Source organism: Ruegeria sp. C8, from assembly GCF_056537565.1.
Genome location: NZ_JBQFRV010000020.1, coordinates 1 through 56,331, shown reverse-complemented (window position 1 = coordinate 56,331; position 56,331 = coordinate 1). Strand labels below are relative to the sequence as shown.

Below are 56,331 nucleotides of genomic sequence, written 5' to 3'. Positions count from 1 at the left end.
TCCATCCTGCATCAGCTATCGTCAGCGTCCGATTTCTGGCGCTTCTTGTGATGCTTGCCCATCTTGTCTTTTGCATCGGCAAATTCCTGTTCCGAGATACCGCCGCTGCTATCCGCGTCGATCCGATCAAACATCTTGTCAGCCCGGCGCGGTTTGGGCAACTCATCGGTGCTGAGGACCCCATCGCCATTCGCATCATGCTTCTCGAACATCTTGGTCACGCGATCATTGGCCTTCTGTTGGGCCGCGGCCTGCATTTCCTCAAGGCTTATCTGTCCGTCGCCGTCAGTATCCGCCTTCGTGAAGCGTTGCGCGCGATGGGCCTGCATCTCTTCTTTCGTGATCTGGCCGTCCGCATTGGCGTCCAACTCCTGAAACGAGACAGGCTCACGATCCTTTGGGCCTGCTGCCAGTGCCGATGTACCTGTGATCGCCACTGCCGACAGAACGATGGCCGGGATGAATTTCGAGTTCTTCATATCGGTTTCCCCATATTGGCGCGACCTGATTGCCGCTGCTCATACCCATTCAAACGCGGCACCATCGGGTTTCCGTCGAAAAAAGTTTAGCGAAGGATCAGCTGGTAACGAACTCTTGCCCGGACCGAACGATGCAAAGCGACGCACCCCCCTTTTCTATTGCGGCAAACAGGCCCATTATCCGCCAAAGATAGATGCGCGAGTTACATTATCATGGATCAAACGATCACCCCCGCAGTGGAAGAAGAGCGTGAAACATGGCCTGCTTTGGTCAAAGGCTTTCGTTGCAAATGCCCGAAATGTGGTGAAGGCAAGCTGTTGCATAGCTACCTGAAGGTTAACGACAACTGCGCAAATTGCGGGCAAGAGCTGTTTCACCACCGCGCAGATGACGGCCCCGCCTATTTGACGATTCTGTTGGTCGGGCACCTGCTGGCCCCTGCTCTGCACGTCTCATACGTACATTGGCGACCGGACCCGTGGACCATGGCCATCGGGTTTTCCGTCGGCTGCATAGCGCTGTCGCTGTTCCTGCTGCCTCGCCTGAAGGGGGCTGTCGTGGCTTATCAATGGGCGCGGCGCATGCATGGGTTCGAGAAAGCCGCGTGACCGCAGCGGGCACCAGCATGAGCGTCGACAAGACCGCCATCCGCAACGCAGCAACCGTCATCGTATTGCGGGACCGTTTTACCGCGCCCTCGATCCTGATGGGGCAACGTGGGGCCAAAGCGGCGTTCATGCCGAACAAATTCGTGTTTCCAGGCGGCGCGGTCGACCCCGAGGATGCGAGCATCCCACTGGCCGCCCCGCTGCCCCAACTCTGCTATGATCGCTTGGCCGAGCAGGCCGAGGCTGACCTGCAGCAGGCGCTTGCCGTCGCAGCCATTCGAGAGTTGTGGGAGGAAACCGGGATGGTCCTTGGCCAACCCGGTGAATGGGAGGGCGATGCTCCGTCGGATTGGGTCAGCTTTGCAGCTTTGGGTTACAAACCCTCGGCCGAGGCGCTGCAGTTCGTGTTCCGCGCGGTTACCCCTCCAGGTCGGCCCAGACGGTTTGATGCGCGGTTCTTTCTGGTCGATGCGCAGGCAATTCAAGGCGATCTGGACGATTTCAGCCGCGCCTCGGATGAGCTGTCGCACCTGCAATGGGTCAAACTGGACGAGGTTCGAGACTTCGACCTGCCCTTCATCACCGAGGTCGTGCTGGCCGAGATCACAGCCCGGGTCACCGACCCGACACCGCCAACCTCTGTTCCGTTTTTTCTAAACAATGACGAGGCCGACCTGTTCCAAAGGCTCAGGGGGTACCCCATGCCCGAGGTTGACTGACCCCAACCTTATTTCATGCGACTGATCACAACTGTGACTTCGGGCTTTTTACCGACCTCTGCCTTGGCCGTCTGACGCACGATCCGGCGCATGGCCTCTTCCAGCTTGTCATCGTCGCGCAGGGTCTTGGCCTCGGCCCGCATCAGGAACTGGTTCAGGTCTTCCTCAAGCACCTCAACCAGTGCCGCGCGAGAGGTTCCGATCTCCGGCAGCCCCATCGTATCACACCATGGCTCACCCAGAGGCTCATCCTCTTCATCCAGAATGACGGTCACAGTCACGTGGCCGTTCAGCGCCATGCGGATACGGTCGCGTACAACCCCGTCCAGCGCCCCGACCTTGACCGTGCCATCCAGATAGGTCCGCCCGGTTTCCACATAGTCGACAACCTTCGGCGCATTGCCGGTCAGGTCCAGCATGGTGCCGTTGACGGCCAGAATACCCGTGCGTCCACCAGCCTCGGCCAGTTTGGCATGTTCGCGCAGGTGGCGATGTTCGCCATGCATCGGGATCACCATCTGCGGATCGATCAACCCATGCACTTTCTCTAGATCCGGCCGGTTGGCATGGCCCGACACGTGGTAAAGGCCCGAGCTGTCATCCACCACATCCACACCCTTTTCGCTGAGTTGGTTAATGATGAAAATCACACCACGCTCATTGCCGGGAATGGTTTTCGAAGAGAACAGGAACAGGTCGCCTTCTTTCAACTCGATGCCGCGGTATTTACCACGAGCCAGCTGCGCGCTGGCGGCACGGCGTTCGCCCTGACTGCCGGTCACAATCAGCATCAGGTTCTGACGCGGAAGCTCTACGGCCTCTTCGGCGCTGATCACTTTGGGGAAATCCGACAGGATGCCGGTTTCCGTTGCAGCCTCGATCATCCGGCGCATGGCCCGGCCCAACAGCACGACCGAGCGCCCGGCCCTTTGGCCAGCTTCGGCCAGGGTCTTCACCCGAGCGACGTTCGAGGCGAATGTGGTCGCCACAACCATACCTTCAGCGCTTTCAACCAGCTTTGTGATCTCGGGTCCGACCTCGGACTCTGAACGTCCGGGGTGGCTTGAGAACACATTGGTGCTGTCACAGACCAGTGCCTTCACGCCGGTTTTGGCGACCTCGGCCCAAAGGTCGGGATCAAACGGTTCGCCCACCACCGGGTTTGTATCCAGTTTGAAATCCCCCGAATGCACGATCCGCCCTTCGGGCGTGTCGATCACCAGTGCGGCGCTTTCGGGGATCGAGTGCGATACTGGCAGGAAGCCAACGGTGAAAGGCCCGGCCGAGACCTGCTCGGGCCAAGCCGAGGCAGTGAGCACAGCATCTTCAGGGTGGCCGTGTTCTTCCATCTTCCGACGGGCGATATTGGCGGTGAAAGCGCGCGCATAGATCGGCGCCCCCAGCGCCTCATAACAATGCGCAACGGCGCCCACGTGGTCTTCGTGCGCGTGGGTGACAAAAACCGCCTCAAGCCGGTCGGCGCGTTCCTTTAGCCATGAGATATCGGCATGGATCAGGTCCACCCCCGGCGTGGTATCCATGTCAGGGAAGGTCACACCCAGATCGACGAGGATCAGGCGTTCCTTGCCCGGCGCGCCGTAGCCATACACATAGGCATTCATGCCGATTTCACCGGCCCCGCCCAACGGCAGGTAGATCAGTCTTTCGCTGCTCATGTTGAGCCATTTTCCTTGTTATAGCGATGGATCACGGTCAGCCCGTGCATCGTCAGATCATCTTCGATTGCGTCGAACCCCACGTCGGCCTGATCGAACAAGGGTGCGAGCCCTCCGGTTCCAACGACTTTCATCGGCATTCCGTATTCGGTCTTGATGCGGGCGATCAGCCCTTCAATCAGACCGGAATAGCCCCAATACACGCCGGATTGGATACAGCCAACCGTATTCGTACCAATCACCTTTTCCGGGCGGGTAATGTCGATATGTGGCAGGGCGGCGGCCCCTTGGTGCAGTGCCTCAAGGCTCAGGTTTACGCCCGGCGCGATGATGCCTCCGACATAGGCCCCATCAGAGGCGACGACGTCAAAGTTGGTCGCGGTTCCGAAATCGACAACCACAACGTCCCCGCCATGACGGTCAAACGCCCCCACCGCATTGGCGAGGCGATCAGGCCCCGGCACCGTGCCTTCGTCAATGCGTGGGGCGACAGGCAAAAGGCAATCCGGTTTGCCCACAACCAGCGGACGGCAACCAAAGAACCGATCCGCAAAGATGCGCAGATTGAAAACCACGCGCGGCACGGTCGAGGCGATGACAACATCGGTAATTTCAGCCTCGATCCCGTAGTGTTTCACCAGCGTGGAATACCAGGTGAAATAGGCATCCGCCGTGCGCGAGTGATGGGTCGAGGTGCGCAGGGTACACAGGAAACTCTCACCATCCCAGATCGAGAAAACGGTATTTGTATTGCCGCAGTCGATGGCCAGAAGCATCTGAGACCCCTTCAGAAAAACACGTCCGCCGCAGGAATGCTCACACGGCCTTTGGCGGTGTTTAGGACAAGGTTGCCCCCCGCGTCTACCGTTTCGAAGGTACCAACCGTTTCCGACGTCGCGGTACGGGCGGTAATGACCTCACCCAACCGCGCTGCGCGGGCCAGCCACGCTGTGCGGATGGGTTCAAACCCGTAAGTGACAAATTGGATTTCATAGCCGGCATAGGCGATGGCGAGTTCAGTCAGAAAATCCTCGGGCGTGACATGCGCGCCGGTTTCCGACAGCAAGGAGACTGGGCGAACCGCGCCCGGCTCAACGGCGTCTGCACCGGGGGCTTCGGTCAGATTGACGCCGATCCCGATCGACAGATGTGACACTCCGCGCCCCTGCCCGGTGCTTTCCAGCAATATCCCCGCGAGCTTGCCGCCGTTCAGCAACACATCATTGGGCCATTTTAGCGACAAACCTGACGCTCTGCCCGTCACGGCGACGCAGGCATCGAACAAGGCCAAGGCCGCTACGAAGCTGCGCAGAGCCGCGCTCTCCGGATCGCCCTGAGGGCGCATCAGAAGGGTCGAGGCCAAATTGCCCTTGGGATTGGCCCAAGCCCGCCCTCGCCTGCCGCGCGCTGCCGTCTGGTGATGCGCCATGATCCACACGGGGCCTTGCGCCGTGGGTGCAAGACGCGCGGCTTCGTTAAGCGTGCTGTCCACCTCTTGCAAGATGTGCAGGCCGTACCCGTCGGGCCAGTTGCTCATGTCAACAAGGTCCGCTTGCGGGGTTGAGCAGGTGCATCGTGTTGGCGGCTTTCATCAATTGACAAGCGTGGCTGCGGCAGCTGCTGCTGCGCCCTCGACACCGAACTGGTAAAACACGCCGATCAGCATCAAAGCCGCCGATCCCATCAAGGCCACCCACAATACAGGGTTTGAGCGAGTTTCGATGGGCTCTTCGTTCTCGGCGCCGAAATACATGTAGAAGACGATCCGCAGATAGTAGAATGCACCGATGACCGAGGCGATGGCCGATACGATCACCAAGCCGGTCAGACCCGCGCTGACACCCGCCTGCCAAACGCCGAATTTGGCAAAGAACCCAAGCATGGGCGGTACACCCGCCAGGCTGAACATCAGGATCAGAACGGCTAGAGCCTTACCCGGATCGCGCTTGGAATACTGCCGCAAAGCGTCGATGTCGGTGACCGGTTTGCCGTCGCGCTCCATCATCAAAACGAACGCGAAGGTGCCGATATTCATCGTTACATAGATCGCCAGATACATCAGCATAGCTTTCACGCCCAGCTCAGTTCCTGCGGCCAGACCGATCAGCGCATAACCCATATGCGCAATCGAGGAAAACGCCATCAGACGTTTGATGTCACGCTGGCCAATGGCGGCAACCGCGCCTAGCAGCATGGACAGAACCGACAGCAACACGATCACCTGCTGCCAATCCTTAACGATGCCTCCAAACGCATCGTGCAAAAGCCGTGCAAACAACGCCATCGCAGCCACTTTCGGAGCGGTCGCAAAGAAGGCTGTAATCGGGGTCGGAGACCCTTCGTACACATCCGGGGTCCACATATGGAAGGGCACGGCCGAGACCTTGAAGGCCAGACCTGAGATCAGGAAGATCAGACCAAAGAGTAGACCGATCGAGACGTCTCCCGCCTGAACGGTGGCGATGATGCCCGAGAACAGCGTGGTGCCGGTGAACCCGTAAACCAAAGACGCGCCATAGAGCAGCAGGCCCGAGCTAAGCGCACCCAGAACAAAATACTTCAGACCGGCCTCAGTAGATTTCGCACTGTCCCGACGCAGCGCCGCCACGACATAGAGCGACAAGGATTGAAGCTCCAACCCCATGTAAAGCGACATCAGATCGCCCGCACTGACCATCATCATCATCCCGACTGCAGCCAATGCGACCAGCACAGGGTATTCAAATCGCAGCAGGTTGCGGCGGGCCATGTAGTCCTGGCTCATGACCAGAACGGCAGCGGCGGAAAGTAAGATGGCAACCTTGGAGAACCGCGCAAAGCCGTCATCCACGAACATTCCGTTGAAGGCCACATTGGTCCCGTCGCCATTGCTTGAGATCCAAATCGCCAGAAGCGCCATTAGACCTGCCGTGGACCAGACCAATGCCGGAGCCAGCTCGTCCTTCTTTGTGTAAACGGCTCCGATCAGAGCAGCCATCGCATACACGGCCAGAACGATCTCTGGCAGGATTATCGTCAGATCAGCCTGGATCATGTCTCCAAAGCTCCCTTAATGCGAAGCGGCCGTCTGGGTCGCAGCCTCAGCTGCGGCCAGAGCCGTGTCATAGTTCGAAATCAGCGCGGCGGTCGAATTCCCGATCACATCGGTCACCAACGACGGATAGATGCCCAGCAGGATGGTCATCACGATGAGCGGCGCAAAGATCAGCCGCTCACGCGAACTCATGTCGGTCATCGCCTTGAGGCTTTCCTTGATCAGATCGCCGAACACGACCCGACGGTAGAGCCAAAGCGCATAGCCTGCCGAGAATATCACGCCGGTCGCGGCCACTGCGGTTACCCAGGTGTTGACCTGGAATGCGCCCATCAGGGTCAGGAACTCGCCGATGAAGCCCGAGGTACCCGGCAGGCCGACATTCGCCATGGTGAACAGCATGAAGACCAGCGCATAGGCGGGCATCCGGATCACCAGACCTCCGTACGCGTCGATATCGCGGGTGTGCATCCGGTCGTAGATCACGCCGACGCACAGGAACAAAGCCGCTGAGATAAACCCGTGGCTGAGCATCTGGAAGATCGCGCCATCAATACCCTGCTGGTTCGCCGCGAAAATCCCCATGGTCACAAAGCCCATATGCGCGACCGAGGAGTATGCGATCAGTTTCTTCATATCCTCCTGCACCAGCGCAACGAGCGAGGTGTAGACAACGGCGATGGCTGACATCCACAGCACCAGATCGGTCATCACCGCCGAGCCAACTGGGAACATCGGCAGGCTGAACCGCAGGAAACCATAGCCGCCCATTTTCAAGAGGATCGCCGCCAGCACCACCGAGCCCGCCGTCGGGGCCTGCACGTGCGCATCCGGAAGCCAAGTATGCACCGGCCACATCGGCATTTTCACCGCGAAGGATGCAAAGAAGGCCAAGAACATTAGCGTCTGCATCCCGCCGACGACGTAGATGCCCAACACGCTAAAGCTTTCGGACGAGAACTGATGGGTCATCAGCGCCTCGATGTCTGTAGTGCCAGCATCCGCGTACATCGCAACCATCGCCACCAACATCAGCACCGAGCCGAGGAAGGTGTAGAGGAAGAACTTAAAGCTCGCGTAGATGCGATCCTTGCCGCCCCAGATGCCGATGATCAGGAACATCGGGATCAGGCCTGCCTCGAAGAACAGGTAGAACAGCACCAAATCCAGCGCCATGAACACGCCCAGCATCAGCGTTTCCAGCAGTAGGAAGGCGATCATGTATTCCTTGACCCGTTCGGTCACGTTCCAGCTGGCCAGAATGGTCAGGGGCATGATGAAGGTAGTCAACAACACGAACAGCACGCTGATGCCATCCACGCCCATCTTGTACTTCAGACCCATCAACCACTCGCCCTCTTCCACCATCTGGAAGCCAGTGTTCGAAGGATCAAAGCCCGTGTAGATGCCAATCGACACAAGGAAGGTCACAGTAGTTGCAAGCAGAGCCACCCATTTGGCATTCCGCTGCGCCGCCGCATCATTTCCATGCAGGAACAGCGCCAAGATGCCCGCAGCAATGGCCGGGATGAAGGTCACGATCGAGAGGATATTGTCCATTACTGTGCCCCTCCGCCGATCGACATCCAGGTCACAAGGGCCGCTATGCCGAGCACCATCCAGAAAGCGTAGGTAAAGATGTACCCGGTCTGCGCCTTGCCTGCGAGGCGGGTGAAGAAGGGAACAACGCCCATTGCTACTCCGTTCAGGAAGCCATCAATTGTGTTGCCATCGCCCCGCTTCCACAGAAGGCGGCCAAGGGCCAGAGTGGGTTTGACAAAGATCGCGTCATAAATCTCGTCAAAGTACCATTTGTTCAGCAGGAACAGGTAAAGCGGACGCTGGTTTGCAGCCAGACGCGCGGGCAGCGACGTGTTCACGATGTAGAACCAGTAGGCCACGACAAACCCAAGCAGCATCGCCACGAAAGGCGAGACCTTAACCCATTTCGGGACGGCATGGGCGTCATCCAGCACAGTATTGTCCGGCGCGATGTACAAAGCGCCCTCACCCGGTTCGCCCGCGAAGACGTAGTGATGATCTCCGTGGCCGTCTTTCTTGCCATGCGCCTCATCCCCATGGTCATCCCCGTGCGCCTCATCCGAGTGGGCATCGGCATGATCGTCACCGTGATGCTCTTCGGCGGTACCATCGGCAACATGCTCGGCATGGGTCGCCTCGTCATGACCTTCAGCATGCGCCGAGGCCTCGGCAACCGGAATCCCATAGAACTTACCAACCTTGTCCGTGTGACCGAAAAAGTTGCTGTACCAGATCATCCCCGCAAAAACCGCGCCCAGTGACAAAACACCCAGAGGGATCAGCATCACCTTCGGGCTTTCATGGGCGTGATCATGCGTATGCTTGTCACCGCGCGGTGTACCGTAGAAGGTCAGGAAAATCAGACGCCAGCTGTAGAACGAGGTGAAGACCGCAGCGATAACCAGCATCCAGAAGGCATAGCCCGTGCCGCCCGCAAAGGCGCTTTCAATGATTGCATCCTTTGACAGGAACCCGGCAAAGCCGAAGGTGGTCAGCGGGATACCGACACCCGTGATGGCCAGCGTTCCGATCATCATCGCCCAGAACGTATAGGGGATCTTCTTCCGCAGCCCGCCATATTCGGTCATTTCCTGCTCGTGATGCATCGCATGGATCACCGAACCGGCCCCAAGGAACAGAAGCGCCTTGAAGAAAGCGTGCGTCAGCAGGTGGAACATCGCCGCCGAATACATGCCAACGCCCGCGGCCACGAACATGTAGCCCAGCTGCGAACAGGTTGAATAGGCGATGACGCGCTTGATGTCGGTCTGAACCAATCCCACGGTCGCCGCAAAAAACGCGGTAGAGGCCCCAAGGAAGGTGATGAACCCGGTCGCCCCAGGCGCGAACTCCATCAGCGGCGACATGCGGCAGACAAGGAACACACCCGCCGTTACCATTGTCGCGGCATGGATCAGGGCCGACACAGGGGTCGGGCCTTCCATCGCGTCAGGCAACCATGTGTGCAAGATCAACTGCGCCGATTTACCCATCGCGCCGATGAACAGAAGGACACAGATCACCTCAACCGCGTTCCACTCACCCCAGAGGAAGCTGAGTTGCATTTCCGACAGGTCAGAGGCCGAGGCAAAGATATCCGAGAAGTTGATGCTGTCAGTCAGGAAGAAGATCGCGAAAATCCCCAGCGCAAAGCCGAAATCGCCAACCCGGTTGACGATAAACGCCTTCATGGCCGCCGCATTGGCACTGGTTTTACGGTAGTAAAAGCCAATCAGCAGATACGAGGCGACGCCCACGCCCTCCCATCCGAAGAACATCTGCACGAGGTTATCAGCTGTCACCAGCATCAGCATCGCGAAGGTGAAGAAGGAGAGATAGGCAAAGAAGCGCGGCTTATAGCTTTCGCCCTCGCGCCATTGCGGGTCGTGATCCATGTAACCGAAGGAATAGAGGTGCACGAGCGCCGAGACCGTTGTCACCACGATCAGCATGATCGCGGTCAGGCGGTCCAGACGAATGGCCCAGCTTGTCGACAGCGAGCCGCTCTCGATCCAGCGCAGGATCTCGATCTGTTGGGTCTGACCATCGAAAGCCAGAAACACGATCCACGACAGCAGACAGGCCAGAAACAGCAGGCCCGTTGCGGTCCACATGGCGGCTTTCTCACCGATGAACCGCCAGCCGAACCCGCAGATCAGAGCGCCCACGAGCGGGGCAAAGAGGATGGTGGTTTCCATAGTTCTCTTAGCCCTTCATCATATTGACGTCTTCAACCGCGATGGTGCCACGGTTGCGGAAGAAGCAGACCAGAATGGCCAGACCAATCGCCGCCTCCGCCGCCGCAACGGTCAGCACGAACAGCGTGAACACCTGCCCGACCAGATCGCCGAGGAAGCTGGAAAACGCCACAAGGTTGATATTCACCGCCAGCAGCATCAACTCGATGCTCATCAGCAGAATGATGACATTCTTGCGGTTCAGGAAGAGACCGAAGATGCCGATGACAAACAGCGTCGCCGCGACCGTAAGATAGTGTTCAAGTCCGATCATCTTCTCAAAGTCCCTGCCCCGGTTTCACATCCTTCAACTCCATCGCCTTGGCCGGGTCGCGCATCATCTGGCCGACGATGTCCTGACGCTTGATGTCTTGACGGTGGCGTAGGGTCAGTACGATGGCACCGATCATGGCCACCAGCAGGATCAGGCCCGCCAGTTGAAACAGAAGGAAGTATTGATCGTAAAGGATGACACCCAGCGCCTCAGTGTTGTGGCGGTCCGCCGGGACCGGTTGCGCCAGATTGGCCTCAACGCCTTGCGCGCTGTCCCACGCTCCGAACGCCATGATGAACTGCATCAGGATCACCAGACCAATCAACAGAGCCAGCGGCATGTACCGCGCCATCTCGGCCTTCAACTCGGCAAAGTCCACGTCCAGCATCATCACCACGAACAGGAACAGCACCGCGACCGCACCCACGTAGACGATGATCAGCAGCATCGCCACGAACTCGGCCCCCAGCAGTACGAACAGCCCAGCCGAGGACAGGAAAGACAGGATAAGCCACAGCACCGAATGCACCGGCTGACGGCTGATCACCGTGAACAGCCCGCCGGTGATGGTGCTGATGGCAAACAGGTAGAAGGCAAAGACGGTCATTGATCCTCATCCTCGTTTTCGCCCATGACCTCTTGCGCCAGATCCAGCGCGCGTGTCATGGCCGGGATGCCAGCAAAGACCGACATCTGACCGATCGTTTCCACGATCTCTTGTTTCTTTGCGCCCGCCTCAAGCGCATGGCGCACGGTCTGCCGTACGGCCGAATCCGCCTGAGCGCCCTGACAGGTCAGCCCAGCCAACGTCAGCAGTAGACGCGTCTTGGCATCCAGCCCGTCCTTGTTGACGGTGTTGCCGAACATCATCTCCATGACCTCTTTAGGCATGGTCGGCCATAGGTTCTCGAACCCTTTGGGCGAGAAATTCTCCATCGCCGGATTCATCGCCTTGGCCATGTCCTGCGCCTGCTTCATCATCAGCTCAAATGGGTTTGTCGGCGTGTCACTCATCTGTACGGCGCGTCCATTTCCAGATTGCGGGCGATTTCGGCTTCCCAGCGTTCACCGTTGTCGAGCAGCTTTTCCTTGTCGTAGAACAGCTCTTCGCGGGTTTCCGTGGCGAATTCGAAGTTCGGGCCTTCGACGATGGCATCGACCGGGCAGGCTTCTTGGCAGAAACCGCAATAGATGCACTTGGTCATGTCGATGTCGTAGCGCGTGGTGCGACGGCTGCCGTCTTCGCGCGGTTCGGCGTCGATGGTGATGGCTTGCGCCGGGCAAATCGCCTCGCAGAGCTTACAGGCGATGCAGCGTTCCTCGCCGTTAGGATATCGGCGCAAGGCGTGCTCGCCGCGGAACCGAGGCGACAGAGGGCCCTTTTCATGCGGATAATTCACGGTGGCCTTGGGCGCGAAGAAGTATTTTAGCCCAAGCTTCATGCCGACCCAGAAGTCCTGCAACAGGAAGTACTTGGCAGCGCGGGTGTAGTCGATTTGAGTCATATCAGCCTCCTACGCTCCAACGCGCAAACGCGCCCCAGAACCAGTCGAATTTTGCAGCGAAGGCTACGAACACCACCCAAGCCAGCGAGAACGGAAGGAACACTTTCCAGCCCAGACGCATCAACTGGTCATAGCGGTAGCGGGGTGTGATTGCCTTGACCATCGCGAAGAGGAAGAAGAAAAACGCCATCTTCGCGACCATCCATAGCACTCCATCCGGCAGGCCCGGGATCGGCGACAGCCAGCCGCCGAAGAACAGCAGCGTGGTCAGCGCGCACATCAGGAAGATGGCGATGTACTCGCCCGCCATGAACAGCAGGAAGGGCGTGGCCGAGTATTCGACCTGATAGCCTGCGACCAGTTCTGATTCCGCCTCGGGCAAATCGAACGGTGGACGGTTAGTTTCCGCAAGCGCCGAAATGAAGAACAGGAAGACCATTGGGAAATGCGGCAGCCAGTACCAGCTGAAGAAGCCGAAGCGACCGTCCTGCGCCTCGACGATGTTGCCGAAGTTCATCGAACCGGTCGAAATGATCACGCCAATGATGATCAGACCGATGGACACTTCATAGGAGATCATCTGTGCCGCAGAGCGCAACGAGCCGAGGAATGGGTACTTTGAGTTCGACGCCCAACCGCCCATAATCACGCCATAAACCTCAAGCGAGGATACGGCGAAGACATAGAGGATCGCCACATTCAGATCTGACAGCACCCAGCCGTCGTTGAACGGGATCACGGCCCAGGCGATCATTGCCAGTACGAAAGAGGTCAGCGGAGCAAGGATGAACACGGTGCGGTCCGCGCCTGCCGGGATGACGACCTCTTTGACCACATATTTCAACGCGTCAGCGACTGTTTGCAACAGACCGTAAGCGCCCACCACATTGGGGCCCCGGCGCATCTGAACAGCCGCCCAGATCTTGCGGTCACCATAGACAAGGAACAACAACGAGATCATCACAAAGGCCACAACGGCAAGCACCTGCGCCAGGACGATCAGGGCGATGCCGCCCGGTGTGTTAAAGAAATCAGCCATTGGTCCTCACACCGTGGGTCGTCGGGGATATCTCTGCGGGACGGATCATTCTGCGGCCATCCTGTCTGTGTTTTTCGCCTGCGCCGACAGCTCGGCCATCAGTTGCGAGGCGCGCGCGATCGGGTTGGTCAGGTAGAAATCCTTGACCGCATTGCGGAAACTCGCCTTGCCCAGTGTACCAGCCTCAAGCGGTTGCACCTCGTTCGCGATCACTTCGTCGATATGCGCCAGATGCGGTACCGCCTCGATCAACGCGGTCCGCAATTGCGCCAAGGAATCGAAGGGCAACGTCGCACCCAAATCGGCCGAGAGCGCACGCAAGATGGCCCAGTTTTCTTTGGCCTCTCCCGGCGCAAAGCCCGCACGCATGGCCAGCTGAGGGCGGCCTTCGGTGTTCACGAACAACCCGTTTTCCTCGGTATAGGCGGCGGCGGGCAGGATCACATCAGCGCGGTGCGCGCCACGGTCCCCATGGCTGCCCTGATAGATGACAAATGCACCGTCGCCGATTTCGACTTCATCTGCGCCGAGGTTATAGATCACGTCCGCCGCGCTGACGGCATCCATACCACCGTCGTTGGTGGCATCCAAATCCATCGCACCGACCCGCGCGGCGGCGGTGTGCAGCACGATCAGGCCACTTTCGGTATTGCTTGCAATGGCTTGCGCGGCGGCCAAAACAGCGGCGCCATCTGCCTCTTGCAGCGCGCCTTGCCCTACAATGACCAAAGAGCGTTTTGCTTTGATCTCATCATCGCCGCCCAAGTCGACGACCTTTTGCAACGCGGCGCGGTCATCGCCCATGTGGTGGTATTCATAGGTCAGATCGGATGCCGGGCCGACCAGAGCCACCTCGGCCCCATGCGCCCAGGCCTTGCGGATGCGGGCATTCAGAACCGGAGCCTCATCGCGTGGATTGGTGCCGATCAGCAGAATACGCTCAGCCATGTCGATATCTTCGATTGCGGCGGTCCCAGCATAAGCCCCACGGTTGCCCGCGGGCAGCTTGGCCCCGTCCGTACGGCATTCGACAACGCCGCCCTGCCCTTCGATCATCTGTTTCAGCGCAAAGATCGCCTCAACCGGGGCAATATCACCGACGAGACCCGCCGGTTTTTCGGCCCCTTTCAGCGCTTCAGCAGCCTTGGTCAGCGCCTCAGGCCACGAGGCCGGGCGCAGCTTGCCGTTTTCGCGCACGTAAGGACGGTCCAGACGCTGACGGCGCAACCCGTCCCAGACGAACCGGGTTTTGTCGCTGATCCATTCCTCGTTCACGCCATCATGGTTGCGCGGGAGGAATCGCATCACTTCACGCCCTTTGGTGTCCACGCGGATGTTCGACCCCAAGGCATCCATCACGTCAATGCTCTCGGTCTTGGTCAATTCCCACGGACGCGCGGTGAAGGCATAGGGCTTCGAAGTCAGCGCCCCCACGGGGCACAGATCAATGATGTTACCCTGCAGGTTCGAGTGCAGCGTCTGGTTCAGGTAAGAGGTGATCTCGGCATCCTCGCCCCGCCCCGTCTGACCCATCTGAGTGATGCCGGCGACCTCGGTCGTGAAGCGTACGCAGCGCGTACAGCTGATGCAACGGGTCATCGCGGTGCCGACCAGCGGCCCCAGATCCAGATCGTCAACGGCGCGCTTGGCTTCTTTGAAGCGCGAACCCGAAACACCATAGGCCATCGCCTGATCCTGCAGGTCGCACTCCCCCCCCTGATCACAGATCGGGCAGTCCAGAGGATGGTTGATCAGCAAAAACTCCATCACCCCTTCGCGGGCCTTCTTGACCATGGGCGAGTTCGTCTTGACCTGAGGCGGTTGCCCTTCCGGCCCGGGACGCAGATCCCGCACCTGCATTGCGCAGGAGGCCGCAGGTTTCGGAGGGCCGCCCACGACCTCAACCAGACACATCCGGCAGTTCCCCGCAATCGAAAGACGTTCGTGGTAGCAGAAGCGCGGCACCTCGACCCCGGCCTCTTCACAGGCCTGGATCAGGGTCATGGCACCATCGACTTCGATTTCCTGCCCGTCGATATTGATCTTGCGGAGGTCAGACATCGTCAGTTCGCCCTCAAATAAACGCCGATGGCGCTGTTTCTGTCGATTTCCTTCCGTCCCAACGTGCAGAAGGAATTCGGGTTCTCGTAGGTCACGCCGTTGGAGGCTAGATAAGCCTCACCCTTGGCGCGCATCCGGTCTTTTTCGGCGTCAGACTCGACATAGGCCCGGATCTCTTGGTCCGAGTAGCCGAGGCTGTTCGCCTCGGACCGCAGTCCCCACATCACGTTGATCGCTTTCAGCTTCCGCCCGCTGATCGAGGGGCAATAGTCCGAAATCTCTTTCGCGACCGCAATGTAGTACAGTTCATTGTCAATCTGTTTCACCTCACGCAGAGGCGGCTTGGCCTCGGCGATCGCTGGGATCATCAGCGCAAGACCGATGGCAAGTGTTTTCGCATAAGACATGACAGGTCCTTTCATCTTGGATCGACCAAGATGGGTGTCGCCCTGTCTGCTATGCAATAACAGACCGCTGGCCCTGCCGTGATATGCGGAAAACAGCCTCATGGTCTTTGGCAGGTTCCCGCAAAAGTCAGTTTGTCGTCGCTGATGCGCAGGTTCTGCGGTTCGGTATCCGGGCCAACCTTCCAGACAATACGCGACGAGCCGAAGTTCTGGATGCAGAATTTGGTGCCTTCGAACCGGCCAGCCTCACGCGCGCCGTCAAGCGATGCTGACACGTTGTTCACGACTACAGTGAACTCGGTCGGGGTGTTGCGCTTGTCGACTGACTTGGCTTTGGCGCGGAAAAACTGCCCGTCAAACAACACACGATCCTTGGACGAGGTGACGGTGCAACCCGAGATCAGCACAAGCCCTGCAAGGCCAGCCAAGGTTGAGAGTTTCATAGTCTTCACTTTGTTTATTCCTGTCAGATGGCTGGCATCTGGGCGGCTGCGCGCGCGATCAGAATGGTGTGTCATCCCGCTCACTCCGCTGCGACCTGAGCGCAACGATTGTCGCGCCACTTGCTTGCTTGTTTCAAATCCGCCCATCCAAAGGCGTGTTCACTTGGACCTTCCTGGCGCAGACGCTCCAGCCGCGCCATGGCTTCATCCAGATCCGGCTGGTGCCCCGCGGGCACCCACCACATAACGAAATGCTGATCCCCCAGCAGTTCAAACCACTCCTGACGGCGGTCGTAAAACTGTTTGTGTATGGTGCCCCAGACAAATGTCTCAAAGCTCGCGACATCTTCCCAGACCGTCAGGTTGGCAACAAATTGAGGATCGCCCCCAATCGCGTTTTCCGTATTCCCGGTTCCCGGCTCACCCGAGCCTTCCATCATCCACACAAAGCCCGGCATCCGCTTGCCCAAGCCATTGACCTTGTCGAGATTGGCCATGAACTCAGCCACCCGAGGGTCATCCGTCGGGGCCAGCAGGCGGCCAATATTCAGTTCGGCCAGATGATATCCGTCAGGCTGCCTGATCATTCCGCTGCCATCGCCCCCATGCGGCCTGATTTCTGTGCCTTGATGCGGTCCTCTATCTCTTCGCGGAAATTGCGGATCAGGCCCTGAATCGGCCAGGCCGCCGCATCGCCCAAGGCGCAGATCGTGTGGCCTTCGACCTGTTTGGTCACGTCAAACAGCATGTCGATCTCTTCCAACTCGGCCTCGCCGCGCACAAGGCGGTCCATCACCCGCATCATCCAGCCGGTGCCTTCGCGGCAGGGTGTACACTGGCCGCAGCTTTCGTGCTTGTAGAATTTCGACAGCCGCCAGATCGCCTTGATGATGTCGGTGGACTTGTCCATCACGATCACCGCCGCCGTCCCAAGGCCCGAACCCAGCTCACCTCGCAGGTAGTCGAAATCCATGATCGCATCGCGCATATTCTCACCGCGCACGCAAGGAACGGACGATCCACCCGGAATGACGGCCAATAGGTTATCCCAGCCGCCACGAATGCCTCCGCAATGGGTTTCGATCAGCTGCTCGAACGGGATCGACATCGCCTCTTCAACGACGCAAGGGTTGTTCACATGGCCCGAGATTGCAAACAGCTTGGTGCCCGCATTATTCTGACGACCAAAGCCCGCGAACCAATCCGCGCCCCGGCGCAGGATGGTCGGTACAACGGCGATGGACTCCACGTTGTTCACCGTGGTCGGGCAGCCATAGAGGCCAGCCCCCGCCGGGAACGGAGGCTTCATGCGTGGCATGCCCTTCTTGCCCTCAAGGCTTTCGATAAGCGCAGTTTCTTCGCCGCAGATGTAAGCGCCCGCGCCGTGATGCAGGAAGATGTCGAAATCCCAGCCCGAACCAGCCGCGTTCTTGCCCAACAACCCGGCGTCATAAGCCTCATCAATCGCGGCCTGCAACGCCTCACGTTCGCGGATATATTCGCCGCGCAGGTAGATGTAGCAGGTATGCGCATTCATTGCGAAAGAGGCGATCAGGCAGCCTTCGATCAGCGTATGCGGATCGTGGCGCATGATCTCACGGTCTTTGCAGGTGCCCGGTTCGGATTCGTCCGCATTCACGACCAGATAAGACGGGCGCCCGTCGCTCTCTTTTGGCATGAACGACCATTTCAGGCCAGTTGGGAAGCCCGCGCCACCGCGCCCACGTAGGCCCGAGTCTTTCATCGTCTGGATGATCCAATCCCGGCCCTTTTCGATCAGACCAGCGGTGCCATCCCAATGCCCTCGGGCCTGCGCGCCGCGCAGAGTACGCTCGTGCATCCCGTAGATGTTGGTAAAGATCCGGTCCTGATCCTTCAGCATCGCGTGTTACCCTCAGCTGTCCTGACGCATGCGCCAGAGTTGAAATATGTTGACGCCTGCATAGATGAACCCGGCCAAAGCGGCGAAATCAAATAGCAGCGCATAGCGCCCCGGCATTCCAATCGCGGGGCCGATGAACAAAGTCATGCCAAGCCAAATCACCATCGTCACGGCGATGACGATGCCGATATGTCGACCCTTGCGGGCTATGGCTTGTTCTTTGTCCTTGTCCATCTCGTCCTTGAGCCCTTACAGGGGCGTTTAGTCTTCGTAAGTGCCGTCTTCCTTGGCACGTTTGGCGAATTCGGTCTCATCCCCAACGGCCAGCTTGGCCGCTTGCTCAATCCAGCCATCGCGTTCGATCCGGCCCTTGAACTTCAGGCGCGCATCCACCCAGGCCACGTGCTCGGGCGTCCAGGCTGCGATCTGATCATAGTGGAAAAAGCCCAGCTCGTTCAGCGTCTTTTCCAGCTTCGGCCCCACACCTTTGAGCATCTTGAGGTCATCCGGCAGACCCCCACGCGCCTCGGTCAGCGTTCGGGGTTTATCTTCCTCGACTTCTTTCGCTTTGGCCTCAGCGGCCTGTTTGACGGCAGGTTTCGGTGGCTCGGGCGCTTTGGGCGGTTTCGCCGCCGCCGATGCCCCAGCCTGTTTGCCGTCTTTCCCCAGCCAAGGCGTGAGGATCGGAACCTCAGTCCCGTCGATCCGCTTGACCGTATCGCCTAGTTCGGCCGCCAAGGCCACGCTGGCATTGTGTTCCGGCTTTCCAGCGTCATGTTCGGTTAGGCTGCTGAGGCCTTTCAAAGGCTCAGCCGCATATCGCCCGTTCTGAGGGCCAGGCGTGGGCACCTTGCCCGCAGCCAGATCGTCAATGATCTTGCCAAAACTCTCGGCGGTCAGGTCTTCGTAGTAATCCTTGCCAATCTGCGCCATCGGGGCATTCGTACAGGACCCGAGGCATTCCACCTCTTCCCAGCTCAGCTTGCCATCGGCGGATAGCACGTGTGGCTTGGCTGCGATCTTTTCCTTGCAGACCGCAATAAGATCCTCGGCACCGCAAATCATGCATGAGGTCGTGCCACACACCTGAATATGCGCCACAGAGCCGACCGGCTGCAGTTGGAACATGAAGTAGAACGAGGCGACCTCGAGCACGCGAATATAGGCCATGCCCAGCATGTCGGCGACGGATTCAATTGCCGGGCGGGACAGCCAGCCCTCCTGCTCTTGCGCGCGCCAAAGCAGAGGGATCACCGCACTGGCTTGGCGGCCCTCAGGGTATTTGGTGATCTGCGCTTCGGCCCATTTCTGGTTGGCAGCGGTGAAGGCAAAGCTATCAGGTTGTTCGGGATGAAGACGGCGGAGCATTAGCGGTCAATCTCTCCAAATACGACGTCCATGGTACCGATAATGGCAGCGACGTCCGCCAGTTGGTGGCCTTTGGCGACGTGATCCATGGCTTGCAGATGCAGGAAACCCGGTGCGCGGAGTTTGGCGCGGTAGGGTTTGTTGGTGCCGTCGGCAACGAGATAGACGCCAAACTCGCCCTTGGGGGCCTCGACGGCCACGTAGACCTCGCCTGCGGGGACGTGGAAGCCTTCGGTATACAGTTTGAAATGATGGATCAGGCTCTCCATCGAGGTCTTCATGTCAGAGCGTTTCGGCGGGGTGATCTTGCCGCGTGCCAAAACGTCGCCCGGGCAGTCGCGGATCTTGGCAATGGCCTGACGGATGATCAGCAGCGACTGACGCATCTCTTCCATGCGGCAGAGATAACGGTCATAGCAGTCGCCATTCTTACCGACAGGGATCTGGAAATCGAACTCGTCGTAGCACTCATAGGGCTGCGCACGGCGCAGGTCCCATGCGAGGCCCGAGCCACGGACCATAACGCCAGAGAAGCCGTATTTCTGAATGTCATCCTCGGTCACGACGCCAATATCGGCGTTGCGCTGTTTGAAGATGCGGTTTTCGGTCAACAACCCGTCGATGTCGTCGAGAACGGCGGGGAATTCGTGGCTCCAGGCCTCGATATCGTCCAGCAGTTCGGGCGGCAGGTCCTGATGGACGCCGCCGGGGCGGAAATAGGCGGCGTGCAGGCGGGCACCACAGGCGCGCTCATAGAACACCATCAGCTTTTCGCGCTCTTCAAAGCCCCACAGCGGCGGAGTCAGAGCGCCCACATCCATCGCCTGTGTGGTCACGTTCAGCAGGTGGTTCAGGATACGCCCGATCTCGGAATACAGAACCCGGATCAGCGAGCCCCGGCGCGGCACTTCAACCCCAGTCAATTTCTCAATCGCCAGACACCAGGCATGTTCCTGGTTCATCGGTGCCACGTAATCCAGACGGTCGAAATACGGCAGGTTCTGAAGATACGTCCGGCTTTCCATCAGCTTTTCGGTGCCACGGTGCAGCAGACCGATATGCGGATCGCAGCGCTCTACGATCTCTCCGTCCAGCTCAAGCACCAAACGCAAAACTCCATGCGCGGCAGGGTGTTGCGGTCCGAAGTTGATGTTGAAATTGCGGATCTTCTGTTCGCCGCTTAGCGCGTCCGTACTGCCGTCATCATATCTTGAGCCGTCCATCACCGCCCCCGTTTCTTCTTTGCTTCGGCCCGCACCCTAACCTTTTCCGCCTCAGCCGCCTTTGCGGCAGCCCCGGTCAGCAAAACACCCAGCGCACCCAGAAAGATGAGTTCCCCAATCATCTCAGCGGCGCTCCATCTCTTGCAGTTTCATGGCCATAAGCCAGGCCAAAATCGGGACACCAATCGGAACGATGCACGCAAAGGCCCAATACTTGTTGATCCCAAAATGCGGCAACAGCTTCAGCATGGGTACGGCAGTCAGTGCACAGATCAGCCAAAATAGCGTGCCCATCATTCGGCCTCCGGTTTCTCGTCCCCGGGCAGGATATAGTTCGCACCCTCCCACGGAGACATGAAATCAAATTGGCGATATTCCTGCACCAGCGAAACGGGTTCATAAACGACGCGTTTCTGCGCCTCGTCATATCGCACTTCGGTGTAGCCGGTGGTCGGGAAATCCTTGCGCAGCGGATAGCCACGGAAGCCATAGTCGGTCAGGATGCGCCGCAGGTCAGGATGGCCCGAGAACAGGATGCCGAACATGTCGAATACCTCACGCTCGAACCAGTTGGCCGAGGGATGCGTATCAGCGATCGAGGGTACCATGTCTTCTTCCCGAATGGAGACCCGCAGACGAATGCGTTGGTTCTGATACATCGACAGGAAGTGATAGACCACGTCGAACCGCTTGGCGCGTTCGGGGTAATCAACGCCCGTGATATCGATCAGCGTCGAGAACTGGCAGGATCGGTCGCTTTTGAGGAATTCGATGAATTCGACGAGGTTCGACGGCGCCACATCCACATTCAGCTCACCATGGGTGACATCCCAGGACAACACACAGTCGGACCGTTTCAGCTCCAGATGCGTACCGAGTTCCTTGAGTGCTTCGCTCATCCGCCCTCTCCCTTAGCGCACGATCGTGCCGGTGCGGCGAATTTTGCGTTGCAGCTGCATCAAGCCGTAGAGCAGCGCCTCAGCGGTCGGAGGGCAGCCCGGGACATAAATGTCTACCGGAACGATACGGTCACAACCGCGCACGACAGAATAGGAATAGTGGTAGTAGCCGCCACCATTCGCACAGGACCCCATCGAGATCACATAGCGTGGCTCGGGCATCTGGTCGTAGACCTTGCGCAGCGCCGGAGCCATCTTGTTGGTCAACGTCCCGGCCACAATCATCACGTCGGACTGGCGCGGCGAGGCACGCGGTGCGATGCCAAACCGTTCCGCGTCATAGCGCGGCATCGAGGTATGCATCATCTCAACTGCGCAGCAGGCCAGACCAAAGGTCATCCAATGCAAAGACCCGGTCCGCGCCCAATTTATGATGTCTTCGGTCGAGGTCAGCAGGAAGCCTTTGTCCTGCAGCTCGGCATTGAGGGCCTGGGTGGCGACTTCTTTGTCGACGCCGGCGGTATTTGCACCCGTCATCACTCCCATTCTAGGGCCCCCTTCTTCCATTCATAGGCAAAGCCGATGGTCAAAACGCCCAGGAAGACCATCATCGACCAAAATCCCACATCGCTGATGTCCTTAAAGCCCACCGCCCAAGGGAACAGGAAAGCAATCTCGAGGTCGAAAATGATGAAAAGGATCGAAACCAGATAGAAGCGCACATCGAACTTCATACGGGCGTCATCAAACGCGTTGAAGCCGCATTCATAGGCGCTGACTTTTTCGGGATCGGGGTTGCGAACTGCCAGAACGACAGCTGCCAGAATCAGGACAATTCCCAGGCCGATGGCTACGGCCAGAAACACCAGAATAGGGAGATACTCCCGCAGCAGGTCTTCCACGTCTAGCTCCTTTCCTGCGCATCTCCTTTCGGAGGGCGCCGTCAATTGGCGTGTTGACTCGACTTTCTCTAGCCCCACGCGGTCAGAGGGTCAACCGAACACAAGCGCGCACCACGTCATTCATCCCCTTGACAGACCTTCGGGAATCACCCCGATTTCGCCTCAGCGGACAATAGACGCCCCAAGTTAATCTTTGTTGTTCCACTTGGGGTTACGTTTTTCAAAGAATGCTTCGATGCCTTCGCGTGCTTCCAGCGTTTCCCATCGGGCGACCAACGCTTGGATGGTATGGTCAATCACACTGTCGTCAAGACGCGGGCCGAGGTTTTGAACCAAGGCCTTAGCCGACGCCACAGCCCCCGGCGCACAGGACAGGTAGGGGGTGATTTCATCCTCGACAGCGCGCATGAGTTGATCGGCTGGCACCGCTTTTGCCAACAGTCCAAGCTCCACCGCCTCAGCCGCGTCAAACAAACGCGCCGACATGAAAACACGCCGCGCGCGGGCCTCACCCATCCGCGCGATTACGTAAGGCCCAATCGTCGCCGGGATCAGGCCCAGCCGGGTCTCGGTCAGGCCCATTTTCAGGGTGTCAACGCCCACTGCCACATCGCAGACCGAGGCCAGCCCGACACCACCGCCAAACGCGTTGCCTTGCAATGCACCAATCAGAGGTTTGGGCATCTCGTTCAGCGCCTGCAGCATTTCCGCCAGCTTGCGCGCCTCGGTAAATCGGGTCTCGGCATCCGCCGCCATCTGATCGCGCATCCACCCCAGATCGCCCCCGGCGCAGAAGCTCTTGCCAGAACCGGTCAACACAGCAACGCGCACCGCCTCGTCGCAGCCCAGTTGCACCGCTGCCTGGGTCAATTCGCTAATCATCTGCGCCGACATGGCATTGTGCTTTTCGGCGCGCGACAGGGTCAGCGTCGCAACACCCCGGTCATCTGTGACGACCGCAATCGTTTCAAACATGTCAGCCTCTCATTGCCTGCGCCATCTGCGCGGCTTCGTCCAAAACTGCTGCGTCCAGACCGGTCTCATATCCCAGCCGCTCCAGATGGGCGGCGACGGCTTCGGTCGCGACATTGCCAGCCGCGCCGGGTGCATAGGGGCATCCCCCCAAACCACCGACCGCAGCATCAAACACCCGCACGCCCAGCGCCAGCGAGGCATCAATATTGTCCATCGCCCGCCCGTTGGTGTTGTGGAAATGGCCCGCAAGCCGGGTAACGGGCACTCTGTCGCGCACCGCCAGCAGCATATGCGCAATCTTGTCCGGGGTTCCCTGCCCGATCGTGTCGCCCAGCGAAATCTCATAGCACCCATGCGCGAACAGAGCGTCCGCGACCTCAGCCACTTTTTCGGGTGGGGTCGGACCATCATATGGGCAATCGGTCACGCATGAGACATATCCCCGGACCGGCAGGTCGATATGACGCGCAGCCTCAAGGATCGGCACGAATCGTTCGATGGATTCCGCGATGGTCGCGTTGATGTTGGCTTTCGAAAACCCCTCGGAGGCTGATGCAAACACTGCGATCTCATCCGCTTTGGCCGCCAGCGCGCCTTCATAGCCGCGCATGTTCGGCGTCAGCGCCGCGTAGCGCACGCCCTCGGCCCGTTTGATCCCAGCCAGAACCGCTCCGCTTCCTGCCATCTGCGGCACCCATTTGGGAGATACGAAACTGGCCACCTCAATTCGATTGAACCCGGCGCGGCTCAGGCAATCGACCAGCGCCACCTTCTCGGCCACCGGAATCTCGCGCTTTTCGTTCTGAAGCCCATCCCTTGGCCCGACCTCGAATATCTCGACCCGTTCTTTCATCAGCGCATCCCTTCCCGGCTTCTTTTCGTTTTACATACGGATGGTCTGACTGTGCCACGCAATGCACGGCCCGAACAGATCAATCCTCAGCCAAGCGAACGAGTGCCGCCCCGGCCTCAACCTGAGCGCCTGCGTCGGCCAACACCTCGGCCACCACACCGTCGCGCGCCGCAAGCAGTGAATGCTCCATCTTCATGGCTTCCAGAATCGCCAGCCGGTCGCCCTCTTTCACCGCTTGCCCTGCCGAGGCAAAGACGGCCTTGACCAGACCCGGCATCGGCGCCTCGATCACGTTGGTATCTCCGGCAGCGCTGGCATCGCGATCCAAGGGGTCAACGATTTCGAACACCTGCCCATAGTCTTCAAACACCGTGATCTGAGGCCCAGCGACGCCGACATGGGGCATGCGTTGTCCATCAACGACCCAACCACCATTGTGCTGCGCAATCACCTGCGCATCATCCACGGTCCAGACCTGCCGGTGCGGGCTTTCGACCTGAACATCCAGATCAAGAACTTCGCCCTCGCGCATCAGCTGTACGGCCCGGTGCAACGGCCCCCACAGGGTGAAGCCTGTCTCTGACGTTGTCTCCGTCAGCCCCAGCGCTGTCATCGCCGCAGCCACCACGGAGGCATTGCTCGCGTCCGCCGCTTGGACCAGATCCTCAAGATCGCGCGCGATCAGACCCGTATCCACATCGCCCGAGGCAAAACCACCATGGCGCGTCAGAGCGCCAAGGAAGGCCAGATTGGTCACCGTCCCGGCAACCTCGGTCTGGCGCAGAGCGCGATGCAGGCTTTCCAGCGCGACCGCGCGGGTCGGGCCATGCACGACGACCTTGGCGATCATCGGATCATACCAGGGGCTGATCGTATCCCCCGCCCGCACGCCACTGTCCGCGCGGCACTCAGGCGGAAATCGCAGATGGGTCAGAGTTCCCGTTGCGGGCAAAAAGCCCTTGGGCACATCCTCGGCATAAAGCCGCGCCTCAAACGCGTGACCGTTGATCGACAGGTCATTCTGCTGCTTCGGCAGGCTCTCACCCGCGGCAACGCGCAACTGCCATTCGACCAGATCAACGCCCGTGATCGCCTCGGTCACCGGATGTTCAACCTGAAGGCGCGTGTTCATTTCCATGAACCAGAAGCGATCCGGCCGCAGCCCTTCGGACGCGTCGACGATGAACTCAACCGTCCCGGCCCCTTTGTAGCCAATCGCCTCTGCCGCACGCACACCGGCCTGCCCCATCGCCTCGCGCATCTCGGGTGTCATGCCAGGGGCCGGAGCCTCTTCGATCACCTTCTGATGTCGCCGTTGCAGCGAGCAGTCCCGCTCAAACAGATGCACCGCATGGGTGCCATCGCCAAAGACCTGAACTTCGATATGCCGAGGTTTGGCTACGAATTTTTCGACCAGAACCGCATCATTGCCAAAGGCGGTCTTTGCCTCACCGCGCGCACTGTCCAAAGCGTCCGAGAACGCTTCGGGAGTCTCGACCAACCGCATACCTTTGCCGCCGCCGCCTGCAACCGCCTTGATCAGCACGGGATAGCCAATGGCCGCGGCTGCCTCGGCCAGATGAGCGGGGTCCTGATTGTCACCGTGATATCCCGGCACAACGGGAACGCCTGCGTCCTCCATCAAAGCCTTGGCCGCATCCTTGAGGCCCATCTTGCGGATCGCATCCGCCGAGGGACCAATGAATGTAAGCCCCGCGGCCTCAACCGCATCCACGAAATCTGGATTCTCGGACAGAAACCCATAGCCGGGATGGATCGCCTGCGCCCCGGTCTCGAGCACCGCCTGGATGATCACATCTCCCTTCAGATAGCTCTTCGCCGGAGCGGCCGCACCAATATGCACCGCCTCATCTGCCATCTGCACATGCTTTGCCGAGGCATCCGCATCCGAATACACAGCCACACAGGACACACCCATTTTCTGAGCGGTTTCAATGACCCGACAAGCAATCTCGCCACGGTTTGCGATTAGGATTTTACTGAACATGGCAAACCGCCTCTTCGAAGATAGAACCAGACGAGCATTCGGTGCTTAGGCTCCAAGAGGATGCAGTGCATTCGAAAGCTTCATCGCGGAAATAGAACAGAAAGTTTCTCGCAGGATCAGACCTGGTCGACATTATGGTCCAAGGTGTCTCGTCCTGACCTTCCCTAAAGTCGCCATCCACCTCGTAAAACTCTCCCCAAGCTGGCGCCACTTTGCTGAAACTGCACTGCCCACCGAACCACCCGTGATCATTGATCGACGTGAAACGAAATCGCTGACAACCAACAAACCGGATATACAAGTGCCCTCGTGCCAGATGCGATGGGTTCAACCACTCATTTGGGCAAAACCGTAGCCAGAGATCACAACCTGCTTTTGCAACCGCAGGCATCGGCGCATTCGGATCCGCGTTCCAATCTTCGTTCAATTTCGTGAAATGTGTGTCCATTGGGCAATTACATCCTGAACACGCCGAAACGCGTTTCCTCGATCGGGGCGTTCAAGGCGGCACTCAGAGACAATGCCAGGACATCGCGCGATTTGCGTGGGTCGATGATGCCATCGTCCCACAACCGAGCCGAGGCATAGAGCGGATGAGACTGCTCCTCGAACATATCCAAAGTCGGGCGTTTGAATTCGGCCTCCTCCTCGGCCGACCAGGTCCCGCCCTGCCGTTCGATCCCGTCACGCTTGACAGTGGCCAGAACGCCTGCCGCCTGCTCTCCGCCCATCACGGAAATCCGTGAATTCGGCCAGGTCCACAGGAACCGAGGCTGATAGGCCCGACCCGCCATGCCATAGTTTCCGGCCCCGAAGGACCCTCCGACAAGCATCGTGATCTTCGGCACCGAGGTTGTCGCCACCGCCGTCACCATCTTGGCCCCATGCCGCGCGATGCCTTCGTTCTCGTATTTGCGACCGACCATAAAGCCGGTGATGTTCTGCAGGAACACCAGCGGGATGCGACGCTGAGAACATAGCTCAACAAAATGCGCGCCCTTCTGCGCGGCTTCGGAAAACAGCACGCCGTTATTGGCGATGATTCCAACCGGGCAGCCTTTGACATGGGCAAAGCCGGTCACCAGCGTCTCGCCAAAGCGCGGCTTGAACTCATCGAACCGAGAGCCGTCGACCAAACGCGCGATCACCTCTCGGATGTCGTAGGGCGTACGCAGGTCAGCGGGAACAACGCCGAGGATTTCCTCGGGGTCATAAGCTGGGTCCTCCGGGCTGGCCCAATCGACCGTCTGCGGCTTGCGCATGTTCAGCGAGCCAACAGCCCGTCGCGCCAATGCCAGCGCGTGGGCGTCATCCTCGGCCAGATAGTCTGCCACACCGGACAGACGGGTATGGACGTCGCCGCCGCCCAAATCCTCGGCGCTGACAACCTCTCCGGTCGCAGCTTTCACCAGAGGCGGCCCGGCCAGAAAAATCGTGCCTTGCTCCTTCACGATGATCGAGACATCCGACATCGCGGGCACATAAGCCCCGCCGGCCGTGCACGACCCCATAACCACGGCGATCTGCGCGATCCCTTTCGCGCTCATACGCGCTTGGTTGTAAAAGATGCGGCCAAAGTGGTCGCGATCCGGGAAGACCTCATCCTGATTGGGCAGGTTCGCACCACCGCTGTCGACCAGATAGATACAGGGCAGATGGTTTTCCTCAGCAATCTCCTGCGCGCGGAGGTGTTTCTTGACCGTCATCGGGTAGTATGTGCCGCCCTTCACAGTGGCGTCGTTGCAGACCACCATGACCTCTTGCCCGTGCACCCGGCCAATTCCTGCAATGACCCCGGCACAAGGCGCGGCGTCCCCATACATCTCATGCGCCGCCGTCGCGCCGATTTCCAGAAACGGAGACCCCGGATCGAGCAGGTTCGCTACCCTGCGTCTGGGAAGCATCTTGCCCCGAGAGACGTGCCGCGCGCGAGATTTCTCACCGCCTCCCATCCGGGCTGCTTCCGCCGCGGTCGAGATTTGCGCCAGCGCGTCGAGATGGGCTGCTCGGTTGGCTTTGAAGCCCACAGAGGCGGGCATGGCTTTGGATGTGAGTTTCATGCGCGCAGCATCCTCTTTAGTTTCGCGGGCAATTGTCGGCGGGCACGGGCGGTCTTGAAAACCGTCGGCAGCTTTCTGTCGAACCAATATCGCCAAGGGTGGTTTACCGATGTCTTTCCACCCAGCAGTTCAAGCATCGCCACAACGTGTTGTCGGTCGTAAAACCAAAGCAACCGACCGGAGTAACTCAGTTGGTAAAAGGCGTCCCGAGGCCAGCTGAGTTTGGTTTTTCTGGGCGAATGGCAGTGGCCGCATATTGAAGTGCCATGAAGTGAATTCAGAACGTGCCGATACATGCCCACCGGATACAACGCACTCGACGAATGAATGTCTGTACCGCCAAGGCCGACGAAAGTCAGCGAATGTTCGCGATGCCAATTCGCATAGTTTCGTTTGGGTCGATCTGCCTTCACGATCAAGACATCTTTTCCAAGCGCTTTGCCAACAGAGCCCTTCGTGCTGACTTCTAATTCTGCTGGAACGAAACGCGCAGGTTTTTGACAATTCGGGCACTCGATAGCGACCGCTTGCGGAAGGACAGAGGTATCACGCGCGAAGTCAAATGGGAGTGTCATCTGGAAACCTCCCCAGCCGCCCGCGCCTTCAATTCCTTGCGGATCACCTTCCCCGTCACCGTCATCGGCAACTCGTCCAGAAACGCCACCTCTCGCGGATAGGAGTACTGCGCCAGACGGTCCTTGACCCAATCTTGCAACTCCGGCCCCGAGGCCTCGGCCCCCGGTTTCAAAACCACATAGGCCTTCACGATCTCGGTTCGCAGCGGGTCGGGCTTGCCGACCACGCCGACCGTTGCCACAGCCGGGTGGGTCAGTAGGCAATCCTCGATCTCAGCCGGGCCGATGCGGTATCCGGCTGAGGTGATCACGTCATCATCGCGCCCGACGAAGCGCAGATACTCGCCCTCCCACACGCCTCGGTCTCCTGTAATCAGCCAGTCGCCCCGGAATTTCTCAGCCGTCGCCGCGGGCCGGTTCCAGTATTCCAGCAGCATCGGGGCCGAGCCGCGCCGTACAGCCACATCGCCCTCTTCGGTCGTGGGTACGCCGTCCTCTCCAATCACCGCGACCTCATGGCCTGGTACCGGTTTGCCGATACAGCCGGGGCGCACCGGGAAATCCTCGGCACAGGACGAGACGACCATGTTGCATTCGGTCTGGCCGTAGAACTCGTTGATCGTCAGTCCAAAGGCCTGTTGCCCCCACGCCAGCATCTCGGCGCCCAGAGGCTCGCCCCCTGACGCGACCGAACGCAGGCCGGGAATGCTCTGATCCGCAGCTTTCAGCATCCGCAGCGCGGTCGGAGGGAAGAACACATTGCGCACGCCGCCGCGCGCGATCACATCGGCGCAGGCCTCGGGAGTGAATTTGTCCAGCCGGGTGGCCACCACGGGGATGCCCAGCGCCAGGCCCGGCATCAGGACATCGAACAGCCCTCCAATCCAGGCCCAATCCGCCGGAGTCCAGAGGCAATCCCCCGCGCGCAGGTGATTATGACTGATCGAAACGCCGGGCAGATGGCCGGTCAGTACGCGGTGCCCGTGCAGAGCACCCTTGGGGCTGCCGGTTGTGCCCGACGTATAGATCAGCACGGCGGGGTCTTCGGGGCCGGTATCCGCAAAGGGCAGCTCTGGGCCGGGCTGGGCGACCTCAGGGGCGATTATAGGCTCGGCCAGATCACCCAGCAGCCCGGCGCCCTCGGCATCCGTCAGTACGATCCCTGCCCCGGCATCCGCCACGCGGGAGCGCAGCGCGTCCCGTTTGAACAGCTTGAACAGAGGCACAGAGATCGCACCGATCTTCCAGATCGCCAGATGCGCTGCGGCACACCACGGAGACTGGCTGAGCAAAACGCCAACCCGGTCACCGGTCTCGACCTTGGGCAAGAGCGCCCGCGCAAGCCCATCGACCATCTCGTGCAGTTGACCGTAAGTTACCGGCCGCTCCTCGCCCTCGGTCAGATCGACCAAGGCGACCTGTTCGGGCGGATGGTTCAGACACTGGCGCGCCATGTTCAGCCGATCGGGGACATCCCAGCCACCCGCCGAGCGCAAACCCGGTATGCGCAGATCGCCTGACATCAAAATTTTCCTTTATTTTCGGGACCTGCAGTTATGTCACACTTGCCGGGTGCGCTCACGCAAATTTGACTCAGATCAGAGAGCGCAGGCAGCGCCCGTGCAAAACAGCGGTCATCAACTGAACCAAAGGCAGAACAATGACCAATAAACTCGCCGCTTTGACCCTCTCCACCGCGCTGGTCGCGCTGGCTGGCCCCGCACTCGCCCAATCGCAAGGTGACTGGACCGTTGGTTTCGGTGTCGGCTACCTGGACCCTAAATCTGACAACGGAACGCTGGCCGGTTTTGACGCCGAGGTCGACGACGACACCCGTCCGATCTTTACCGTCGAATACTTCATCCGGGACAACCTGGGTATCGAATTGCTGGCCTCCACGCCGTTTGAACACGATATCACCTTGGGAGGCAGCACCGACGCCGGCAGCACCAAGCACCTGCCCCCCACCTTGTCGCTGAACTACCACTTCCCGACCAACAGCGCTTGGAAGCCCTATGTCGGCGCAGGCCTCAACTACACTATCTTCTTTGAAGAAAGCTCTCCGCTGGGCGACCTGGAACTGGACAACTCGTTCGGTTTGTCGCTTCAGGCTGGTTTGGACTATCAGATCACTGAACAAGGCGCTGTCCGTTTGAACGTGCGTTGGTTCGATATCGACTCGGATGTCAAACTGAACGGTGCCGATATCGGTACCGCGGAAATCGATCCTTGGCTGGTCGGCGTATCCTACGTCCATCGCTTCTGATCCTTTGATCGAAACGCCCCGCAGTTCCCTCGGCTGCGGGGCGATTTCTTACCCCAGCATTTCGCCCATCAATTCGCGACCGATTAGCATGCGGCGGATTTCGCTGGTCCCGGCCCCGATCTCCATCAGCTTGGCATCCCGGAAGATCCGGCTGACCGGAGCGTCCGACAAGAACCCCGCCCCACCCATCGCCTGTACGGCCTGATGTGCCTGCGTCATCGCAGCCTCAGAGGCATAGAGGCAGCACGCCGCCGCGTCCTGACGAGTCACATCCCCACGGTCGCACGCCTTGGCGACCTCATACACGTAAGCACGGGCCGAGTTCATCGCGGTGTACATATCCGCGATTTTGCCTTGCATCAGTTGGAACATGCCGATGGGTTTGCCGAACTGCTTGCGTTCAGCCAGATAGGGCATGATTTCATCCAGACAGGCTGCCATGATGCCGGTTCCGATCCCGGCCAGCACAACGCGTTCATAGTCGAGCCCGGACATCAGAACGGCAACACCCTTGCCCTCTTCGCCCAGAACATTCTCAAACGGTACTTCGACATCTTCAAAGATCAGCTCGGCGGTGTTGGACCCGCGCATCCCAAGCTTGTCGAAATGAGGTGAGGTCGAGAATCCCGTCATCTCTTTCTCGATCAGAAACGCGGTGATCCCTTTGGATCCCGCATCCGGGTCGGTCTTGGCGTAGACCACCAGAGTATCCGCGTCCGGCCCATTGGTGATCCAATACTTGTTCCCGTTCAGGCGGTAATGATCATTGCGCTTCTCGGCGCGCAGCTTCATCGAAACCACATCCGATCCAGCCGAGGGTTCGGACATCGCAAGCGCGCCCACATGTTCGCCCGAGATCAGGCGCGGCAGGTATTTCTGCTTTTGCTCTTCCGTGCCGTTCAGCTTGATCTGGTTCACGCAGAGGTTGGAATGCGCACCATAGGATAGAGAGACCGAGGCCGAGGCCCGCGCGATCTCCTCGATCGCGATGGTATGGGCCAGATAAGACATGTCAGCGCCACCATATTCCTCGGGCACGGTCACGCCCAACAGGCCCAGCGCGCCCATCTCGGTCCAAAGCTCATTGGGGAACGCGTTCGACGCATCGACCTCGGCCGCCATCGGCTTGACCCGCTCCTGCGCCCAACGATGCACCATTTCGCGCAGCGCATTCACGTCCTCGCCCAGATCGAATTGCATACTCGCCATGAACATTGACGCTCTCCTCTCAGCATTAATGAACAAGTGTTCAATAACTGGATACCAGCGAATCTGCGGCGGGTCAATCATTCCGGGCGCCCCGGTTCCAACACGCAAAACGCCGCCCCAAACGGGGCGGCGTTTTCTGAAAAATCAAGCGTGCGCTGCAGGCGCACTCAATTGGATCACGATTGGTAAACTGCTCCGACTTCGGCCCTGATGATGCGAGCGATCAGCTGGCAGTCATCCAGCGAAAAGGTCAGCGGTACGCGCATATCCATGATCCCCGCCAGAACCCGGTCCGAAGCAGGCATCCGCTCACTCTCAGCATAGCGCCAACTGTCATAGCGTGAGGTAAACCCGGTGGGCTCGGCACCGCCGAACCATTTCAGCTCTACCCCGCGACTGGCGCAACGGCTGATCACCTCGGCAATCCGCTCCGGCAGCCAGTCAAGCAGCAGGAACTGGATCGACGACCCAACATAGGTCTCTGCCTCGGGACGCTCGACCATTGTGAGGCCGGGCGTTCCCCGCAGACCGTCTTCAATTACCTGATACCGTTCGTTCCAACGACCAACCTGCCGATCCAAAACACGTAACTGAGGACGCAAAATCGCAGCGCGCAAGTTATCCATACGGCCCGAAACGTTCGGCGTGGTGTACTTGATCCGCTCAAACACCTCTGGCCCAGGCGCAGCCAGATGCCGTTCATAGAGCATATAGGACCCTGACAGCATCGTGGCTTTAGCCGCAAGTTCCTCATCATCGGTAACCAGCAGACCACCCTCGCCCGAGTTCACATGTTTATAAGTCTGGCACGAATAACACCCAATGGCCCCTTGCCGACCCGAGAGTTGCCCGCGCCACGCGGCCCCCATCGTATGAGCGCAGTCCTCGATCACGACAACTCCGGCCGCATCGCAGAGCTGCATCAACCGGTCCATGTCGCACAGATGGCCACGCATATGGCTGAGCATCAGAACCCGCGCCTGATCCAGCTTGGCCTCCAGATCCTCCAGATCAATGGTCAGGTTTTCGGTCACACCGACAAAAACCGGCCTGGCCCCGACCGAAGCAATCGCCCCCGGTACAGGCGCCAGAGTAAACGCGTTGGTCAGAACAGGCTCGCCGGGCTGCACGCCCACGGCCCGCAAGGCAGTCGCCAAAGCATAGCCACCCGACGATACAGCAAGACAATATTTCGCCCCCATCTGGGCCGCGAATTCCTGCTCCAGCAGCGCGGTCTCGCCCAATTCGCCAGGAACAACGTTGTAGCGATGCAAACGTCCGTGCCGTAGAACGGCCAGAGCGGCCTCTACCGCCTCGTCCGGGATGGGTTCTTGCTGGGTGAAGCTGCCAGTGAATGTATCAGTCATAGGCTAGTTCTGGGGCTCCATCCGGTCAGGGTCAAGGGATCAAGCCGCCGCACCGATCAACTCGGCCACAAGATCGGGCAGATCGTTGAAATGATGCAGCAAGGCTTCAGGCTTCAAAGCGGCCATATCGTCGCCTGAGGGACCGAACGTGACCAGAACCGAAGGCACCCCGGCCGCTTTCGCGGTATTGCGGTCGGTATCGGAATCCCCGATCAGAACGCACAGATCCGGATGCCCACCCGCACGCCGCGCGGCCTCGCGCAGAGGCTCAGGGTCAGGTTTACGCACCGGTAGAGTGTCTGCACCGACCAAGGAGGCGAAGCGATCTAGCACCCCCATCTGGCTGAGCAATTGATGCGCCAGACGCTCTGGCTTGTTGGTGCAGATCCCAACGCCATAGCCTGCGGTTTTCAAGGCCTCGACCGCCTCCAAAGCACCGGGGTAGAACTGCGTGTGGGTGTCGATGTCCTGCGCATAGGCTTCAAGCAAAACCGGATAATACGCATCAACCGTGCCTTCATCATAGGCCCCGACGCGCTTCAATCCGTGCGTCAGCATCATACGCCCGCCACGCACGGCGATGCCCGCATCCTGCCCGTGAACCAGAACATCTCCATGCCCCATCTCGCGAAAACAATGGTTTGCAGCGTCCAGCAAATCGCCCGACGTATCCGCCAAAGTGCCGTCCAGATCGAAGATGACCGTGCGCATTGCGCCTCCTTGCTCGGCAGGTTTCCGCCATGTCCTGTTGCAATCGGCAATCTAGTTTGATGGCCGAACGGCTTGCGCCTTTGCCCTCAGCGGATAAAACGGACGGCAACAAAACACAAAGAGAAAACGATTTCATGACCACTGCCCTTGTCATCCTTGCCGCCGGGAAAGGCACCAGGATGAATTCGGACATCCCCAAAGTCCTGCACCCGATCGCTCAGGTTCCGATGCTGGTTCACGCCATGCGCGCCGGTTCGGTGCTGTCGCCCGAGCGCACCGTGATTGTCACAGGCCACGGGGCCGAGGCCGTCGCCAAGGTCGCGCAGGCCGAGGATGAGACCGCACAGATCGCCGTGCAAGAGGAGCAACTGGGCACCGCCCATGCCGTCGCGCAGGCCCGCGATGCGCTAGAGGGGTTCGATGGCGATGTTGTGGTCCTTTACGGCGACACGCCCTTCCTTCAACCCAACACACTCGAGCGGATGATCGAAGCGCGCGCGCAGAATGATCTGGTGATTCTAGGCTTTGAAGCCGCCGACCCGGCTCGTTATGGCCGCCTGGTGATGAACGGCGACACGTTGGAGCGGATCGTCGAGTTCAAAGACGCCTCAGACGCAGAACGCGCGATCACCTTCTGCAACTCTGGCCTGCTGGCCTGCAACGCGGCAACGCTGATATCCCTGATTGACGCGGTCGGCAACGACAACGCTTCGGGCGAATACTACCTGACGGATGTGGTCGAAATCGCCCGCTCCCGCGATCTGAACGTGACAGCGGTCGCCTGTGACGAGGCGCAGACTTTGGGCGTGAACTCGCGTGCAGATCTGGCCGCAGCGGATGCGGTGTTTCAGACGCAGGCACGGGCCGAACTGTTAGATTTGGGCGTCACACTGATGGCCCCGGAGACCGTCTATCTTGCCGCCGATACAGTGATCGGGCGCGATACGGTGATCGAACCAAATGTGGTATTCGGCCCCGGCGTGACCGTCGAAAGCGGCGCAACGATCCGGGCGTTTTCGCATCTGGAAGGCTGCCATGTCAGCCGAGGAGCCGTCATCGGCCCCTACGCCCGCCTGCGCCCCGGCGCGGAACTGGCGGAAAACGCGCGCATCGGCAATTTTGTCGAGATCAAGAATGCCGAGATCGCCGAAGGCGCGAAGGTCAATCACCTCAGCTATATCGGGGATGCCTCGGTCGGGGCAGGTTCGAATATCGGTGCGGGCACGATCACCTGTAACTATGACGGCGTGATGAAACACAAGACCACGATTGGAGAGGGTGTCTTTATTGGCTCCAATACTATGCTGGTAGCTCCCGTCAGCGTTGGCGATGGCGCAATGACGGCAACCGGTACGGTCGTGACCAAAGACGTGGAGGCCGAGGCGCTGGCCGTCGCGCGCGCCAAGCAGGAAAACAAGCCCGGCTATGCGCGCAAATTGTTTGATATGTTAAAGGCGAAGAAGGCTCGCCGCGATAAAGAGGCCTGAGTTTATGTGTGGAATTGTAGGTGTATTGGGTCAGCATGAGGCTGCCCCCATTCTGGTCGAAGCCCTGAAACGGCTGGAGTATCGCGGCTATGACAGCGCCGGAATTGCGACCGTCAACGATGGCGCTTTGGGGCGCCGTCGGGCCGTGGGCAAGTTGGTGAACCTGAGCGACCTTCTGGTCCACGATCCCCTGCCTGGCAAATCCGGGATCGGACACACCCGCTGGGCGACGCACGGCGCGCCCTCGGTCACCAACGCGCATCCGCACAAAGCTGGGTCTGTCGCAGTCGTCCATAACGGCATTGTCGAGAATTACCGCGAACTGCGCGCCGAGCTGGCCGAACATGGTGTGAATTTCGTGACTGAGACCGACACTGAAACCGTGGCCCTGATGGCCGCGCATTACCTGAATACTGGTCTGTCCCCAGTCGAAGCGGCCTTCAAGACCATCGACCAGCTGGAAGGTGCATTTGCGCTGGCCTTCCTGTTTGACGGTCAGGACGACCTGATCGTGGCCGCGCGCAAGGGTTCTCCGCTGGCGATCGGCCATGGAGAAGGAGAGATGTATGTGGGGTCGGACGCGATTGCTCTGTCTCCGCTGACCAACAAGATCACCTATCTTGAGGAAGGCGACCGCGCTGTCCTGACCCGCACCTCGCTGGAAATTCGCACCGAAGCCGGTGAACTGGCCAATCGCGAATTACGTAAGATCAAGCTGGATACGGCCCGCGCCGACAAGGGCGAACACAAGCACTTCATGGCCAAGGAAATCGCCGAGCAACCGGTGGTCGTAGCCGAGGCGATCCGCTCATACCTGCCGACCGGCGGAGACCGCGTCGTTCTGCCCGAGAGTGATCTGGATTTCACCAAGCTGGACCGCCTGACCATGGTCGCTTGCGGCACGGCCTTCTATGCCTGCCTGACAGCAAAATACTGGTTCGAGCAGCTGGCGAAAATGCCGGTTGAGGTCGATATCGCCAGCGAATTTCGCTATCGCGAACCTCCGATCACTGACCGCACGCTGGCCTTGTTCGTCAGCCAGTCGGGTGAAACCGCCGATACGCTGGCCGCGCTGCGCTATTGCGAGGGTAAGGCAGACAAGATCGTCTCAGTGGTCAATGTTCCCGAAAGCTCGATTGCGCGGGAAAGCGATATTGCCCTGCCCATCCACGCAGGGGTTGAGATCGGCGTTGCTTCGACCAAGGCCTTCACCTGCCAGCTGAGCGTTCTGCTGATGCTGGCGCTCAAGGCCGCCGCTGATCGGGGCACGCTAAGCGATGAGGAACTGGCCGATCACGCCGCCGCTCTGCGCGGCTTGCCTTCGGTCCTGAACGCGGCTTTGGATCAGAACCGCGCCATCCGCAAATCTGCCCAGCGCCTGTCCGAGGCGCGCGATGTGCTGTTCCTGGGCCGTGGCCTGATGTATCCGCTGGCGATGGAAGGCGCGCTGAAACTGAAGGAAATCAGCTATATCCATGCCGAAGGTTACGCGTCGGGTGAATTGAAACACGGCCCCATCGCGTTGATCGACAAGCATATGCCGGTGGTGGTAATGGCCCCGCGCGACGCCGTTTTCGACAAGACCGTTTCGAACATGCAAGAGGTCATGGCCCGCAAAGGTAAGGTCATCCTTGTGTCGGACGATGATGGCATCGTTGAGGCTGGCGATGATGTCTGGAGCACGATACGCATGCCCCACATCCACACGAACCTGACCCCAATCCTCTACTCGGTTCCGGCACAGTTGCTGGCCTATCACACGGCTGTCGCAAAGGGGACGGATGTGGATCAGCCGCGCAACCTCGCGAAATCTGTGACTGTGGAGTAAGACATGGCCAAGCAATTCCCTCATCTGGACGATGCGCATCAGAAATTCATCGCCGACCAGCACATGTTTTTCGTGGGCAGCGCTGGGGTTGAGGGGCGGGTCAATATCTCACCCAAAGGCATGGATTCACTGCGCATTCTGGAACCAAACCGGATTGCTTGGATGAACCTGACCGGCAGCGGGAATGAGACCGCCGGGCATCTGCTTGAGGTCAACCGAATGACCCTGATGTGGTGTTCCTTCACCACCCGCCCGCTGATCCTGCGCACCTATGGCGCCGCGAAGACGCTATATGCAGGGGATGACGGCTGGGACAAGCTGGCCGGCCACTTCCCCAACCACCGCAGCGCGCGGCAGATCTATGACCTCAGCATTGATCTGGTGCAGACCTCCTGCGGCTATGCGGTTCCGTTCATGGAGTTCCAGTCGGATCGCGACACGATGCAAAAATGGGTCGACGGCAAATCGGAAGATGATATCCGCGCCTATTGGGTCGAGAAGAACCAGCAAACGATTGATGGCAAACCCACCGGTGTTCCGGTCTAGACCATGCTTGCCCCCTATCTGGATCAGATCAAGGCACATGCCGATGCCGAGCGCGCCGAACAGGTCGCAGCCTATCACAAGGCCGAGCGTGCCTATCTGGGTGTCGCCGTCCCCGTTCTCAACGATCTGACCAAAGCCTGGCGCAAGGACTTGTCGGTTGCTGAGCGCGGCACCCTCGCGGATGCGCTCTGGCAGACCAACATCCACGAGGCGCGTGTCGCGGCCTCCAAACTGCTGACACAAGCGCGGATTCGCCCGGATGAGGATGTCTGGACCTTGTTGCAAAGCTGGGTGCCCGATTTCGACGCATGGGCCATCGCCGATCACGCCTGTACCGCCATGCAGAAACGCCTGAGCGCCGATCCCGCGCGGCTGGATCAGGTCGAAACATGGACCGGGTCAGACCACATGTGGACCCGCCGCGCTGCTCTGGTCTCGACCCTACCCTGGACCAAGCAGAACCACCCCAAACCAGAAGATCTGGCGCGCCGTGATCGAATCCTCGGATGGGCGGCAGGTTATGTGCCCGATCGAAACTGGTTCATTCAGAAATCCATCGCATGGTGGTTGCGGGAGCTCTCTAAACATGATCCCGACAGGGTCGTGGCTTTTCTGGAAACGCATGGCGACGCGATGAAACCCTTTGCCCGGCGCGAGGCCGGAAAATACCTGAAGGGTTAGTTGGCGTAGACCTCGACCTCGACCAACTGATCAAACGGCACCAGCAACGCCCGCATGGCATCTAGTGACAAACGGCTGCCACCCGTCTCGGGCCCCGAGGCCGGAACCAGAGTGATATAAGCCTGCGCGCCGGTTTTCGGCACAACAACCCGCGCGGTCACCTCGGAATCGACCAAGGGTGTCTGCATCCAGCGGCCCGGAGTCGACGGATCGCCCAACCCGGCAATGGTGGTCTTGGCGCCGGTCCAGTTCGCTGTCGCGGTTGCAGGCTGGATATAGGCTGAGCTTTCCGCCTCAGTAGGTGCGGTCTCTACAGCAGCAGGTGTTACCTCAGCAGCCTCATCGCGCCCCAACAAACGATCCGTTGTCGAACGCACGGTATCGCACCCGACCAGCAAAACGCAGGATATCACAAGCAGTTCTCTCATACCCCGAACCTACTACCGCTCAGGCAGCTGTACCAGACCAAAGCACAGTTCACTCTTGTCGCGGGCCTATTCCAGCTTTACCTATACCGCATGACTGCTCCGCTTATTGATCCTTTCGCCCGTGCCATCACGTATCTGCGCGTCTCGGTAACCGATCGCTGCGACTTTCGCTGTGTCTATTGCATGTCCGAGAACATGACCTTTCTGCCCAAGAAAGAGCTACTGACGCTGGAAGAGCTGGACCGCATGTGTTCCACCTTCGTGAATATGGGCGTTGAGAAACTGCGCATCACCGGTGGTGAGCCGCTCGTGCGTCGCAATATCATGACGTTCTTCAACTCCATGACCCGTCATCTGGAAAGCGGCGCGCTGAAAGAACTGACGCTTACAACCAATGGCTCGCAGCTTTCGCGATTTGCCGATGACCTCTACGCGGCGGGTGTGCGGCGGGTGAATATCTCGCTGGACACGCTGGATGAGGATAAATTCGCAGCCGTTACGCGGTGGGGACGTCTGAAACAGGTTCTGAACGGGATTGATGCAGCACAAAAGGCGGGCCTGCGGGTCAAGATCAACGCAGTGGCCCTCAAAGGCTTCAACGAACCCGAATTGCCCCAGATCACCGAATGGTGCGCGGAACGCGACATGGACCTGACCTGGATCGAGGTCATGCCGATGGGCGATATCGGCAATGAGGACCGGCTAGATCAATACTGGTCGCTCAAGGATGTGCGAAAGGAATACGAAAACCACTATAGCGTGACCGATCTGGCCGAACGCTCCGGAGGTCCAGCGCGCTATGTCCGGCTTGAAGAAACTGGCCAGAAGATCGGCTTTATCACCCCGCTGTCACATAATTTCTGCGAAAGCTGCAACCGCGTGCGCCTGACCTGCACCGGTGAGCTTTACATGTGCCTGGGTCAAGAAGACATGGCCGACCTACGCGCCCCGCTGCGCGATCATCCGGACACGGAAAAACCCTTGGAAGAGGCGATCCGCGCTGCGATCAACCTCAAGCCCAAAGGCCATGACTTCGACTATTCCCGTCAGGCCGTCGATGGCCAGATGAGCCGCCACATGAGCCACACAGGCGGCTGACATGCCCGGCTCTGACGTTCGTACGACGCTGCTGTACAAGCTGTACTGCGGCGTCACCTTTCTCGCGCAGCCCTTGGCCTGGCGAACCGTGCGAAAAAAGCTGCAGGCGGCCGAGGTCTCGCACCAGCGCCAGCAGGAGAGGTTGGGCCGTGCCAGCCTTGACCGTCCCGCAGGACAATTGATCTGGTTTCACGCCGCCAGCGTCGGCGAAAGCCTCTCGGTCCTCAGCCTGATCCACCGACTTGGCGAGCGCCTGCCTCAAGCCGAGTTCCTGATCACCTCCGGCACGCCCACCTCTGCCGCACTGATTGCCAAGCGACTGCCCCCTCGCACCCGACATCAGTTTCCTCCCCTGGACAGCGCTGGGCCTGTGCGACGGTTTCTGGACCACTGGACCCCAGACGCCGCCATTTTCGTAGAAAGCGAAATCTGGCCCCGTTTGATCGTCGAGACGGCAAATCGCGGCACACCTCTGTGCCTTCTGAACGCGCGTTTGTCTAACAAGTCCGTCGCAGGTTGGCAAAAACGCCCCGAAACAGCGCGCTTCATCCTGGACCACTTCGCGCTGTTTCTGACGCAGAATGACAAAACGGCCAAGAACCTGATCGCGATTGGAGCGGACCCACAACGCGTCCAACCCGGCACCAACCTCAAAGCGATGTCCGACCCGCTGCCGGTGGATCAAATCACGCTGGCGGATGTCCAAAGCCAGATCGGCGATCGACCCGTCTGGATCGCCAGTTCGACCCATGCAGGCGAAGAGGAAACCGTTCTGGCCGCCCACAAAGCTTTGCTAAAGCACTACGCGGACTTGCTGCTACTGCTGATACCACGGCACCCGGAACGGCGCGAGCAGGTCGCGACCCTCCTGACAAAAGCCGAACTCACATCGGCCTTCCGAACCAAGACAGACCCGATCACCAACGAGACTCAGGTCTACGTGGCCGATACCCTTGGTGAAACCGGCACATGGTACGCGCTTTGCCCGATTGTCTTTCTCGGCGGGTCTCTGAAAGAGATCGGCGGCCACAACCCGTTCGAACCCGCCCAAGCCGGGGCTGCCGTCATAACCGGTCCGGGCTACTTCAATTTTACCGAAACTTTTTCACCCCTTGTCAAAACCGGCGGGGCCGTTCAGGTCGAAACCGCAGAAGATCTGGAGAAAGCCGTCTACAACTGGCTGTCAGACGATGCGGCGCTGACCCAAGCCCGCACCGCCGCCCGCGCCTGCGTCTCAACCCAAAAAGATGCGTTGCAAAACGTGATTAAGACGCTTTGCACCACACTCAGCCTAGAGCCGAAGGATCCTTCTTCATCTGGCTGAAAATATCCCGGGGGAGTGGGGGCAGAGCCCCCACCCTCTCCATCAGGCCGCAGGCATCCGCTGTTCTACAATCTCGGCCCACCAGCTGCACCCTGCTGGAATGGCCTCATCGTTGAAATTGTACTCGGGGTGATGGACCATGGCCGTGTCGCCATTGCCCACCAAGATATAGGCCCCAGGACGTTCTTCCAGCATGAAGGCAAAATCCTCGCCGCCCATGACCAGAGGAGCCTCTTCGCAAGCACCAGACACGGAGCGCGCGACGTCAGCCGCAAACTCGGTCTGCTCATCGCTGTTCACCATAACCGGATAACCGCGGATATAGGTCACGTCCGCCGTGCCACCAAAGGTCGCTGCCAGGCCGTTGCAAATCTCGTTGATTCGCTTCTCGGCCAGATCACGCATCTCCTTGCTCATGGTGCGCACGGTGCCTTTGATCTGAACCGATTGCGGGATCACGTTGAACGCCTTCGACGAGGTCTCGAACGAGGTCACCGACACAACCACCTGATCGACCGGGTCGGCATTGCGCGAGGCGATCGTCTGCAACGCCAGCACCGCCTGTGCTGTCATAACTGTGGTATCGACCGTCTCCTGCGGTTTCGCCGCATGACCGCCGCGCCCTTCAAACGTGATGTCGAACTGATCGGTCGCTGCAAAGAACGACCCTGGACGGATCGAGAAGCTGCCCACTGGTTTGCCCGGCCAATTGTGCATCCCGTAGACCTCCTGAATGTTCCAGCGGTCCATCATGCCGTCTTCACACATCTCACGACCGCCGCCGCCGCCTTCTTCGGCGGGCTGGAAGATCACGACAACCGTGCCATCGAAATTGCGGGTTTCCGACAAGTACTTCGCTGCACCAAGAAGCATCGCGGTATGACCATCATGGCCGCACGCATGCATTGCGCCCGGCGTTTTTGAGGCATAGTCCAGCCCCGTCGCCTCGAGGATCGGCAGAGCGTCCATATCCGCGCGCAGGCCGATCACCTTGCCTTTGCTGTCCGACTTGCCCTTGATCACACCAACAACGCCTGTGCGGCCAATACCGGTGACAACCTCATCGCAACCGAACTCTGTCAGCTTTTCGGCCACCAGAGCGCTGGTGCGGTGGGTTTCAAACAGGATTTCGGGGTTTTCGTGCAGGTCGCGTCGCCATGTGGTGATCTCGTCCTGCAATTCCGCAAAGCGGTTTTTAACTGGCATATCTTGTCTCTCCTAAATCATTCGGCCGGCATCCGGCGTTCGACCATTTCAGCGAACCAGCTGCAGCCGGCGGGTATGGCGTCATCATCGAAATTGTATTCTGGGTGGTGACACATTGCGGTGTCTCCGTTCCCTAGAAAGATGTAGGCTCCGGGCCGTTCTTCAAGCATGTAGGCGAAATCTTCCGACGGCATGATCGGATCGGTGCCATCGTTCACCTTTCCGGCCACGGCTGCAGCGGCCTCAGCGGCATAGCTGGTCTCGGCCTCTGAGTTTACCGTCACCGGATAGCCTGGGGTCCATTCTACTATAGCGGACGCGTCAAAAGCCGAGGCCGTATCTTCGGCAATCCGGCGAACACGCTGTTCCGCGATCGCGCGGTACTCGGGGTCAAGCGTTCTTACCGTGCCTTTCAGACGGACCGTATGCGCAATCACGTTTGAGGCCACGCTGTCCGTCTCAAACGTGCCCACGGTCAGAACAACCCGTTTGATCGGATCGACGGTGCGGGCCACAACAGATTGCAAAGACACAACAATATGCGAGGCGACAAGCGTTGTATCCACCGCCTCATGCGGGGCGGCCGCGTGGCCACCCTTGCCGGTGACGGTAATTTCAAACTCGTCCGACGAGGCCAGCAGGGCTCCGGGCCGGATGGCAAATTCACCAACCGGCAGGCCGGGCATGTTGTGCATGCCGTAGACTTCCTGAATGCCCCAGCGCTCCATCAACCCGTCCTGACACATGGCGAGACCTCCGGCGCCGCCCTCCTCGGCCGGTTGAAAAATCAGCACGGCGGTGCCATCGAAATTCCTCGTCTCGGCCAAGTACTGCGCAGCGCCCAGCAGCATCGAGGTGTGCCCGTCATGCCCACAGGCATGCATCTTGCCCGGAACGGTCGAGGCATAGTCCAGACCCGTCGCCTCTTCGATCGGCAGGGCGTCCATATCTGCCCGCAATCCGATCACCCGACCCTTGGTATCCGAGCGGCCCTTGATTACAGCCACAACGCCAGTCTTACCGATGCCCTCGGTGATTTCATCGACACCGAAGGCCTTCAGCCGTTCCACAACAAAACCGGCGGTCTCGTGAACTTCATACATCAGTTCGGGATGAGCGTGCAGATGACGGCGCCACTTGGTGATCTCTGCCTGCATTTCGGCAAGTCTGTTTTTGACCGGCATTTTGGACCTCCTTGGGATCAGGTGGACAGTTTCTCGACTAGCCGCTGCATGAACGCATGGCCTGCTTCGAACTGCGAGACCGAAATGAACTCATTCGGTTGATGGGCCTGCGCGATGTCACCCGGGCCGCAGATGACCGCTGAGTAACCTGCTTCCTGAAACTGCCCGGCCTCGGTGCCATAGCTGACCACATGGCTTGCGTTGTCACCGGTCAGGGCGCGAACCAAGGCTTCGGCCTCGCCATCCTTTTCGGGGACCAGACCGGGGATCGAGAAATTCTCGGAGATTTCGATCCGCGCTTCGGGGTGAACGGCTTGCATTCGCGCCTCAACCGCGCGCACCTGTTCGAAATAGGCATCACGCCACGCGGCTTTGCTTTCATCCGGCACCGTGCGGAAATCCAGCATGAAATGGCAATCCTTGGCTGTGATATTATGCGCGGTGCCGCCTTCGATCATGCCTACATGGACCGTGGTCCAGGGCGGATCGAACACCGCTGCCGCTTCGCTGGTTGTGGCCCCCTGATTGCGGGCGTTCTGTTCATTCGCCCAATTGATAAGCGGCGCGGCTTCCATGATGGCATTTACACCTGTGTGCATGATCGAGCTATGAACCTCGAACCCGACCATATGCGTGTCATAGCCAAAACCGCCCTTGTGGCCGGTGACAGCCTGCATTGTCGAAGGTTCGCCCACGATCACAGCCGAGCCTTTGGGCAGCACCTTGTTCATCGCCTCGATCATTGGCGGAGCGCCAGTGCACCCGACCTCTTCATCGAAGCTCAACGCCAGTTGCAAGGGGCGCTTGAGACCCGCATCGCGCGCCTCGACCAGTGCCCAGATCGCCAGCGCGTCAAAGCCCTTCATGTCGCAAGTGCCGCGTCCGTAATACTTGCCGTCCTTTTCAGTGACAGTGAACGGATCCGTGTCCCAGGGTTGACCGTCCACCGGGACGACATCGGTGTGACCCGAGAGGACAACGGCCCCCTCTTCCCACGGGCCGACATGCGCAAAAATCGCCGCCTTGTGCGGCTGATCCGGGTCCGGCCAGCGATGGGCCTCGATACCGTGTTCGTTCAGGTAACCTTCGATCCAGTCCACCAGCGGCAAGTTTGTGTCACGGCTTACAGTCGGGAATGAGATCAGTTTGGTCATGATCTCAAGCGGCGTCAGACGCTGTGGCATATGTGTTAGTACCCGCTATCCGTGGTCAGGATGAAATGGCCCGGCTCAACCTCGTTGTAATTCGACGGTTCTGGCGCGTATCCAATTGGATGAATGGGCGACGGTATCGGCTTGAAATTCAAGTCTTTTTCCGATTTTCGTTTGTTCGGGTCCGCGATTGGAACCGCCTTCAACAGCGCCTGCGTATACGGGTGCTGCGGGTTCTCAAATACTCTTGCGCGCGGTCCCAATTCGACAATCCGGCCCAGGTACATAACGCCCACATGGTGGCTGACCCGCTCGACAACGGCCATGTCGTGACTGATGAAAAGGTAAGACAGGCTCAGCTCGGATTGCAGCTCCATCATCAGGTTCAGCACCTGCGCCTGCACCGACACGTCCAGCGCCGAGACCGCCTCATCCGCGATGATCAGTTTCGGGTTCAAGGCCAACGCGCGGGCGATTGCGATCCGTTGGCGCTGGCCGCCAGACATCTCATGCGGGAAACGGCGCATGAAGCTGCGCGGCAGTTGCACCTTGTCGAACAGCTGCGCCACGCGATCTTGCAGCTCCGACCCCGAGGCCACGCCATAGTTGCGCATCGGTTCGGCCACTTGGTCGATCAACTGCATCTGCGGATTGAGCGAAGCGAACGGGTCCTGAAAGATCATCTGCATATCCAGCCGCGCTTTGCGCAGACCGGATTGGTCTAGCTTCATGATATCGACGCCGTCCAGATTGACCTCACCCGCCATCGGCTCGACCAATCGCAGGATCGAGCGCCCGGCCGAGGACTTGCCGCAACCCGATTCGCCAACGAGGCTGAGCGTCTGCCCTTTGTTCAGCGTGAACGAGACATCCTCAACAGCATGAACGTTTGAGATCGTCCGGCGCAGCAAGCCGCCTTTGACCGGGAAACGCGTGGTCAGGTTCTTGACCGTCAGTAGTGTTTCTTCCGTGCCTGGAATCGGAGCGATATTTTGCCCCTCGACGCCAAGCAGTTTCATCGGCTCGGGCGCGGCCTTCCCCTGCATCTCACCCAGTTTCGGCACCGCAGCCAGCAGCGCCTTGGTGTAGTCATGTTGCGGGTTTTCGAAAATTTCGGTGACCGGGCCCTCTTCGACCTTGTTGCCACGGAACATGACCACGACGCGGTCGGCCATCTGTGCCACAACGGCCATGTCATGGGTGATAAACATCACCGCAGTGCCGGTTTCGCGTTTCAAACGGTCCATAAGAGCCAGAATCTCAGCCTGAATGGTCACGTCCAATGCGGTCGTCGGCTCGTCCGCGATCAGCAGACGCGGCTCGCACGCCATCGCCATTGCGATCACCACGCGCTGGCGCATGCCGCCTGAAAGCTCGTGCGGGTACTGCTTCAACCGGCGCTCGGGTTCGGGGATTCGCACCTGCCGCAGCAGCTCCAAAGCGCGTTCTTCGGCCTGCGTCTTGGACATGTCCTTGTGAATGCGCAGCCCTTCGGTCAGTTGCCGACCAACGGTGAAAACCGGGTTCAGGGCGGTCATCGGCTCCTGAAAGATCATACCGATCTCGTTGCCGCGAATCTGTTTCATTAAATCCTGATCGGCATCGGCCAGGTCCATCTCGGCCCCGTCGCGGCGGTCAAACAGCAGCTCGCCACCGGCGATTTCGCCTCCGCCAAACTCAACAAGACGCATCAGAGACAGAGATGAAACCGACTTGCCCGAGCCCGATTCGCCAACAATACAAACCGTTTCGCCCGGATTCACCTCGAACGAGACGTCCTCAACGCCCACGACCGGGCCGTCTTTCGTCTGAAACTCCACCCTCAGTTTTTTGATCTGGGCAATTGGTTGATCCAGCACGCGCGCGCTCCCTTTTGGGTCGTTTTGTTTTTATGGATGCCGAACGCTAAGGCGGCGAGCCAGGAAAAGTCAAACGCAATGCACGATTTCGTGACGGCAAGGCTTGCAATTTTCCTAAGTTCTGTTTCGATACCCGCGTAACCGACAACCAGCGAAGGCAGAAATCGCGTTGCGCGAAATGCAATTGCTATTTCTAACAATGCCTTAGCCAATAGTCGGCAACGCCAAATCCGCAGGCATTGCGGAGATAATCGAGACACGCAAGTGTCCAATTCGGGAGTGACTTATGAAGATCAAAACCCTTTTGCTTGGTGCGATTGCAAGCACGGCGATGGCCCCAGCGGCCTTTGCCGAGCGCGGATCGGACGGCAATGTCAGCATCATTTATTGGCAGGCTCCGTCAATTATGAACCCGTTTCTGTCGGGTGGCACAAAAGATGTTGAGGCAGCCTCGCTGGTTATCGAACCGCTTGCACGCTACGACCAAGACGGGAACATGGTGCCGTATCTGGCTGCTGAAATCCCGACCGTTGAAAATGGCGGCGTCAGCGAAGACCTGACCACCATTACCTGGAAAATTGCGCCTGGCCTCACATGGTCGGACGGTACTCCGTTCACCTCGGCCGACGTGGTCTTTACCGCAAACTACTGCATGGACCCCGAAGGCGGTTGTGCTCAGGTGACCAAGTTTGAAGGCGTCACCGATGTCGAAGCTGTCGATGACCTAACCGTAAAGGTAACGTTCGACGCACCGACCCCCTTCCCCTACGGACCGTTTGTGGGTGGTGAAAGCCCTATCATTCAGGCCGCTCAGTTCGCTGACTGCATGGGCGCAAAAGCCCCTGAATGTACAGATCAGAACTTCAACCCAATCGGCACTGGCCCGTTTGTCGTCACCGAGTTCAAGCCGAACGACGTGATCACATTTGCCGCCAACGACAACTACCGTGACCCGGCCAAGCCGGCATTTGCCAGCGTGACCTTCAAAGGTGGCGGCGACGCAACTGCTGCTGGCCGTGCGGTTATGGAAACCGGCGAGTTTGACTATGCCTGGAACCTGCAGCTGGCCCCAGAGGTCATCGCGCAGATGCAGGAAGGTGGCAAAGGTACTCCGGTCGCAGGCTTTGGCCCGCTGGTCGAGCGTATCATGCTGAACCAGACCAACCCGTCGCCCGACCTGCCGGAAGGTGAGCGCTCGACAGCCGCGCATCCGCACCCATTCCTGCAGGATCCGGCCGTTTACAAAGCCATGTCCATGGCCATTGACCGCCCGCTGCTGGTGGAAATCGGCTACGGTCAGGCTGGCAAGGTGACCTGTAACTGGGTTCCGGCTCCGGCTGCGTTTAGCTCGACCTCGATGAGCTGTGACACGCAGGATATCGAAGGCGCTAAAAAGCTGCTGGATGACGCAGGCATCGTTGATACCGATGGCGACGGCATTCGTGAAAAAGACGGTGTGCCGCTGAAAATCGTCTACCAGACCTCGACCAACGCTGTGCGTCAGGACTTCCAGGCACTGATCAAGGAATGGTGGAGCCAGATCGGCATCGAATCCGAACTGCGCAACATCAACGCATCGGTCTTCTTCGGTGGTGACCCTGGTTCGCCTGACACCTTCCAGAAGTTCTATGCCGACGTTGAGATGTACGCCAACACCTTCAACGGCACCGACCCGCAGTCCTATCTGGGCAACGGTCTTTGCGACAAGGCACCGAAGCCAGAATCGCAGTGGCAGGGTGAGAACATCAGCCGCTTCTGCAACGAAGAGTTTGACGCCTTGCACGCCAAACTGGCTGAAACCGCGGGTCTGGAAGCCCGTGCGGAGATCGCCAAGCAGCTGAACGACATCATGGTTCAAAACGGCGGTATGATTCCGCTGGTGCACCGTGGCCGTCTGTCGGCGCATGCAAACACCCTGGGTGGTGTTGTCCTGAACGTTTGGGACAGCGAGCTGTGGAACATTGCGGACTGGTACCGCAAGACCGGTTCCTAAGCGTTAATCTTGCAATATCGCGCCCCGATCTTTATCGGGGCGCGGTCATTTGCAGACCACTCCAACAAAAAGACGCATCAACAAAGGCGCCTTTGAATGCTCAACTTTACCATCAGACGACTGGTGCTGGCCGTACCCACGCTGCTGTTCATCAGCCTCGTCATCTTCCTGCTGCTCGAGCTTGCCCCAGGCGACCCGATGGCACAGGTTCCCCTCACCGTCCCCCCCGAAGTCAAAGAGAAGATGCGCGAGGCGTTAGGCCTTGGCCAGCCGATGCATATCCGGTTCTGGAAATGGATCGTGCAATTCTTCTGGATCGAACCGCAGGTTCTGATCGACCATATGTTTGGCACCACCTTCTCAGAAGGTGACCTGCGTGTGATTTCGTGGCAGACCCGCTCGCCCGTCATGGACATCGTCGTTCAGCGTATCCCGCAGACCCTGTGGGTGGTTGGCACCGCCTATGTGGTTGCTATCCTGATCGCCCTGCCCATCGGCATCTATTCCGCATACCGCCAGTATTCCTGGTTCGACCAGATGGGTACCTTCGTGTCGATGGTCGGCTTCTCGGTCCCGCCCTTCTTCTCGGGCGTGCTGGTGATCGTGATCTTCTCGGTCCAGCTGGGCTGGTTCCCATCGATCTATGACACGACTCACGTGGTGAATAGCTGGGATAGCTTCGTCGTACAGCTGAAACAGATGATCATGCCGGTCATGGTGCTGGCGCTGCAGATCACGGCGCAGTTGAGCCGCTTCATGCGCGCTTCAATGCTGGACAACCTCAACCAAGATTACGTTCGTACCGCCCGCGCCAAAGGGCTGAGCGAATACACGGTTGTGATGGTCCATGTCCTACGCAACTCGATGATCCCGGTGGTTACCGTTATTGCGCTGGGTATTCCGGCCATCTTCGGCGGCGCAATCATCACCGAGCAGGTCTTCAAGGTGAACGGTATCGGCCAGTTGCTGATCGGCGCGATTCAAGCCAACGACCTGCCGATGGTGCAGACGCTGACCTTCATCTTTGCCGTGTTGATCGTTCTGTTCAACCTGATCGCTGACGTTCTGTACGGCATTCTGGACCCGAGGATTCGCTATGACTGATACCGACAAATCAGACACGCTGGTCCCCGACGAAGGACTGGCCCCCGCTTCAACCGCATTGCCGACTGCGGGCGTGATGGACGACCTGGCCACCCCACCCCGCAGCCAGTGGCGCGATGTGTGGGATCAGTTCAAAACGCACAAAGGCGCGATGATCGGAGCGATCCTGTTCATCTTCATCGTCGCAGGTGTGTATTTGGGGCCGTACCTCTGGAGCATCGACCCAACCCAAATCGACATCCGGTCGCGTAATCAGGGCCCCAGCTGGGCGCACCCTTTCGGCACAGATCAGCTGGGCCGGGATATTCTGGCGCGGATGATGTCGGGGGGGCAGACCTCGGTCTCGGTGGGCATCACGGCTATGTTGCTGGCGTTGTTTTTGGGGTCGTTCATTGGTGTGATCGCAGGCTTCTTCAAACGCCTCGACGGGCCGTTGATGCGACTGACCGACCTGTTCCTCGCACTCCCCCTGCTACCGCTGCTGCTGGTCATGATGCTGCTGTTCCGCGAGCCTCTGTCCGCCGCATTCGGGCTGGAGCGTGGAATTTTCATCCTGATCGTCTGCGCCATCGGCATCACCTCATGGATGCCCACGGCCCGGATCGTACGCGGCGACGTGTTGGCCATCAAAGAGCGTGAATTCGTTCTGGCCGCACGCTCCATCGGCACCAGCAACCGGCAGATCATCACGCGACACATCCTGCCAAACGTGCTGTCTCCGATCATGGTGTCGGCAACGCTGGGGATTGCGACGGCGATCATCACCGAAAGCGCGCTGTCCTTCCTCGGGCTCGGCTTCCCACCGGACTTCCCGACTTGGGGCCGCTTGTTGTTTGATGGCGTCGACTATCTGCAGCAATACCCCGAGCGTGTGTTCTGGCCCGGCCTTGCGATCTCGCTGACTGTTCTCAGCGTGAACTATCTGGGCGATGGCTTGCGTGATGCGCTGGATCCGCGCATTCGCGGCCGGTGACAAAACTCAGTCGGCGCGCTTCAGCGCGCCGGCACAGACCACGATAAGCACCGCAAGCGGCAGCAAGACACCAAACGCCATCCGCAGCGACAGCAACTCGGCCAGAAACCCGATCAGCGGCGGTCCGATCAACAGCCCCCCATATCCTAGCGTCGCGACACTGGCGATAGCCTGTCCCGGTGGGGTGTTTGGGTCGTTGGCGGCCCGGCTGAACGCCAAGGGCATGATCACCGCATAACCGACCCCCATCAGCGTGAACCCAACCAGCGCCAATGGCGCAGCACCGGCAGACACCACGCAGAACACCCCTATCGCAGCAAAGACACCACCACCCCTCGCCGCTGCGACCGGGCCGACGCGCGCGATGAGGAAGCCGCCTGCCAAACGACACACCACCATTGCTACCGAAAAAACAGCATATCCCAAGGCTGCGACGCTCTCAGCGGCCCCAGTAACGTCGCGCAGGAAAAGGGCGCTCCAATCTGCGACCGCACCTTCCCCCAACGCACCGCATAGCGCGGTGAAACCAACGAGGATCAACACCCCGGACGGGAATGCAAACACGGCACCTTGAGACTGCTCCGCGCGGCGCGACGTCCATCGCACCCATGACATAGCCAGAGCCAAGGCGACAACAACACCCCCCGCAACCAGGAAATGCTGCAGAACAGTCGCATCCAACTGAACCGCTGCAAATCCACTGACCGCCCCGAGGCCGGCACCAAGGCTCCACATCGCATGAAATGAGGACATGAGCGGTTTGTCGTAAGCCTGCTCTACCTCGGCTGCCCAAGCGTTCATCGCCACGTCCATCGAGCCATGAAAGGCACCGAACAGAAACAGGAACGCCGCAAGCATGGTGAAGCTGTCGGCCAGCGCCAGCAAAACCAGCGAAAAGGTGTACAGCACCGCGATGATCCGCGTGATCGATACGGCCCCAAACCTGTCGGTCAATCGCCCAGTAACCGGGAAGGAGCAGACGGCACCTGCTGCCATGAATAAAAGGCCATAACCAAGCTCTTCATGGCTGAGGTTCAGGTGATCGCGCACCGCCGGAATGCGAGAGGCCCAGATACCGAACAGGGCACCATTCAGCGCGAACATCGCGGTGACGGCGCGCCACGCAGAAACGACACTGATCATATTAAAGCTCCGCTTGTTTGATGCGCTTCGCCGGCTACTAGTACAACGCTACCAAACAGAGGCAAGCGCCGCTCACTCCAGCCGACGCCGAATTCTGCGGACGCCCACCCAAACGGCCAGAATGACCGGAACCGTGACCAAAGCAGTCAACATTCCCTTGCTGATCCCCGCCGACGTCAGAGGATACAGCAGATAGCTGACCAGTGAGACGGCGTAGTAGCTGATGGCAACCACCGACAACCCCTCGACCGTTCGCTGCAGGCGCAGGGCCTGATCAGCGCGGCGGTCCATGCTTTCCAACAAGGCCTGGTTCTGCGCGCTGCGTTCCACGTCCACACGTGTTCGCAGCAGATCTCCGGCGCGGATGGCCCGGTCTGACAGGGCCTGTAGGCGCAATTCAGTCGACTTCACGGTCCGCATCGCAGGGTCATAGCGGCGCATCATGAAATCGGCAAAGGTCTGCCCCCCCATGAACCGCTCTTCCCGCAAAACCTTGACGCGTTGGTTAACGATGGCCTCGTAGGCACCCGTGGCCCCAAACCGAAAAGAACAGCGTGCCGAGATCGTCTCCAACTCGGTCGAGGTTTTTAGAAGCTGCGGTAGCATATCATCGGGATGTTTGCCGCCATCGGTCATCTCGCCCATCAGCGCGGTCAGCTTCTGATCCAACTCGCCAATGCGCGTTGTCAGAGATTTGACCCGCGCAAACCCCAGCATGGACATGGCCTTGTAGGTCTCGATTTCGCACAGGCGCTGGATGATCCGTCCAACCCGGCGCTCTCCAGTTCCATCCGACACGAACAGCGCAAACCGCATGTGCCCTGCGGGGTCGATGCGAAAATCGCTGGCGCAGATCGCGGCATCGTCTAAAACGCGCGACACAGCAAGGCTTTCGGGTTCGAACCAATCCGGTAGCAGGTTCTGGACGACGTCATCCACTGGGCGCGGAACAACCCGTAGCAAAGCCGACGTGATCCTTTGGCCGGGACTGGCCATCATCCAATCCGGGGGGAAGACTTCGAAGTCGGCGGGGTTGAACGCCCGCTCACTCACGTTCTGAGAGATCGCGGTAAAGGTTACGAACTCAGTGTGTTGCTCCCACTTGAGCCAATAGCGTCCGATCTGCCCCGCATAGTGGGTCGCGTCGGGCTGAGGGTGCTGCGCGCCGTGGCGATCCAGCAGATTGATCAAATGCGCAATGTCGTCCTGCCGGTCCCCACCTTGCGACGTGCCGGGCTTCTTGATCGCCAGAAAGGCAACCGTGCATGGAACCTGCGCCACCGGAAAAGGTCGGGCGTGCAGTTCATTGGCAAGCCGATAGCGTAAAGGGTGGTCATCGATTGGCGTCATGCGGGGCTCCGATTCATCCGACACACTATACGGCACACCCAAAATACATCAATTCCCATTTTATTTCAGATACTTACAAGAATGCGACGGTATACATTCCAGCCAATTCATTGATTTGGCTGCCATAGCTCGATGGGATTGCCCTCGGGATCGTGGATACGGGCAAATTTGCCCACCTTGCTATCCCAATCCGGATTGGTTTCGACGGTGATGCCTGCGTCCTGTAGCTGAAGTGTCAAAGCGGCCAAATCATCAACCCTGAAATTGATCATCCACTGCTGCTCGCTTCGGCCAAAATACGCGGTATCCTGCGCAAAGGGTGCAAAGACCGTATAGCCTTCGGCCTGCTTCCAAGGGACCGGATCGTAGTGGTTTACCCCCAGGTGCTTTTCATACCATTCACTCAGGGCCTTGGGGTTCTTGGCGCGAAAAAAGACCCCGCCGATTCCGTTTACTTTCTCCATGAACTTGCTCCCACACAGTGCCTGTCAGACCTAAAATAGCATATCAAGCCTGCTTCATCTGGCTGCAATACTCTGGAGGCGCGAAAGCCAAGCCCGTTTCAAAGTAGAAAAGAAAAGGGCGCCCGCAGGCAAGGCCCTATAGGTAAATGTTGAAAGAGGTTGAGAGTTCAGCCTCTTTCCTTTTGTGCTCAGATTGAGAAGTTCGAAAATTGCCGCCAACTATCAGACGTTCGATTTTGGTGCAGCGAAGGATCGCTTCGAGCCCAAAGGAGACAACTTCATGTGCTGCGCAGGTTGGCTTCGGATGGCGAGCAATTTCACCGCTAAGGGCAGATGAAGATCGAAGACCTAGCTGTCGCGCTGTTTCGCAAATTTGGGCGGAGCAATGCCAGGAACGATTGGCACACGCACTCCATCTACGCGATCATCAGTGCCGCTTTCAAAGGTCATGGTCATGTGGTGCAGGTGGTTTTCAGTAGATTGGTACTTGGTTTCGAATGTTTCGCCATCGTAGGGCTCTAGGGGGAAGGATCTTCCATCAAATGTTTGAAGGAGCGCATCTCCCTGCCTCTTCACTACAAATGTTCCGTATCCAGGATGATGGTACGTTCCCTCATATGCATCGAAAGGAAGACGCGGTTGGTTCGCAGAATTGCGTCCCGCTTCAAAGGCCGCCTCCGCGGCAGCTTCCCCTTCTGTTCTTGCCTGATCGAGTGCCAGAAAATGTGCAATAATACGGTCGGTATCCGGTTCACCGAGCAGATGGGCAAGGACCACTTGATGGGTTGCGATTACGCCATTGGTTAAGTTCATGTTCATCAGAACGGCCACACCCAGACCAGTATCCGGTACGAAGGCTATAGACGTCCGAGCACCGTTAAAGGACCCGCCGTGATCAAAGGTCAGATGTCCCATAAACATGCTTTGAGCGAGGCCCAACCCATAATTGTAGAGCGCCCCGCCAACCAAGGGCCGAAATACTTCAGCTGGCATGTGAGATCGTCTGATCCAAGAAATGCTTTCCTCAGAAATCACCTGATCATCACCGGCCCGTCCGTTCGCCAAATGGCACTTGATCCACTTGATCATTTCATCGGCGGTCATATAGAGGCCAGCAGTGGGCGCGAAGTAGCGCGTGTCACAAAATTCGATCTCTTTGATCTGCCCGTCAACGAGACCGTAGCCCTTGGCCAGACGACCGGTTGCGGTCGCTTCCGCGCGGACAAACGTTGCCTTCACGCCGAGGCGGTCTAGGAGGCGTTCCTGCATTAGGTCTTCAAAGAACTCACCGGTCGCGGCCTCAAGTATCGCACCCGCCGAGGTGTAAATTATGTCTTGGTATTGGAAATGGTTTCTGAAACTGTGAGATGGAGCGAAATGCTGCAGCCGGTCCAGAAGGTGGCGGCGAAAATCTCGGCCGTCATCCGGAAGTTCGCGCGCAACTCCGTGTGCGAGCAAGTTTTCATGATAGGGAAGGCCTGATCGGTGGCACATCATGTCCGTTAGCGTCATGTCGCGAGTAGCGGAAGGGTCCATCATTTGAAAATCTGGGAAGTACTCCCTGACAGGCGTGTCCCAAGAAACTATGCCATCATCGACAAGACCTCCGACCAATCCGGCTGTATAGGATTTCGTGGTGGAAGCCACCAGCATTACCGTTTCCGGTGTGAAAGGCTCATTGCGTGCCACATCCCGAAACCCAAAGCCCTCACGGAAGACGATGTCTTCGCCACTACACGCGACAACTGCCATTCCAGGTGCGGAGAATGCACCAAGGACTTTTTCGAGATCGTCTCTTAGAGCATCTACGTCAAATCTGCTCGAAGAATGAGAAGCGGAAATCGCCGGGGTGGCAAGTGCGGAAACGCCAAAAGTTGTTGAAGTTAAAATGAACTCTCTACGGTTCGGCATCTCGTTCTCTCCATTTGGGTTATCGAAGTGTATCGCGTGAACGAAGTAATAAAAGTAACAAGTTGCATTGCAAGTATGCGGCGAATGATTTGATGCTCTCAGCTCGAATTCTTCCTTTAAGGGATGAAACCTCCGACGTCGGTTTTGTCCGCAGAGCAGCCTTAGCGTAACGCAAAAACGAACGGCGTTTTTTTGCTTGCCGAGTTCAGAAACTGAAGAGATCCCGATCATACACAAAGCCCTTTGCAATACCGAGTTTCATAGCTGGGCTCTTGTGT

The 56,331-nt window shown here is 59.0% G+C and carries 56 protein-coding genes (1 of these 56 only partly in view); 12 read left to right on the top strand and 44 right to left on the bottom strand.

Annotation, left to right across the window (positions count from 1 at the left end; all coding sequences use genetic code 11):
- Together ACR0KL_RS20150 and ACR0KL_RS20145 are read right to left on the bottom strand one after the other, a co-directional pair.
- Positions 1-5 carry the beginning of an RNA polymerase sigma factor gene (locus ACR0KL_RS20150; protein ID WP_170678568.1) on the bottom strand. It extends 610 nt beyond the left edge of the window, so the window shows 5 of its 615 coding nt (coding positions 1-5); the start codon lies at positions 3-5; its stop codon lies beyond the left edge, outside the window.
- 6 nt (positions 6-11) lie between these two features.
- On the bottom strand, positions 12-479 hold the full coding sequence (locus tag ACR0KL_RS20145) for an EF-hand domain-containing protein (RefSeq protein ID WP_170678566.1): 468 nt from the start codon (positions 477-479) through the stop codon (positions 12-14).
- Positions 480-692: 213 nt separating this feature from the next.
- Between ACR0KL_RS20145 and ACR0KL_RS20140 the strand changes: the two genes are divergently transcribed.
- Both ACR0KL_RS20140 and ACR0KL_RS20135 read left to right on the top strand, forming a co-directional pair.
- A complete protein-coding gene (locus tag ACR0KL_RS20140; protein WP_170678564.1) occupies positions 693-1,088 on the top strand; it encodes a DUF983 domain-containing protein in 396 nt (131 codons plus the stop codon).
- Positions 1,089-1,105: 17 nt separating this feature from the next.
- The gene (locus ACR0KL_RS20135) at positions 1,106-1,807 is read left to right on the top strand and encodes an NUDIX hydrolase (RefSeq protein ID WP_170678562.1); all 702 of its coding nucleotides are present in this window, start codon (positions 1,106-1,108) and stop codon (positions 1,805-1,807) included.
- 8 nt (positions 1,808-1,815) lie between these two features.
- Here ACR0KL_RS20135 and ACR0KL_RS20130 read toward each other — a convergent pair whose 3' ends face one another.
- From ACR0KL_RS20130 to ACR0KL_RS19985, 30 genes are all read right to left on the bottom strand, one after another.
- Positions 1,816-3,483 (bottom strand): ribonuclease J, encoded by a 1,668-nt coding sequence (locus ACR0KL_RS20130; RefSeq protein ID WP_170678560.1) that lies wholly within the window; start codon positions 3,481-3,483, stop codon positions 1,816-1,818.
- Positions 3,480-4,259, bottom strand: coding sequence for a type III pantothenate kinase (locus ACR0KL_RS20125; RefSeq protein WP_170678558.1), 780 nt, complete (start codon positions 4,257-4,259; stop codon positions 3,480-3,482). Before ACR0KL_RS20125 ends, ACR0KL_RS20130 begins: the two co-directional genes overlap by 4 nt.
- Before the next feature lie 11 nt (positions 4,260-4,270).
- Positions 4,271-5,020 carry a biotin--[acetyl-CoA-carboxylase] ligase gene (locus ACR0KL_RS20120; RefSeq protein WP_480674384.1) on the bottom strand — a complete coding sequence of 250 codons (750 nt, stop codon included), beginning with the start codon at positions 5,018-5,020 and terminating at the stop codon, positions 4,271-4,273.
- Positions 5,021-5,074: 54 nt separating this feature from the next.
- On the bottom strand, positions 5,075-6,517 hold the full coding sequence (gene nuoN, locus ACR0KL_RS20115; protein ID WP_170678554.1) for an NADH-quinone oxidoreductase subunit NuoN: 1,443 nt from the start codon (positions 6,515-6,517) through the stop codon (positions 5,075-5,077).
- A 15-nt stretch (positions 6,518-6,532) separates the two neighbouring features.
- Positions 6,533-8,077, bottom strand: coding sequence for an NADH-quinone oxidoreductase subunit M (locus ACR0KL_RS20110; RefSeq protein WP_170678552.1), 1,545 nt, complete (start codon positions 8,075-8,077; stop codon positions 6,533-6,535).
- A complete protein-coding gene (nuoL, locus tag ACR0KL_RS20105; protein ID WP_170678550.1) occupies positions 8,077-10,257 on the bottom strand; it encodes an NADH-quinone oxidoreductase subunit L in 2,181 nt (726 codons plus the stop codon). The genes ACR0KL_RS20110 and nuoL overlap by 1 nt, the downstream gene beginning before the upstream one ends.
- A gap of 7 nt (positions 10,258-10,264) precedes the next feature.
- On the bottom strand, positions 10,265-10,570 hold the full coding sequence (gene nuoK / locus ACR0KL_RS20100; protein WP_005984024.1) for an NADH-quinone oxidoreductase subunit NuoK: 306 nt from the start codon (positions 10,568-10,570) through the stop codon (positions 10,265-10,267).
- A 4-nt stretch (positions 10,571-10,574) separates the two neighbouring features.
- Positions 10,575-11,177, bottom strand: coding sequence for an NADH-quinone oxidoreductase subunit J (locus tag ACR0KL_RS20095; RefSeq protein WP_170678548.1), 603 nt, complete (start codon positions 11,175-11,177; stop codon positions 10,575-10,577).
- On the bottom strand, positions 11,174-11,584 hold the full coding sequence (locus ACR0KL_RS20090; RefSeq protein ID WP_170678546.1) for a carboxymuconolactone decarboxylase family protein: 411 nt from the start codon (positions 11,582-11,584) through the stop codon (positions 11,174-11,176). The genes ACR0KL_RS20095 and ACR0KL_RS20090 overlap by 4 nt, the downstream gene beginning before the upstream one ends.
- Entirely contained in the window at positions 11,581-12,075 is a 495-nt protein-coding gene (gene nuoI, locus ACR0KL_RS20085; protein ID WP_039524264.1) for an NADH-quinone oxidoreductase subunit NuoI, read from the bottom strand. Before nuoI ends, ACR0KL_RS20090 begins: the two co-directional genes overlap by 4 nt.
- 1 nt (position 12,076) lies before the next feature.
- Entirely contained in the window at positions 12,077-13,114 is a 1,038-nt protein-coding gene (gene nuoH, locus ACR0KL_RS20080; RefSeq protein ID WP_170678544.1) for an NADH-quinone oxidoreductase subunit NuoH, read from the bottom strand.
- A gap of 45 nt (positions 13,115-13,159) precedes the next feature.
- Positions 13,160-15,175, bottom strand: coding sequence for an NADH-quinone oxidoreductase subunit NuoG (gene nuoG, locus ACR0KL_RS20075; RefSeq protein WP_170678542.1), 2,016 nt, complete (start codon positions 15,173-15,175; stop codon positions 13,160-13,162).
- A gap of 2 nt (positions 15,176-15,177) precedes the next feature.
- The gene (locus ACR0KL_RS20070; protein ID WP_419738285.1) at positions 15,178-15,582 is read right to left on the bottom strand and encodes a DUF5333 domain-containing protein; all 405 of its coding nucleotides are present in this window, start codon (positions 15,580-15,582) and stop codon (positions 15,178-15,180) included.
- Positions 15,583-15,680: 98 nt separating this feature from the next.
- Positions 15,681-16,025 carry a hypothetical protein gene (locus tag ACR0KL_RS20065; RefSeq protein ID WP_480777430.1) on the bottom strand — a complete coding sequence of 115 codons (345 nt, stop codon included), beginning with the start codon at positions 16,023-16,025 and terminating at the stop codon, positions 15,681-15,683.
- An 80-nt stretch (positions 16,026-16,105) separates the two neighbouring features.
- Positions 16,106-16,612 carry a DUF3291 domain-containing protein gene (locus ACR0KL_RS20060; RefSeq protein WP_170678538.1) on the bottom strand — a complete coding sequence of 169 codons (507 nt, stop codon included), beginning with the start codon at positions 16,610-16,612 and terminating at the stop codon, positions 16,106-16,108.
- Positions 16,609-17,907 (bottom strand): NADH-quinone oxidoreductase subunit NuoF, encoded by a 1,299-nt coding sequence (gene nuoF, locus ACR0KL_RS20055; RefSeq protein WP_170461087.1) that lies wholly within the window; start codon positions 17,905-17,907, stop codon positions 16,609-16,611. Before nuoF ends, ACR0KL_RS20060 begins: the two co-directional genes overlap by 4 nt.
- A gap of 12 nt (positions 17,908-17,919) precedes the next feature.
- A complete protein-coding gene (locus tag ACR0KL_RS20050) occupies positions 17,920-18,141 on the bottom strand; it encodes a DUF5337 domain-containing protein (protein WP_170678536.1) in 222 nt (73 codons plus the stop codon).
- A 27-nt stretch (positions 18,142-18,168) separates the two neighbouring features.
- Positions 18,169-19,275 (bottom strand): NADH-quinone oxidoreductase subunit NuoE, encoded by a 1,107-nt coding sequence (nuoE, locus tag ACR0KL_RS20045; protein WP_170678534.1) that lies wholly within the window; start codon positions 19,273-19,275, stop codon positions 18,169-18,171.
- Positions 19,275-20,498: an NADH-quinone oxidoreductase subunit D gene (locus tag ACR0KL_RS20040; RefSeq protein WP_170678532.1), complete on the bottom strand. Its 1,224-nt coding sequence runs from the start codon at positions 20,496-20,498 to the stop codon at positions 19,275-19,277. Before ACR0KL_RS20040 ends, nuoE begins: the two co-directional genes overlap by 1 nt.
- Positions 20,498-20,620: a hypothetical protein gene (locus ACR0KL_RS20035; RefSeq protein WP_480554911.1), complete on the bottom strand. Its 123-nt coding sequence runs from the start codon at positions 20,618-20,620 to the stop codon at positions 20,498-20,500. The genes ACR0KL_RS20040 and ACR0KL_RS20035 overlap by 1 nt, the downstream gene beginning before the upstream one ends.
- 1 nt (position 20,621) lies before the next feature.
- Positions 20,622-20,792, bottom strand: a complete 171-nt coding sequence (locus ACR0KL_RS20030; RefSeq protein ID WP_170637081.1) for a hypothetical protein — start codon at positions 20,790-20,792, stop codon at positions 20,622-20,624.
- A complete protein-coding gene (locus tag ACR0KL_RS20025) occupies positions 20,792-21,397 on the bottom strand; it encodes an NADH-quinone oxidoreductase subunit C (RefSeq protein WP_170678530.1) in 606 nt (201 codons plus the stop codon). The genes ACR0KL_RS20030 and ACR0KL_RS20025 overlap by 1 nt, the downstream gene beginning before the upstream one ends.
- Before the next feature lie 12 nt (positions 21,398-21,409).
- Positions 21,410-21,943, bottom strand: coding sequence for a NuoB/complex I 20 kDa subunit family protein (locus tag ACR0KL_RS20020; RefSeq protein WP_037307875.1), 534 nt, complete (start codon positions 21,941-21,943; stop codon positions 21,410-21,412).
- Positions 21,934-22,299, bottom strand: a complete 366-nt coding sequence (locus tag ACR0KL_RS20015; protein WP_170375125.1) for an NADH-quinone oxidoreductase subunit A — start codon at positions 22,297-22,299, stop codon at positions 21,934-21,936. The genes ACR0KL_RS20020 and ACR0KL_RS20015 overlap by 10 nt, the downstream gene beginning before the upstream one ends.
- A 186-nt stretch (positions 22,300-22,485) precedes the next feature.
- Positions 22,486-23,274, bottom strand: a complete 789-nt coding sequence (locus tag ACR0KL_RS20010; protein ID WP_480777429.1) for a crotonase/enoyl-CoA hydratase family protein — start codon at positions 23,272-23,274, stop codon at positions 22,486-22,488.
- A 1-nt stretch (position 23,275) separates the two neighbouring features.
- Positions 23,276-24,127, bottom strand: a complete 852-nt coding sequence (locus tag ACR0KL_RS20005) for a hydroxymethylglutaryl-CoA lyase (protein ID WP_170678527.1) — start codon at positions 24,125-24,127, stop codon at positions 23,276-23,278.
- A 79-nt stretch (positions 24,128-24,206) separates the two neighbouring features.
- A complete protein-coding gene (locus tag ACR0KL_RS20000) occupies positions 24,207-26,135 on the bottom strand; it encodes an acetyl/propionyl/methylcrotonyl-CoA carboxylase subunit alpha (protein ID WP_480777428.1) in 1,929 nt (642 codons plus the stop codon).
- A 455-nt stretch (positions 26,136-26,590) separates the two neighbouring features.
- Positions 26,591-28,195, bottom strand: coding sequence for a carboxyl transferase domain-containing protein (locus ACR0KL_RS19995; protein ID WP_170678523.1), 1,605 nt, complete (start codon positions 28,193-28,195; stop codon positions 26,591-26,593).
- On the bottom strand, positions 28,192-28,770 hold the full coding sequence (locus ACR0KL_RS19990; RefSeq protein WP_170678521.1) for a hypothetical protein: 579 nt from the start codon (positions 28,768-28,770) through the stop codon (positions 28,192-28,194). The genes ACR0KL_RS19995 and ACR0KL_RS19990 overlap by 4 nt, the downstream gene beginning before the upstream one ends.
- Entirely contained in the window at positions 28,767-30,293 is a 1,527-nt protein-coding gene (locus ACR0KL_RS19985; RefSeq protein ID WP_480777427.1) for an AMP-binding protein, read from the bottom strand. The genes ACR0KL_RS19990 and ACR0KL_RS19985 overlap by 4 nt, the downstream gene beginning before the upstream one ends.
- Before the next feature lie 137 nt (positions 30,294-30,430).
- Between ACR0KL_RS19985 and ACR0KL_RS19980 the strand changes: the two genes are divergently transcribed.
- Positions 30,431-31,036 (top strand): OmpW/AlkL family protein, encoded by a 606-nt coding sequence (locus ACR0KL_RS19980; protein ID WP_170375109.1) that lies wholly within the window; start codon positions 30,431-30,433, stop codon positions 31,034-31,036.
- 48 nt (positions 31,037-31,084) lie between these two features.
- Here ACR0KL_RS19980 and ACR0KL_RS19975 read toward each other — a convergent pair whose 3' ends face one another.
- The 3 genes from ACR0KL_RS19975 to ACR0KL_RS19965 all read right to left on the bottom strand — a co-directional run bounded on the left by ACR0KL_RS19975 (position 31,085) and on the right by ACR0KL_RS19965 (position 34,323).
- Positions 31,085-32,251, bottom strand: a complete 1,167-nt coding sequence (locus ACR0KL_RS19975) for an isovaleryl-CoA dehydrogenase (RefSeq protein ID WP_170678517.1) — start codon at positions 32,249-32,251, stop codon at positions 31,085-31,087.
- 170 nt (positions 32,252-32,421) lie between these two features.
- Positions 32,422-33,612 carry an aminotransferase class I/II-fold pyridoxal phosphate-dependent enzyme gene (locus tag ACR0KL_RS19970; RefSeq protein WP_170678515.1) on the bottom strand — a complete coding sequence of 397 codons (1,191 nt, stop codon included), beginning with the start codon at positions 33,610-33,612 and terminating at the stop codon, positions 32,422-32,424.
- A gap of 39 nt (positions 33,613-33,651) precedes the next feature.
- Positions 33,652-34,323, bottom strand: coding sequence for an HAD-IA family hydrolase (locus tag ACR0KL_RS19965; RefSeq protein ID WP_480777426.1), 672 nt, complete (start codon positions 34,321-34,323; stop codon positions 33,652-33,654).
- 134 nt (positions 34,324-34,457) lie between these two features.
- On the opposite strand from ACR0KL_RS19965, the gene glmU reads away from it, so the two are divergent.
- Genes glmU through ACR0KL_RS19945 form a run of 4 tightly spaced genes read left to right on the top strand, consistent with a single transcriptional unit; the run spans position 34,458 to position 38,865 of the window.
- Positions 34,458-35,810 carry a bifunctional UDP-N-acetylglucosamine diphosphorylase/glucosamine-1-phosphate N-acetyltransferase GlmU gene (gene glmU / locus ACR0KL_RS19960; protein WP_170678511.1) on the top strand — a complete coding sequence of 451 codons (1,353 nt, stop codon included), beginning with the start codon at positions 34,458-34,460 and terminating at the stop codon, positions 35,808-35,810.
- Between the two features lie 4 nt (positions 35,811-35,814).
- Complete coding sequence (glmS, locus tag ACR0KL_RS19955) at positions 35,815-37,638, top strand: glutamine--fructose-6-phosphate transaminase (isomerizing) (protein WP_480777425.1); 1,824 nt, start codon at positions 35,815-35,817, stop codon at positions 37,636-37,638.
- A 3-nt stretch (positions 37,639-37,641) separates the two neighbouring features.
- Entirely contained in the window at positions 37,642-38,184 is a 543-nt protein-coding gene (locus ACR0KL_RS19950; RefSeq protein WP_480777424.1) for a pyridoxamine 5'-phosphate oxidase family protein, read from the top strand.
- A 3-nt stretch (positions 38,185-38,187) separates the two neighbouring features.
- Positions 38,188-38,865: a DNA alkylation repair protein gene (locus ACR0KL_RS19945; protein WP_480777423.1), complete on the top strand. Its 678-nt coding sequence runs from the start codon at positions 38,188-38,190 to the stop codon at positions 38,863-38,865.
- Here ACR0KL_RS19945 and ACR0KL_RS19940 read toward each other — a convergent pair.
- Positions 38,862-39,293 (bottom strand): hypothetical protein, encoded by a 432-nt coding sequence (locus ACR0KL_RS19940; RefSeq protein ID WP_170637110.1) that lies wholly within the window; start codon positions 39,291-39,293, stop codon positions 38,862-38,864. The two genes, ACR0KL_RS19945 and ACR0KL_RS19940, sit on opposite strands and share 4 nt — an antisense overlap.
- A gap of 90 nt (positions 39,294-39,383) precedes the next feature.
- Here ACR0KL_RS19940 and moaA point away from each other — a divergent pair, with 90 nt between their 5' ends.
- Both moaA and ACR0KL_RS19930 read left to right on the top strand, forming a co-directional pair.
- The gene (gene moaA, locus ACR0KL_RS19935) at positions 39,384-40,391 is read left to right on the top strand and encodes a GTP 3',8-cyclase MoaA (protein WP_170637112.1); all 1,008 of its coding nucleotides are present in this window, start codon (positions 39,384-39,386) and stop codon (positions 40,389-40,391) included.
- 1 nt (position 40,392) lies between these two features.
- Positions 40,393-41,715 (top strand): 3-deoxy-D-manno-octulosonic acid transferase, encoded by a 1,323-nt coding sequence (locus tag ACR0KL_RS19930; RefSeq protein WP_170678505.1) that lies wholly within the window; start codon positions 40,393-40,395, stop codon positions 41,713-41,715.
- 42 nt (positions 41,716-41,757) lie between these two features.
- Here ACR0KL_RS19930 and ACR0KL_RS19925 read toward each other — a convergent pair whose 3' ends face one another.
- The 4 genes from ACR0KL_RS19925 to ACR0KL_RS19910 are packed head-to-tail and all read right to left on the bottom strand — an operon-like array spanning position 41,758 to position 47,115.
- Entirely contained in the window at positions 41,758-42,921 is a 1,164-nt protein-coding gene (locus tag ACR0KL_RS19925; RefSeq protein WP_170678503.1) for a M20 aminoacylase family protein, read from the bottom strand.
- A 17-nt stretch (positions 42,922-42,938) separates the two neighbouring features.
- Positions 42,939-44,105, bottom strand: coding sequence for a M20 aminoacylase family protein (locus tag ACR0KL_RS19920; RefSeq protein ID WP_170678501.1), 1,167 nt, complete (start codon positions 44,103-44,105; stop codon positions 42,939-42,941).
- Positions 44,106-44,122: 17 nt separating this feature from the next.
- Positions 44,123-45,289: an acetylornithine deacetylase gene (argE, locus tag ACR0KL_RS19915; protein WP_480777422.1), complete on the bottom strand. Its 1,167-nt coding sequence runs from the start codon at positions 45,287-45,289 to the stop codon at positions 44,123-44,125.
- A gap of 5 nt (positions 45,290-45,294) precedes the next feature.
- Complete coding sequence (locus tag ACR0KL_RS19910) at positions 45,295-47,115, bottom strand: ABC transporter ATP-binding protein (protein WP_170678497.1); 1,821 nt, start codon at positions 47,113-47,115, stop codon at positions 45,295-45,297.
- 286 nt (positions 47,116-47,401) lie between these two features.
- Between ACR0KL_RS19910 and ACR0KL_RS19905 the strand changes: the two genes are divergently transcribed.
- The 3 genes from ACR0KL_RS19905 (at position 47,402) to ACR0KL_RS19895 (ending at position 51,185) form a co-directional block, all read left to right on the top strand.
- On the top strand, positions 47,402-49,108 hold the full coding sequence (locus ACR0KL_RS19905; RefSeq protein WP_170375081.1) for a peptide ABC transporter substrate-binding protein: 1,707 nt from the start codon (positions 47,402-47,404) through the stop codon (positions 49,106-49,108).
- Between the two features lie 96 nt (positions 49,109-49,204).
- Entirely contained in the window at positions 49,205-50,212 is a 1,008-nt protein-coding gene (locus ACR0KL_RS19900) for an ABC transporter permease (protein WP_170375080.1), read from the top strand.
- A complete protein-coding gene (locus tag ACR0KL_RS19895) occupies positions 50,205-51,185 on the top strand; it encodes an ABC transporter permease (RefSeq protein ID WP_170375078.1) in 981 nt (326 codons plus the stop codon). The genes ACR0KL_RS19900 and ACR0KL_RS19895 overlap by 8 nt, the downstream gene beginning before the upstream one ends.
- A gap of 6 nt (positions 51,186-51,191) precedes the next feature.
- Here ACR0KL_RS19895 and ACR0KL_RS19890 read toward each other — a convergent pair whose 3' ends face one another.
- From ACR0KL_RS19890 to ACR0KL_RS19875, 4 genes are all read right to left on the bottom strand, one after another.
- On the bottom strand, positions 51,192-52,328 hold the full coding sequence (locus ACR0KL_RS19890; RefSeq protein ID WP_480777421.1) for an MFS transporter: 1,137 nt from the start codon (positions 52,326-52,328) through the stop codon (positions 51,192-51,194).
- A 72-nt stretch (positions 52,329-52,400) separates the two neighbouring features.
- Entirely contained in the window at positions 52,401-53,678 is a 1,278-nt protein-coding gene (locus ACR0KL_RS19885) for a DUF3422 domain-containing protein (protein WP_170678493.1), read from the bottom strand.
- Positions 53,679-53,785: 107 nt separating this feature from the next.
- Positions 53,786-54,142: a VOC family protein gene (locus ACR0KL_RS19880; protein WP_170678491.1), complete on the bottom strand. Its 357-nt coding sequence runs from the start codon at positions 54,140-54,142 to the stop codon at positions 53,786-53,788.
- A gap of 348 nt (positions 54,143-54,490) precedes the next feature.
- Positions 54,491-56,284, bottom strand: coding sequence for a serine hydrolase (locus ACR0KL_RS19875; RefSeq protein ID WP_480777420.1), 1,794 nt, complete (start codon positions 56,282-56,284; stop codon positions 54,491-54,493).
- Between the last annotated feature and the right edge of the window lie 47 nt (positions 56,285-56,331).

Bases quoted from the DNA above. Each gene is read 5' to 3' on its own strand.
- ACR0KL_RS19980 (WP_170375109.1), top strand. From the start codon at position 30,431: ATGACCAATAAACTCGCCGCTTTGACCCTCTCCACCGCGCTGGTCGCG.
- ACR0KL_RS20000 (WP_480777428.1), bottom strand. From the start codon at position 26,135: ATGTTCAGTAAAATCCTAATCGCAAACCGTGGCGAGATTGCTTGTCGG.
- ACR0KL_RS19995 (WP_170678523.1), bottom strand. From the start codon at position 28,195: ATGAAACTCACATCCAAAGCCATGCCCGCCTCTGTGGGCTTCAAAGCC.
- ACR0KL_RS20050 (WP_170678536.1), bottom strand. From the start codon at position 18,141: ATGGACAAGGACAAAGAACAAGCCATAGCCCGCAAGGGTCGACATATC.
- nuoN (WP_170678554.1), bottom strand. From the start codon at position 6,517: ATGATCCAGGCTGATCTGACGATAATCCTGCCAGAGATCGTTCTGGCC.
- ACR0KL_RS20130 (WP_170678560.1), bottom strand. From the start codon at position 3,483: ATGAGCAGCGAAAGACTGATCTACCTGCCGTTGGGCGGGGCCGGTGAA.
- ACR0KL_RS19985 (WP_480777427.1), bottom strand. From the start codon at position 30,293: ATGTCAGGCGATCTGCGCATACCGGGTTTGCGCTCGGCGGGTGGCTGG.
- ACR0KL_RS20140 (WP_170678564.1), top strand. From the start codon at position 693: ATGGATCAAACGATCACCCCCGCAGTGGAAGAAGAGCGTGAAACATGG.
- glmS (WP_480777425.1), top strand. From the start codon at position 35,815: ATGTGTGGAATTGTAGGTGTATTGGGTCAGCATGAGGCTGCCCCCATT.
- ACR0KL_RS20090 (WP_170678546.1), bottom strand. From the start codon at position 11,584: ATGAGTGACACGCCGACAAACCCATTTGAGCTGATGATGAAGCAGGCG.
- nuoF (WP_170461087.1), bottom strand. From the start codon at position 17,907: ATGCTGAAGGATCAGGACCGGATCTTTACCAACATCTACGGGATGCAC.
- nuoL (WP_170678550.1), bottom strand. From the start codon at position 10,257: ATGGAAACCACCATCCTCTTTGCCCCGCTCGTGGGCGCTCTGATCTGC.
- ACR0KL_RS20120 (WP_480674384.1), bottom strand. From the start codon at position 5,020: ATGAGCAACTGGCCCGACGGGTACGGCCTGCACATCTTGCAAGAGGTG.
- ACR0KL_RS20095 (WP_170678548.1), bottom strand. From the start codon at position 11,177: ATGACCGTCTTTGCCTTCTACCTGTTTGCCATCAGCACCATCACCGGC.
- ACR0KL_RS19940 (WP_170637110.1), bottom strand. From the start codon at position 39,293: ATGAGAGAACTGCTTGTGATATCCTGCGTTTTGCTGGTCGGGTGCGAT.
- ACR0KL_RS20110 (WP_170678552.1), bottom strand. From the start codon at position 8,077: ATGGACAATATCCTCTCGATCGTGACCTTCATCCCGGCCATTGCTGCG.
- ACR0KL_RS19895 (WP_170375078.1), top strand. From the start codon at position 50,205: ATGACTGATACCGACAAATCAGACACGCTGGTCCCCGACGAAGGACTG.
- moaA (WP_170637112.1), top strand. From the start codon at position 39,384: ATGACTGCTCCGCTTATTGATCCTTTCGCCCGTGCCATCACGTATCTG.
- ACR0KL_RS20020 (WP_037307875.1), bottom strand. From the start codon at position 21,943: ATGGGAGTGATGACGGGTGCAAATACCGCCGGCGTCGACAAAGAAGTC.
- nuoE (WP_170678534.1), bottom strand. From the start codon at position 19,275: ATGCTCCGCCGTCTTCATCCCGAACAACCTGATAGCTTTGCCTTCACC.
- ACR0KL_RS20030 (WP_170637081.1), bottom strand. From the start codon at position 20,792: ATGGGCACGCTATTTTGGCTGATCTGTGCACTGACTGCCGTACCCATG.
- ACR0KL_RS19885 (WP_170678493.1), bottom strand. From the start codon at position 53,678: ATGACGCCAATCGATGACCACCCTTTACGCTATCGGCTTGCCAATGAA.
- ACR0KL_RS20070 (WP_419738285.1), bottom strand. From the start codon at position 15,582: ATGTCTTATGCGAAAACACTTGCCATCGGTCTTGCGCTGATGATCCCA.
- ACR0KL_RS20145 (WP_170678566.1), bottom strand. From the start codon at position 479: ATGAAGAACTCGAAATTCATCCCGGCCATCGTTCTGTCGGCAGTGGCG.
- ACR0KL_RS20135 (WP_170678562.1), top strand. From the start codon at position 1,106: ATGAGCGTCGACAAGACCGCCATCCGCAACGCAGCAACCGTCATCGTA.
- ACR0KL_RS19975 (WP_170678517.1), bottom strand. From the start codon at position 32,251: ATGTTCATGGCGAGTATGCAATTCGATCTGGGCGAGGACGTGAATGCG.
- ACR0KL_RS19950 (WP_480777424.1), top strand. From the start codon at position 37,642: ATGGCCAAGCAATTCCCTCATCTGGACGATGCGCATCAGAAATTCATC.
- ACR0KL_RS19905 (WP_170375081.1), top strand. From the start codon at position 47,402: ATGAAGATCAAAACCCTTTTGCTTGGTGCGATTGCAAGCACGGCGATG.
- ACR0KL_RS20125 (WP_170678558.1), bottom strand. From the start codon at position 4,259: ATGCTTCTGGCCATCGACTGCGGCAATACAAATACCGTTTTCTCGATC.
- ACR0KL_RS19920 (WP_170678501.1), bottom strand. From the start codon at position 44,105: ATGCCGGTCAAAAACAGACTTGCCGAAATGCAGGCAGAGATCACCAAG.
- ACR0KL_RS20060 (WP_170678538.1), bottom strand. From the start codon at position 16,612: ATGATCAGGCAGCCTGACGGATATCATCTGGCCGAACTGAATATTGGC.
- ACR0KL_RS19900 (WP_170375080.1), top strand. From the start codon at position 49,205: ATGCTCAACTTTACCATCAGACGACTGGTGCTGGCCGTACCCACGCTG.
- ACR0KL_RS19970 (WP_170678515.1), bottom strand. From the start codon at position 33,612: ATGACTGATACATTCACTGGCAGCTTCACCCAGCAAGAACCCATCCCG.
- argE (WP_480777422.1), bottom strand. From the start codon at position 45,289: ATGCCACAGCGTCTGACGCCGCTTGAGATCATGACCAAACTGATCTCA.
- ACR0KL_RS20065 (WP_480777430.1), bottom strand. From the start codon at position 16,025: ATGAAACTCTCAACCTTGGCTGGCCTTGCAGGGCTTGTGCTGATCTCG.
- ACR0KL_RS20010 (WP_480777429.1), bottom strand. From the start codon at position 23,274: ATGTTTGAAACGATTGCGGTCGTCACAGATGACCGGGGTGTTGCGACG.
- ACR0KL_RS19965 (WP_480777426.1), bottom strand. From the start codon at position 34,323: ATGCGCACGGTCATCTTCGATCTGGACGGCACTTTGGCGGATACGTCG.
- nuoH (WP_170678544.1), bottom strand. From the start codon at position 13,114: ATGGCTGATTTCTTTAACACACCGGGCGGCATCGCCCTGATCGTCCTG.
- ACR0KL_RS19925 (WP_170678503.1), bottom strand. From the start codon at position 42,921: ATGCCAGTTAAAAACCGCTTTGCGGAATTGCAGGACGAGATCACCACA.
- ACR0KL_RS19990 (WP_170678521.1), bottom strand. From the start codon at position 28,770: ATGACACTCCCATTTGACTTCGCGCGTGATACCTCTGTCCTTCCGCAA.
- ACR0KL_RS19945 (WP_480777423.1), top strand. From the start codon at position 38,188: ATGCTTGCCCCCTATCTGGATCAGATCAAGGCACATGCCGATGCCGAG.
- ACR0KL_RS19880 (WP_170678491.1), bottom strand. From the start codon at position 54,142: ATGGAGAAAGTAAACGGAATCGGCGGGGTCTTTTTTCGCGCCAAGAAC.
- nuoG (WP_170678542.1), bottom strand. From the start codon at position 15,175: ATGTCTGACCTCCGCAAGATCAATATCGACGGGCAGGAAATCGAAGTC.
- ACR0KL_RS20025 (WP_170678530.1), bottom strand. From the start codon at position 21,397: ATGAGCGAAGCACTCAAGGAACTCGGTACGCATCTGGAGCTGAAACGG.
- ACR0KL_RS19875 (WP_480777420.1), bottom strand. From the start codon at position 56,284: ATGATCGGGATCTCTTCAGTTTCTGAACTCGGCAAGCAAAAAAACGCC.
- nuoK (WP_005984024.1), bottom strand. From the start codon at position 10,570: ATGATCGGACTTGAACACTATCTTACGGTCGCGGCGACGCTGTTTGTC.
- ACR0KL_RS20005 (WP_170678527.1), bottom strand. From the start codon at position 24,127: ATGAAAGAACGGGTCGAGATATTCGAGGTCGGGCCAAGGGATGGGCTT.
- glmU (WP_170678511.1), top strand. From the start codon at position 34,458: ATGACCACTGCCCTTGTCATCCTTGCCGCCGGGAAAGGCACCAGGATG.
- ACR0KL_RS19890 (WP_480777421.1), bottom strand. From the start codon at position 52,328: ATGATCAGTGTCGTTTCTGCGTGGCGCGCCGTCACCGCGATGTTCGCG.
- ACR0KL_RS20040 (WP_170678532.1), bottom strand. From the start codon at position 20,498: ATGGACGGCTCAAGATATGATGACGGCAGTACGGACGCGCTAAGCGGC.
- ACR0KL_RS20035 (WP_480554911.1), bottom strand. From the start codon at position 20,620: ATGATTGGGGAACTCATCTTTCTGGGTGCGCTGGGTGTTTTGCTGACC.
- ACR0KL_RS19930 (WP_170678505.1), top strand. From the start codon at position 40,393: ATGCCCGGCTCTGACGTTCGTACGACGCTGCTGTACAAGCTGTACTGC.
- nuoI (WP_039524264.1), bottom strand. From the start codon at position 12,075: ATGACTCAAATCGACTACACCCGCGCTGCCAAGTACTTCCTGTTGCAG.